General features: G+C 73.1%; 51 protein-coding genes (1 of these 51 cut by a window edge). 38 read left to right on the forward strand and 13 right to left on the reverse strand.

What is annotated here, in order from left to right:
• The first annotated feature begins 330 nt into the window (after nucleotides 1–330).
• Complete coding sequence (locus ACIRS1_RS22480) at nucleotides 331–1500, forward strand: hypothetical protein (protein WP_402842619.1); 1170 nt, start codon at nucleotides 331–333, stop codon at nucleotides 1498–1500.
• A 96-nt stretch (nucleotides 1501–1596) separates the two neighbouring features.
• Here the strand turns inward: ACIRS1_RS22480 and ACIRS1_RS22485 are convergent, their stop codons facing one another.
• Nucleotides 1597–2892, reverse strand: coding sequence for an ABC transporter substrate-binding protein (locus ACIRS1_RS22485; protein ID WP_360212524.1), 1296 nt, complete (start codon nucleotides 2890–2892; stop codon nucleotides 1597–1599).
• Between the two features lie 173 nt (nucleotides 2893–3065).
• Here ACIRS1_RS22485 and ACIRS1_RS22490 point away from each other — a divergent pair, with 173 nt between their 5' ends.
• On the forward strand, nucleotides 3066–3581 hold the full coding sequence (locus tag ACIRS1_RS22490) for a hypothetical protein (protein WP_402842620.1): 516 nt from the start codon (nucleotides 3066–3068) through the stop codon (nucleotides 3579–3581).
• Nucleotides 3582–3769: 188 nt separating this feature from the next.
• Entirely contained in the window at nucleotides 3770–4636 is an 867-nt protein-coding gene (gene purU / locus ACIRS1_RS22495; protein ID WP_387900844.1) for a formyltetrahydrofolate deformylase, read from the forward strand.
• Between the two features lie 87 nt (nucleotides 4637–4723).
• On the opposite strand, the gene ACIRS1_RS22500 is transcribed toward purU, so the two are convergent.
• Both ACIRS1_RS22500 and ACIRS1_RS22505 read right to left on the reverse strand, forming a co-directional pair.
• Nucleotides 4724–5911 (reverse strand): MDMPI N domain containing protein, encoded by a 1188-nt coding sequence (locus ACIRS1_RS22500; protein WP_402842623.1) that lies wholly within the window; start codon nucleotides 5909–5911, stop codon nucleotides 4724–4726.
• Complete coding sequence (locus ACIRS1_RS22505; protein WP_402842625.1) at nucleotides 5908–6582, reverse strand: sigma-70 family RNA polymerase sigma factor; 675 nt, start codon at nucleotides 6580–6582, stop codon at nucleotides 5908–5910. Before ACIRS1_RS22505 ends, ACIRS1_RS22500 begins: the two co-directional genes overlap by 4 nt.
• Before the next feature lie 576 nt (nucleotides 6583–7158).
• On the opposite strand from ACIRS1_RS22505, the gene ACIRS1_RS22510 reads away from it, so the two are divergent.
• Nucleotides 7159–7638 (forward strand): ATP-binding protein, encoded by a 480-nt coding sequence (locus tag ACIRS1_RS22510; protein ID WP_360212516.1) that lies wholly within the window; start codon nucleotides 7159–7161, stop codon nucleotides 7636–7638.
• A gap of 509 nt (nucleotides 7639–8147) precedes the next feature.
• Here ACIRS1_RS22510 and ACIRS1_RS22515 read toward each other — a convergent pair.
• Nucleotides 8148–9119, reverse strand: a complete 972-nt coding sequence (locus ACIRS1_RS22515; protein ID WP_387900848.1) for a GlxA family transcriptional regulator — start codon at nucleotides 9117–9119, stop codon at nucleotides 8148–8150.
• A gap of 120 nt (nucleotides 9120–9239) precedes the next feature.
• On the opposite strand from ACIRS1_RS22515, the gene ACIRS1_RS22520 reads away from it, so the two are divergent.
• The 4 genes from ACIRS1_RS22520 to ACIRS1_RS22535 all read left to right on the forward strand — a co-directional run bounded on the left by ACIRS1_RS22520 (nucleotide 9240) and on the right by ACIRS1_RS22535 (nucleotide 13065).
• Nucleotides 9240–10610 carry an MFS transporter gene (locus ACIRS1_RS22520; RefSeq protein WP_402842630.1) on the forward strand — a complete coding sequence of 457 codons (1371 nt, stop codon included), beginning with the start codon at nucleotides 9240–9242 and terminating at the stop codon, nucleotides 10608–10610.
• Between the two features lie 205 nt (nucleotides 10611–10815).
• Nucleotides 10816–11343, forward strand: a complete 528-nt coding sequence (locus ACIRS1_RS22525; protein ID WP_402842633.1) for a GNAT family N-acetyltransferase — start codon at nucleotides 10816–10818, stop codon at nucleotides 11341–11343.
• 121 nt (nucleotides 11344–11464) lie between these two features.
• Entirely contained in the window at nucleotides 11465–11809 is a 345-nt protein-coding gene (locus ACIRS1_RS22530) for a DUF4229 domain-containing protein (RefSeq protein ID WP_360212508.1), read from the forward strand.
• Between the two features lie 29 nt (nucleotides 11810–11838).
• Entirely contained in the window at nucleotides 11839–13065 is a 1227-nt protein-coding gene (locus ACIRS1_RS22535) for a LacI family DNA-binding transcriptional regulator (RefSeq protein WP_402842636.1), read from the forward strand.
• A gap of 249 nt (nucleotides 13066–13314) precedes the next feature.
• Here ACIRS1_RS22535 and ACIRS1_RS22540 read toward each other — a convergent pair whose 3' ends face one another.
• Nucleotides 13315–14523 carry an MFS transporter gene (locus ACIRS1_RS22540; RefSeq protein WP_360212504.1) on the reverse strand — a complete coding sequence of 403 codons (1209 nt, stop codon included), beginning with the start codon at nucleotides 14521–14523 and terminating at the stop codon, nucleotides 13315–13317.
• Between the two features lie 423 nt (nucleotides 14524–14946).
• On the opposite strand from ACIRS1_RS22540, the gene ACIRS1_RS22545 reads away from it, so the two are divergent.
• Nucleotides 14947–16296 carry a dicarboxylate/amino acid:cation symporter gene (locus ACIRS1_RS22545; RefSeq protein ID WP_402842637.1) on the forward strand — a complete coding sequence of 450 codons (1350 nt, stop codon included), beginning with the start codon at nucleotides 14947–14949 and terminating at the stop codon, nucleotides 16294–16296.
• A 210-nt stretch (nucleotides 16297–16506) separates the two neighbouring features.
• Here ACIRS1_RS22545 and ACIRS1_RS22550 read toward each other — a convergent pair whose 3' ends face one another.
• Entirely contained in the window at nucleotides 16507–16710 is a 204-nt protein-coding gene (locus tag ACIRS1_RS22550) for a cold-shock protein (RefSeq protein WP_030060085.1), read from the reverse strand.
• A gap of 511 nt (nucleotides 16711–17221) precedes the next feature.
• On the opposite strand from ACIRS1_RS22550, the gene ACIRS1_RS22555 reads away from it, so the two are divergent.
• The 7 genes from ACIRS1_RS22555 to ACIRS1_RS22585 all read left to right on the forward strand — a co-directional run bounded on the left by ACIRS1_RS22555 (nucleotide 17222) and on the right by ACIRS1_RS22585 (nucleotide 25377).
• On the forward strand, nucleotides 17222–18085 hold the full coding sequence (locus tag ACIRS1_RS22555) for a menaquinone biosynthetic enzyme MqnA/MqnD family protein (protein ID WP_402842883.1): 864 nt from the start codon (nucleotides 17222–17224) through the stop codon (nucleotides 18083–18085).
• Nucleotides 18086–18212: 127 nt separating this feature from the next.
• Nucleotides 18213–19940, forward strand: a complete 1728-nt coding sequence (locus ACIRS1_RS22560) for a serine/threonine-protein kinase (RefSeq protein WP_402842640.1) — start codon at nucleotides 18213–18215, stop codon at nucleotides 19938–19940.
• 112 nt (nucleotides 19941–20052) lie between these two features.
• Nucleotides 20053–21273 (forward strand): cyclic dehypoxanthinyl futalosine synthase, encoded by a 1221-nt coding sequence (gene mqnC, locus ACIRS1_RS22565; protein ID WP_402842643.1) that lies wholly within the window; start codon nucleotides 20053–20055, stop codon nucleotides 21271–21273.
• A gap of 16 nt (nucleotides 21274–21289) precedes the next feature.
• Nucleotides 21290–22216: a hypothetical protein gene (locus tag ACIRS1_RS22570; protein WP_402842645.1), complete on the forward strand. Its 927-nt coding sequence runs from the start codon at nucleotides 21290–21292 to the stop codon at nucleotides 22214–22216.
• A gap of 248 nt (nucleotides 22217–22464) precedes the next feature.
• Nucleotides 22465–23052, forward strand: coding sequence for a hypothetical protein (locus ACIRS1_RS22575; RefSeq protein ID WP_360218838.1), 588 nt, complete (start codon nucleotides 22465–22467; stop codon nucleotides 23050–23052).
• Between the two features lie 111 nt (nucleotides 23053–23163).
• Entirely contained in the window at nucleotides 23164–23859 is a 696-nt protein-coding gene (locus ACIRS1_RS22580; protein ID WP_360218841.1) for a demethylmenaquinone methyltransferase, read from the forward strand.
• Nucleotides 23860–24087: 228 nt separating this feature from the next.
• Nucleotides 24088–25377 carry a geranylgeranyl reductase family protein gene (locus ACIRS1_RS22585; RefSeq protein WP_360218919.1) on the forward strand — a complete coding sequence of 430 codons (1290 nt, stop codon included), beginning with the start codon at nucleotides 24088–24090 and terminating at the stop codon, nucleotides 25375–25377.
• Nucleotides 25378–25445: 68 nt separating this feature from the next.
• Here the strand turns inward: ACIRS1_RS22585 and ACIRS1_RS22590 are convergent, their stop codons facing one another.
• From ACIRS1_RS22590 to ACIRS1_RS22600, 3 genes are all read right to left on the reverse strand, one after another.
• The gene (locus ACIRS1_RS22590) at nucleotides 25446–25811 is read right to left on the reverse strand and encodes a MazG-like family protein (protein ID WP_360218844.1); all 366 of its coding nucleotides are present in this window, start codon (nucleotides 25809–25811) and stop codon (nucleotides 25446–25448) included.
• A 267-nt stretch (nucleotides 25812–26078) separates the two neighbouring features.
• Entirely contained in the window at nucleotides 26079–26783 is a 705-nt protein-coding gene (locus ACIRS1_RS22595) for a peptidylprolyl isomerase (RefSeq protein ID WP_360218847.1), read from the reverse strand.
• 75 nt (nucleotides 26784–26858) lie between these two features.
• Nucleotides 26859–27620 (reverse strand): TetR/AcrR family transcriptional regulator, encoded by a 762-nt coding sequence (locus tag ACIRS1_RS22600; RefSeq protein WP_402842650.1) that lies wholly within the window; start codon nucleotides 27618–27620, stop codon nucleotides 26859–26861.
• 100 nt (nucleotides 27621–27720) lie between these two features.
• On the opposite strand from ACIRS1_RS22600, the gene ACIRS1_RS22605 reads away from it, so the two are divergent.
• Together ACIRS1_RS22605 and ACIRS1_RS22610 are read left to right on the forward strand one after the other, a co-directional pair.
• Nucleotides 27721–28386, forward strand: a complete 666-nt coding sequence (locus ACIRS1_RS22605) for a CatB-related O-acetyltransferase (protein WP_402842653.1) — start codon at nucleotides 27721–27723, stop codon at nucleotides 28384–28386.
• A 179-nt stretch (nucleotides 28387–28565) separates the two neighbouring features.
• A complete protein-coding gene (locus ACIRS1_RS22610) occupies nucleotides 28566–29606 on the forward strand; it encodes a DMT family transporter (RefSeq protein ID WP_402842656.1) in 1041 nt (346 codons plus the stop codon).
• A gap of 13 nt (nucleotides 29607–29619) precedes the next feature.
• Here ACIRS1_RS22610 and ACIRS1_RS22615 read toward each other — a convergent pair whose 3' ends face one another.
• On the reverse strand, nucleotides 29620–30246 hold the full coding sequence (locus ACIRS1_RS22615) for a hypothetical protein (protein ID WP_402842658.1): 627 nt from the start codon (nucleotides 30244–30246) through the stop codon (nucleotides 29620–29622).
• 194 nt (nucleotides 30247–30440) lie between these two features.
• Between ACIRS1_RS22615 and ACIRS1_RS22620 the strand changes: the two genes are divergently transcribed.
• From ACIRS1_RS22620 to ACIRS1_RS22715, 20 genes are all read left to right on the forward strand, one after another.
• The gene (locus ACIRS1_RS22620) at nucleotides 30441–31559 is read left to right on the forward strand and encodes a sensor histidine kinase (RefSeq protein ID WP_402842661.1); all 1119 of its coding nucleotides are present in this window, start codon (nucleotides 30441–30443) and stop codon (nucleotides 31557–31559) included.
• A complete protein-coding gene (locus tag ACIRS1_RS22625; protein WP_387900874.1) occupies nucleotides 31556–32236 on the forward strand; it encodes a response regulator in 681 nt (226 codons plus the stop codon). The genes ACIRS1_RS22620 and ACIRS1_RS22625 overlap by 4 nt, the downstream gene beginning before the upstream one ends.
• 574 nt (nucleotides 32237–32810) lie before the next feature.
• Nucleotides 32811–33170: an NADH-quinone oxidoreductase subunit A gene (locus ACIRS1_RS22630; RefSeq protein ID WP_030060100.1), complete on the forward strand. Its 360-nt coding sequence runs from the start codon at nucleotides 32811–32813 to the stop codon at nucleotides 33168–33170.
• 101 nt (nucleotides 33171–33271) lie between these two features.
• Entirely contained in the window at nucleotides 33272–33826 is a 555-nt protein-coding gene (locus ACIRS1_RS22635) for an NADH-quinone oxidoreductase subunit B family protein (protein WP_360218868.1), read from the forward strand.
• Nucleotides 33823–34536 carry an NADH-quinone oxidoreductase subunit C gene (locus tag ACIRS1_RS22640; RefSeq protein ID WP_402842665.1) on the forward strand — a complete coding sequence of 238 codons (714 nt, stop codon included), beginning with the start codon at nucleotides 33823–33825 and terminating at the stop codon, nucleotides 34534–34536. The genes ACIRS1_RS22635 and ACIRS1_RS22640 overlap by 4 nt, the downstream gene beginning before the upstream one ends.
• Nucleotides 34536–35906, forward strand: a complete 1371-nt coding sequence (locus ACIRS1_RS22645) for an NADH-quinone oxidoreductase subunit D (RefSeq protein ID WP_360218874.1) — start codon at nucleotides 34536–34538, stop codon at nucleotides 35904–35906. The genes ACIRS1_RS22640 and ACIRS1_RS22645 overlap by 1 nt, the downstream gene beginning before the upstream one ends.
• 26 nt (nucleotides 35907–35932) lie before the next feature.
• Entirely contained in the window at nucleotides 35933–36658 is a 726-nt protein-coding gene (gene nuoE, locus ACIRS1_RS22650) for an NADH-quinone oxidoreductase subunit NuoE (RefSeq protein ID WP_402842669.1), read from the forward strand.
• Nucleotides 36658–38019 (forward strand): NADH-quinone oxidoreductase subunit NuoF, encoded by a 1362-nt coding sequence (nuoF, locus tag ACIRS1_RS22655; RefSeq protein ID WP_402842672.1) that lies wholly within the window; start codon nucleotides 36658–36660, stop codon nucleotides 38017–38019. Before nuoE ends, nuoF begins: the two co-directional genes overlap by 1 nt.
• The gene (locus ACIRS1_RS22660) at nucleotides 38016–40535 is read left to right on the forward strand and encodes an NADH-quinone oxidoreductase subunit G (protein ID WP_402842674.1); all 2520 of its coding nucleotides are present in this window, start codon (nucleotides 38016–38018) and stop codon (nucleotides 40533–40535) included. Before nuoF ends, ACIRS1_RS22660 begins: the two co-directional genes overlap by 4 nt.
• Complete coding sequence (gene nuoH, locus ACIRS1_RS22665) at nucleotides 40532–41875, forward strand: NADH-quinone oxidoreductase subunit NuoH (RefSeq protein ID WP_360218883.1); 1344 nt, start codon at nucleotides 40532–40534, stop codon at nucleotides 41873–41875. The genes ACIRS1_RS22660 and nuoH overlap by 4 nt, the downstream gene beginning before the upstream one ends.
• Nucleotides 41876–41881: 6 nt before the next feature.
• Nucleotides 41882–42484, forward strand: a complete 603-nt coding sequence (nuoI, locus tag ACIRS1_RS22670; protein WP_360218886.1) for an NADH-quinone oxidoreductase subunit NuoI — start codon at nucleotides 41882–41884, stop codon at nucleotides 42482–42484.
• Nucleotides 42485–42489: 5 nt separating this feature from the next.
• The gene (locus ACIRS1_RS22675; RefSeq protein WP_402842886.1) at nucleotides 42490–43401 is read left to right on the forward strand and encodes an NADH-quinone oxidoreductase subunit J; all 912 of its coding nucleotides are present in this window, start codon (nucleotides 42490–42492) and stop codon (nucleotides 43399–43401) included.
• A complete protein-coding gene (gene nuoK / locus ACIRS1_RS22680; RefSeq protein ID WP_030235394.1) occupies nucleotides 43398–43697 on the forward strand; it encodes an NADH-quinone oxidoreductase subunit NuoK in 300 nt (99 codons plus the stop codon). The genes ACIRS1_RS22675 and nuoK overlap by 4 nt, the downstream gene beginning before the upstream one ends.
• A 15-nt stretch (nucleotides 43698–43712) precedes the next feature.
• Nucleotides 43713–45608: an NADH-quinone oxidoreductase subunit L gene (gene nuoL / locus ACIRS1_RS22685; protein ID WP_360218889.1), complete on the forward strand. Its 1896-nt coding sequence runs from the start codon at nucleotides 43713–43715 to the stop codon at nucleotides 45606–45608.
• Nucleotides 45609–45642: 34 nt separating this feature from the next.
• Nucleotides 45643–47295, forward strand: coding sequence for an NADH-quinone oxidoreductase subunit M (locus ACIRS1_RS22690; protein ID WP_387900883.1), 1653 nt, complete (start codon nucleotides 45643–45645; stop codon nucleotides 47293–47295).
• A gap of 11 nt (nucleotides 47296–47306) precedes the next feature.
• Entirely contained in the window at nucleotides 47307–48929 is a 1623-nt protein-coding gene (nuoN, locus tag ACIRS1_RS22695; RefSeq protein ID WP_387901048.1) for an NADH-quinone oxidoreductase subunit NuoN, read from the forward strand.
• A 303-nt stretch (nucleotides 48930–49232) separates the two neighbouring features.
• Complete coding sequence (locus tag ACIRS1_RS22700) at nucleotides 49233–50243, forward strand: polyprenyl synthetase family protein (RefSeq protein ID WP_360218895.1); 1011 nt, start codon at nucleotides 49233–49235, stop codon at nucleotides 50241–50243.
• A 226-nt stretch (nucleotides 50244–50469) separates the two neighbouring features.
• Complete coding sequence (locus ACIRS1_RS22705) at nucleotides 50470–51132, forward strand: response regulator transcription factor (RefSeq protein ID WP_360218898.1); 663 nt, start codon at nucleotides 50470–50472, stop codon at nucleotides 51130–51132.
• A 243-nt stretch (nucleotides 51133–51375) separates the two neighbouring features.
• Nucleotides 51376–53373, forward strand: coding sequence for a 2-oxoacid:acceptor oxidoreductase subunit alpha (locus ACIRS1_RS22710; RefSeq protein WP_396316870.1), 1998 nt, complete (start codon nucleotides 51376–51378; stop codon nucleotides 53371–53373).
• Entirely contained in the window at nucleotides 53370–54425 is a 1056-nt protein-coding gene (locus tag ACIRS1_RS22715; protein ID WP_402842681.1) for a 2-oxoacid:ferredoxin oxidoreductase subunit beta, read from the forward strand. The genes ACIRS1_RS22710 and ACIRS1_RS22715 overlap by 4 nt, the downstream gene beginning before the upstream one ends.
• Before the next feature lie 141 nt (nucleotides 54426–54566).
• On the opposite strand, the gene ACIRS1_RS22720 is transcribed toward ACIRS1_RS22715, so the two are convergent.
• The 3 genes from ACIRS1_RS22720 to ACIRS1_RS22730 form a co-directional block, all read right to left on the reverse strand.
• Nucleotides 54567–54947, reverse strand: a complete 381-nt coding sequence (locus ACIRS1_RS22720) for a VOC family protein (protein ID WP_402842684.1) — start codon at nucleotides 54945–54947, stop codon at nucleotides 54567–54569.
• Nucleotides 54948–55154: 207 nt separating this feature from the next.
• On the reverse strand, nucleotides 55155–56816 hold the full coding sequence (locus tag ACIRS1_RS22725; protein WP_402842686.1) for an LCP family protein: 1662 nt from the start codon (nucleotides 56814–56816) through the stop codon (nucleotides 55155–55157).
• On the reverse strand, nucleotides 56809–56848 hold the final stretch of the coding sequence (locus tag ACIRS1_RS22730; protein ID WP_402842689.1) for a DUF6542 domain-containing protein. 407 nt of this gene lie beyond the right edge of the window; only the last 40 of its 447 coding nucleotides appear in the window; the start codon falls outside the window, past its right edge; the stop codon is at nucleotides 56809–56811. The genes ACIRS1_RS22725 and ACIRS1_RS22730 overlap by 8 nt, the downstream gene beginning before the upstream one ends.

Consider the following 56848-nt stretch of genomic DNA (forward strand, 5'->3'; position numbering starts at 1 on the left):
GTCCGATATCCGCTCACCCGCAGACGACTTGACCTGCCCCACCCTCGCCATACCCCAATCAACGAGACGACAGCGCCAAAGTCACTGGCATTGCGCCTAGGGGAGGAGCAGCCGGTGGGCGCGGAGGCGGCCCAGGGGCCGTCCGGCGAGGCTCTGAGCCCCGGTCCGGGGGCTGTGAGGGGAGTGTGTGAGGGATGTCCCGCCCGCGTGGCCACCCGGTTCGGCGAACCGGTAGCGTGGGCGTGACGTCCAAGGAACTGTGATGCTCCCAAGAACCGACGAGATGTGGTCCGCCGTCAGCGCGCGGTCGTGCACAGGTGAGGAATCGCGTTGAGCCAGCGCCGCTCGTACCCGAACTCGGGTGACTTCAACCTGGACGACCTGTTCCGCCCCGAGCCCGGCCAGCAGCCCCAGGGGCAGCCGGGCCAGCCTGGCCACCCGCAGAACCAGGCGCCGGTGCCGCCGGTGGGCCAGCCCTCCGGGCAGCCGGAGTACCTCGGCGACGGCGCGCACGCGCTGCCGACCCAGGCCATGCCGGCCCAGCAGCCCCCGTGGGCCGGTGCGCCGCAGCCCGGCTACGGCGTCCCGCAGCAGGACCACGCGCCGGAGACGCAGCACCTCCCGCCGTACCCGGTCGCGGACCCGCGGGGCGGCGGCTACCCGGCTCAGCAGGCCCAGCCCGGCTACCCGCAGCAGCACCAGCCCGCCCCGGGCGGGTACGGCTACCCGCCGGCGGGCCAGCAGGTCGTGCCGCAGCAGGCCGCACCGGCCTACCAGGACCAGGGCTACGGGCAGGGCTTCGAGGCCACCCAGGCGGTGCCGTCGGCGGCCCCGGCGAGGCAGGCCCGCGGCGGCCGCCCCTCCAACAAGCTGGTCATCGGCGGTGTGCTGGCGGGCCTCGCGGCGGCCGGCGTGCTGGTCGCGGTCCTGATGAACGGGGACGACACCGCCTCCGGCGGCGACAAGAAGACCGGCACGGTGGCCGCCACCGGCAGCACCGCACCCGGCACGGCGAGCGCCAGCGGCTCGGGCGCGGCCGTCGACCCGGACGTCAAGGCCCAGGCGCAGCCGCTGTCGGACCTGCTGGGCACGGCGAGCGACAGCCGTTCGGCGGTGGTCGGCGCGGTCTCCTCGGTGCAGAAGTGCGACAAGCTGCCCGAGTCGCAGCAGGCGCTCAGCGGCGCGGCCGGCAAGCGGCGCGAGCTGCAGACGAAGCTCGGCCAGCTGAAGACGGACAAGCTGCCCGGCGGCCAGCAGCTGGTCGACCAGCTCAACGCGGCCTGGACGGCATCGGCGCAGGCCGACGACGAGTACGCGGCCTGGGCCGGCGACTCCCAGGCCCCGGGCGCCTGCGACCCGAAGAAGCAGGACAACCAGCACTACAAGAACGCCGTGCAGGCCAGCGGCACGGCGACCACCGCGAAGAAGCAGGCCTCGGCGCTGTGGAACGCGATCGCCGTCCAGACCGGGCTGCCCAGCCGCGGCGACGGCGACCTCTGAGGACCCGGACGGACGGGCCGGGCGGGACGGCGCGGGGTCGGACGGCGCGGGGTCGGACGGCGCAGGGGCGGGCCGGAGCCCGCCCCCGTGTGCCGGTCAGGCCGGGGGCCTGCCCCCGGTGAGCACCCAGCGGACGTCCACGAAGCCCGGCTGCTGCAGGGTCATCCGGCCGCCCTTGACCACCTGGTAGGTGACCCAGGTGTTCACCAGCCTCGGGGACTCGGTGCTGGGCAGCATGTTGGTGGTTCCCCAGTTCAGCGGCGGGGTCAGACCGACGTCGATCCCCTCGCCGCTGTCCAGCAGCGCGGTGATGGTCTTCTCGGTGACCTGCTTGCCGGCGGCCGTGAGCTTCTCGACGACCATGCGGAACACCTCGTACGCGACCCAGGTGGTCTCCACCCCGGGGTCGGAGACGTCGATGGTGCGGCCGCCGGTGGTGTCGGCGCGCACCACCGCGCGCAGCCCGTCCCAGGTCTTGGCCGACTCCGGCGGGTACCAGCTGGTGACGTACGCGCCGGCCAGCGGGCCGGAGTCGCCGCCGGTGGAGTCGACCACCGACTGCTGCACGCTGCCGATCACCGAGGCGATCCTGGTGTTCTTCGGGTTCAGCCGGCGGTAGGAGTCCAGCAGGTTGCCGGTGGGCTCGGCGGCGAGGGCACTGGTGATGCAGTTCCCGGACTCGTCGCGGCCGATCGCCTTGCGGGCCACCGCGGTGTAGTCGGTGGACTGCTCGGGCGCCTTGACGTCGAGCAGCTTGATCCCGGCCGGCTTGAGCGCGTTGGCCAGGTAGCCGAGCAGGTTGTCGCCGGCCGGGGTGTCGGGGCGCACCAGCGAGACGGCCTTGCAGCCGGCCTCGACCAGCTGGCGGCCGCTGCCGCCGATCAGGGCGGGCATGCCGCCGTCCACCGGGTACGACAGCGGGCTGCTGAACTCCGGCTGGGAGAGGCCGTAGCCGCCGATCAGCGGGATGCCGGCGCGCTCCAGCGTCGGCATGAAGGCGTCGCCCCACTGGCTGTAGGAGCCGAGCACGGCGACGGCCTTGGCGTCCACCGCCTGCTGGGCGCAGGCCCGGGCACCGTCCGCGGTGTTGTGCTCGTTGCAGGTGATCACCTTCAGGCGGCGGCCGTTTAACCCGCCCTTGAGGTTGACGTCCTGGCCGACCGCCTCGGCGAGCGCGGTCATGCCCGGGCGGTCGGCGGACCCGGTGCCGGACGGGGCCCAGGTCATCACGGTGAGGTCGCCGCCGTTGGTGGAGGCGTCGGCCGGTCCGCCGCACGCGGAGGCCGAGAAGAGGGTGGGGATCAGGGCGGCCGCGGCGGCTGCCGCGGCGATCGGGCGGCGTCGTCTCGAGGCGTGGTGCCGGGCCTGGAACGCGTCCCTTCGGCTGGTCATCGGTCTTCCCTCTCTGGGCGCCATCCGGCGCACCGGATCCAGCCAAACGCCGGTGCCACACGTCGAGAGGGCCGAAGTGCGAACAGTCGGCAAACGGGGGCTGAAATCCGGACGGGTACGCGTGTAGATCGCGAGTGGAGCACGAACGGACCGGGAACGTACGATCGTTCTCCATGTCCGCCAGCACAGATTCTTCGCACCGGTCCGCCCGAAACCCTTCTCGTCCGGGCCACCGCTCCAGCAGCATGGGCGGCATGCCGCTCAACGACCTGCCCTGGTGGCGCTGGCGAGCCCGACTCCGCTCGGCGCTGCACATGCTGTCCGACCCCGGGTTCCAGCACGAGACCTGGCTGACCGGCCGGGTCGGCTACGGGGACGTGACCGACGCCGTCTACCGGCTGGTCGAGGACACCTGGCTGGACCGCTGGTCGGCCGGGAAGTACGTGGGGACGATCTTCCGCGACGCCACCGAGGCGGCCCTGGTCGACGTCGCGGTGCTGAGGGTGGTCCACCTGCTGCACGAGGTCGGCGCGGACGCCCCGGCCTCCGCCTACCTCGGGCACCCCGGCTGGCCGGAGGCGGTCCGGGCGGCCCGCGAGGCGCACGTCGTGCTGGCGTCCAACGACGGGGACGACCCGGACGCGGCGCCCAAGTCGCTGGACGTGCTGCGCATCCTCACCCAGGTCTGAGCCCCGGGCCGCAGCCCGGGGCGGTGTCGGGCCGTGGCGGCGCCGTGGGCGGGCCGCGCCGTCGCGGCGCCGCGACCGGGCTCCTGAGCAGGGCCGTCCCGCAGTACGGGCAGCGGGGCGGCGAGTGTCCAGGATGTGACACGCTGGACCACCCACGCACGCCACGACCTCAGGACGGGATACCCCCAGTGGACCAGCAGCCGGCCAGCGCCCAGTACGTCCTCACGCTGTCCTGCCCCGACAAGCAGGGCATCGTCCACGCCGTCTCCAGCTACCTCTTCATGACCGGCTGCAACATCATCGACAGCCAGCAGTTCGGGGACGGCGACAGCGGGCTGTTCTTCATGCGGGTGCACTTCTCCGCCGTCGAGCCGGTCACCGCGGACAAGCTGCGGGCCAGCTTCGCCGCGATCGGCGCCTCGTTCGGGATGGACTGGCAGATCCACCCGACCGAGCAGCGGATGCGGATCGTCCTCATGGTCAGCAAGTTCGGCCACTGCCTGAACGACCTGCTGTACCGCACCCGGATCGGCGCCCTGCCGGTGGAGATCGCGGCGGTCGTCTCCAACCACACCGACCTGCGCGACCTGACCGAGAGCTACGGCGTCCCGTTCCACCACATCCCGGTCACCCGGGACACCAAGGCCGAGGCCGAGCAGCAGCTGCTGGACCTGGTCGCCAAGGAGGACGTCGAGCTGGTCGTGCTCGCCCGCTACATGCAGGTGCTCTCGGACCAGCTGTGCACCGCGCTGTCCGGCCGGGTGATCAACATCCACCACTCCTTCCTGCCGAGCTTCAAGGGCGCCAAGCCCTACCACCAGGCGCACGCCCGCGGCGTGAAGCTGATCGGCGCCACCGCCCACTACGTCACCGCCGACCTCGACGAGGGCCCGATCATCGAGCAGGAGGTGGCCCGGGTGACCCACGACACCACCCCGGACCAGCTGGTCGCGCTCGGCCGGGACGTCGAGTGCCAGGCGCTGGCCCGCGCGGTGAAGTGGCACAGCGAGCACCGGGTGCTGCTCAACGGCACCCGCACGGTGGTCTTCGCCTAGGCACCGGGGCCAGGGGCCCAGGGTCCTGGCCGGCGGCCGGCCCACGGGCCTGCCGCCGCGGCCGCTCGCGCCGGCCGCGGCCCGGCGCTACGGCCGGGAGAGCAGCGGGAGGGCGTGCAGCACCTCGCGGATCGCGGCCCGGTCGCCGTGCTCGCCGACCGGAAGCCGGTCCGGGTCGCGGTGCGCGGCGGCGAGCTGGCAGAGCTCCAGGCCGTCCAGCACCATCGAGGCCACCGGCTCGCCGCTGGGCGGCCCCGCCTCCGGACCGTCCAGGGGTATGAGCCACTCGCCGGCCGCCGGGCCGTCGACCACCAGGCGCAGCCGGCGGCCGCCCCGCTCCGGGCCGCTCGTGCCGGCCGGTGCCCCGGCGGCCGCCGCGGCGGGTCGGGCGGCGCGCAGACCGGCCAGGGCCTGCGGGAGCATCCGCACCGCCAGGTCCACCAGCTGCCGCAGGTGCTGGGGTGCGGGCGGCTCGTACGGGTAGGCGACCGCGCGGGCCACGTCCTCGCCGTGCACGTAGCACTCGAAGGCACGGTCGAGGAAGGCGTCGCGCAGCGGCAGGACGGCGAAGCCGTAGTCGACGGGGGTGTTGCCCTGCGGGGCGAGCGCGGCGGTGCGCACCAGCTCGTGGGTCTGCCGCCGCCACCGGGCGCGCACCGACTGCGGCGGGAGGTCGGCCTGCTCGGCGATCAGCCGGGCGGTGCGCCCGGTCACCCCGGCGAACCGGCCGCCCTGCGGCGGGACCCTGGGCGGCGGTGCGACCGCCTCCTGCGGCGGCACCCGCCGTTCGGCCGGGGGCGTCGCGGTGCCCGGGGCGGCGGGCACCGGGTCGGGCAGGCCGAGGGCCAGCGCCAGCCAGCCGTCCACGGCGGCGAGGTGGCCGAGGACCTCGGCCGGGCGCAGCCGCTCGACGCCGCCGTGCCAGGGCAGTTCGGCCACCTCCTGCCACTCCTCCGGGCCGAGGTCGCGCAGCAGCGCGTCGAGCTTGGCGGTCTCCGCGCCGTAGGGCATGCCCCAGACGGGAACGGGCAGTTCGGCCGGGCGGCGGGCCAGGCACCAGTCGAGCACCTGCTGGCGCAGCGGTCCGGGCTGGTCCAGCGGCTCGTCGAGGGCGAGCCAGCCGGCCGCCTCGCTCAGCCGGGCGGCCTCGTCGGCGCAGTCCGCGCAGCCGGGCAGGTGCTGCTCCAGCTCGGCGGACTCGTGGCCCTGGCAGGCACCGAGGGCCCAGGCCCCGAGCAGCGAGCGCAGGTCGTCGTGCCGGTCCCCGGTGCTCATGCGCCCCCGTTCCCGTGCTCGTCGCCGGGGCCGTCCCGGTGGCCGTCCGCCTCGTCCGCCTCGTCAGGCCCGGCGGGCCCGGCGGGCCGCCCGTCCCGGTGGCCGTGGTCCTCGTCCTGGCGGGCGCGTTCGTCGGCCAGTTCGGTGGCCAGCAGCGACAGTCCGAGCCGCATCCGCTGCTTGGCGGCCTGCTCGGTGATGCCGAGCAGGCGGGCCGTCTCCTGGTAGGTGCGGCCGTCGTAGTACGTCACCGTGATGGTCTCACGCAGGGGTTGGGGCAGGGCGTCCACCACGTAGCGCACCCGCGCGGCGGTGGACACGGCGCGGATCTCGGCCTCGGCCGCGCCGCGGTCGGGTTCGCCGGCGTGGCCGTACTCGGCGGCCCGGCGCAGCCGCAGCCGGTCGACCGCCCGGCGGTGGGTGAGCGTGCCGAGCCAGGAGCGCAGTGAGCCCCGGGCCGGGTCGAAGTCCTCCGGGTGCTCCCAGACGTGGGCGAATATCTCCCGGGTGAGCTGGGCGGCGGCGGTCTCGTCGGCGAGTATCCGCCCGGCCAGGCCGTGCACCATCGGCGCGAGCTGGTCGTAGAGTTCGCCGAGCGCGGTCTCCTCGCCGCGGGCGAGGCGGTGCTGGAGCTGTTCGTCCCAGCGCGGTGCGCGGTCGGGGGTGGCCATCGGGAACCACCCTCCTGCCGGGTCCGCTGGCTTACCCAACGGTATCTTGCGGCCGCTCGGCGGTGGGAGGATTCCCCGAAGAACGGAACCAGGGCTCGCGGATCGTCACATGGTGGGACGGTCGGCTGGTGGGACGGTCCGTCGGACGTTCCGCCGGAGCCGCTGTTCGAGCACCGGTGGACATATGTCGCACGGGTGGTTCGCGAGTGGCGGGCCGGGCGCGAGGGGCGTGCGGCGGTAGGTTCGCCACTGCGGGACCGGCGGGTCGGCCCGGGTCGGCCGAGTGCCGGTACGAGGCTCGCGAGAGTGAACGGGACAGTATGCACCGCGCTGTCCCCCGATCGCTGGAATATGCCCGAAGCGCTTGCTGCGGCCCGTCCGCCCAACCATCCTGAGGCGTATTCGAGTCGCGGCCAGTGCGCGACGGACGAGGTGGCGCGGGCGGACGGATCGGGTGAGCGCCGGGCGGGAGCCCGGGTGGGCCCGGCCGGCTCCGGGCGACGTGCGAGGCCCGCCGGCTGGATGATCCGGCCCGATCGGGACGATGGCCGAACTGCGAGTGCAGGTGGTGGAGCGGTGCAGGTTCTTCAGGTACAGCTGGCCGTGCAGGCGGACCCCGCAGAGGTCGGCCGGGCCCGCCGGTGGGTGCGCTCGCGGCTGCTGAACCACGGCGTCGACCCGGACGCGCCGATCGCCGAGACGGTGGTGCTGGTGGTCTCCGAGCTGGTGACCAACGCCGTGGTGCACACCGGGAGTCCGGCCGTGCTGCGGCTCTGCCTGCCGGTGGAGGACGGTCCGGCCGGCACCCCCGAGGCCCCGCTCTGTCCGCTCCGGGTGGAGGTGGCCGACGCGAGTCGGACCGCCCCGGCGCCGCGGCACGCGGGCGCGGACGAGGACGCCACCAACGGGCGCGGCCTGGAGCTGGTGGAGCTGCTCTGCGAGCGCTGGGGCTGGTACCCGGACGGCTCGGGCAAGCGGGTGTGGTGCGAGATCGGCGCGGACGCCCGGCCGGTGGACCCGATGGCCGGCGTGGACTGGGCGGCGCTGGCGCAGTAGCCGTGGGCGGTGGCGGTGGCGGTGGCGGTGGCGGTGGCGGTGGCGGTGGCAGCGGTGGTGAACCGGGGCGCCGGTGTGCGCCGTTGATGCGCCGCCGGAGATCACCGGCTGAAAGTTGACGCAACCATTCCGAATTTCGGACTACCCATTGACGTGACGTATCCGACTGATCACGCTTGGGTGCAGCTCTTCGTTGCGAGGGGACGTCGAGGGAAGCCCGAACGCCGCCACGGTGCTGTTGTCCAGGGGGACCGCGCCAGCAGGGGGGCCGTGGAACGTCGGCCGCGGGCTGTCCTTGGCGAGTGCGGGGAGCACGACGCGGGTTCAGGGCCCGTGCGTCGCGATCGGATGGCGGTCTGCCGTGCCGCGCTCGGGGTGAGCACGGTCGGCCGCCATCCGATCCGCCGTGGTACTACGGCGCTTTCCGGCCACCCGGACCACACCCGGCCCACCGACCGCAGGGGTACCGCGCGTCACTCCGGAACGGCGCGGCGCTCCGGAGCCGCGCGTCACTCCGGAACGGCGCGGAAGGTCCGCCGGTACGCGCTCGGCGCGACGTCCAGGCGCCCGCGCAACTGGAGCCGGAGGGAGGCGGCGGTGCCGAATCCGGACTCCCTGGCGATCTGGTCGACGGTCAGGTCGGTGCGCTCCAGCAACTGCCGGGCCCGCTCGGTGCGCTGCACGGTGAGCCACTGGCCGGGGCTGGAGCCGGTCTCCTCGCGGAAGCGTCGGGTGAAGGTCCGCACGCTCATGCCGGCCCGGTCGGCGAGCCGGCTCAGGGCCAGCGGCTGGTCCAGCCGCTCCAGCGCCCAGGCGCGCACCGCGGCGGTGCCCTGGCCGGTCGACTCCAGCGGACTCGGCGCCTCCACGTACTGCTTCTGGCCGCCCTCGCGCCACGGCGGCACCAGGCAGTTGCGGGCCACCGCGTTGGCCACCGCGCTGCCGTGGTCGCGGCGGACCACGTGCAGGCACAGGTCGACCCCGGCGGCCACCCCGCCGGAGGTGAGGACGTCGCCGTCGTCCGTGTACAGGACGTCGGGGTCGAGCAGCACCTGCGGGAACAGCTCGGCGAAGCGTCGGGTGTAGCGCCAGTGGGTGGTGGCCGGCCGGCCGTCCAGCAGCCCGGCGGCGGCCAGCAGGAAGGAGCCGGTGCAGATCGACATCAGCCGGGTGCCGGGCCGGATCCGGGCCAGCGCGGCGGCGAGTGCGGGGGTGAAGGCGGCGTCGACGGTGGCCGGGCTGGAGTCGGCGGAGGCCGGGACCACCACGGTGTCGGCCCGTTCCAGCAGCTCCGGGCCGTGGTCGACGGCGATCCGGAAGTCCGCACTGGTGGCGATCGGACCGCCGTCCAGGGTGCAGGTGGCGACCTGGTAGAGCGGCTGCCCGAGCGGGTCCCTGGCGCCGCCGAAGATGCGAGCGGGGATGCCGAGTTCGAAGGCGATCACGCCGTCCAGGGCGAGTACCGCGACCAGGTGCGCCATGCCGTTCCCTCCGGTGCCGTGGTGGTCGGGCCAGCGTACGCTGGGCCGTGGCCCGATTCTTGCGAAACCTGTCATTCAGGCCACTCGTGTGGGCCCCGCGGCTTCGGGACACTCGTCCGCGTGACCGAACGCAACGTCCTCGCCCCCACGCCCGCCCCCGCCCCCGGGGGCCCGTCCGACCCCGCCCGCCCCACCCGCTTCCGGGTGCACTACGCCTGGGTGGTGGCCGGCGTCTCGCTGCTGGTCCTGCTCGGCTCGGCCGGCTTCCGGTCCACGCCCAGCCTGATGATGGACGCCCTGCACAACGAGTTCGGCTGGTCGGTCGCGACGATATCCAGCGCCACCTCCGTGAACCTGACCCTCTACGGCCTCACCGCCCCGTTCGCCGCCGCCCTGATGGACCGCTTCGGCGTCCGCCTGGTGGTGGTCTGCGCGCTGCTGACCATCTCGGTCGGCTCCGGGCTCACCATGCTGATGCGCGAGCCCTGGCAACTCGTGCTCTGCTGGGGCGTCCTGGTGGGCCTGGGCAGCGGCTCGATGGCCGGCGCCTTCGCCACCACGATCACCGGTCGCTGGTTCCGCGCCCGGCAGGGCCTGGTCACCGGCGTGCTGACCGCCGCCGGGGCGGCCGGCAACCTGGTCTTCCTGCCGGTCGGCGCCTGGCTGGTCGAGCAGCACGGCTGGCGCTCGGCGGTGATCGTGGTCTCGCTCGCGGCCAGTGCGGTCGCCGTCCCGGTGCTGCTGCTGATGCGCGAACGCCCGGCCGACCTCGGCCTGCTGCCGTACGGGGAGACCGGGGAACTCCCCTCCCCGGCCGCCGACGGCTCGGAGGGGACCGCGACGGCGACCGCTGCCGACGGCCGCGCCCTGGTCCGCACGCTGCGGGTGCTGCGGGAGGCCGCGCGCAGCCGGGCGTTCTGGCTGCTGGCAGGCTCCTTCGCGATCTGCGGTGCCACCACCGCCGGCCTTGTCGGCACCCACTTCATCCCGGCCGCCCACGACCACGGCATGCCGGTCACCACCGCGGCGAGTCTGCTCGCCCTGATCGGCGTCTTCGACGTGGCCGGCACCGTGTTCAGCGGTTGGCTCACCGACCGGGTCGACTCCCGGCTGCTGCTGGTCGTCTACTACGGACTGCGCGGGCTCTCGCTGCTCCTGCTGCCGCAGCTGTTCGCGGGCTCGCTGGAGCCGCCGATCCTCGCCTTCGTCGTCTTCTACGGACTGGACTGGGTCGCCACCGTCCCGCCGACCGTCGCGCTGTGCCGCCGGCACTTCGGCGAGGACGCCCCGATCGTCTTCGGCTGGGTGCTGGCCAGCCACCAGATCGGCGCCGCCGTGGTGGCCGGCCTGGCGGGCCTGGCCCGCGACGCGCTCGGGAACTACGACCTGACCTGGTACGGCGCCGGTGCGCTGTGCGCGATCGCGGTCGGGCTCTGCCTGGCCCTGCGCGGAGGGCGGACGACCGCGCGGCCGGCTCCGGCGCTGTCCTGAGGCCGTCCACCGCCGCCCCGGCGCTGTCCTGAGGCCGTCCACCGCCGCCCCGGCGCTGTCCTGAGGCCGTCCACCGCCGCCCCGGCGCTGTCCTGAGGCCGTCCACCGCCACTCCGGCTCTGTCCCGAGGCCGTCCACCGCCGCCCCGGCGCTGTCCCGAGGCCGTCCACCGCCACTCCGGAGCGGACCGCTAGGCTCCGCAACCATGGCGCTCATCTTCACCGTGGACCCGAAGCTCGACCCCGACCTGCGCACCGCCGTCGTCCGGCTGTGGACGGACGTCACCAATTCCGGCGGAGCGGTCGGCTTCGTGGCGCCGGTCACCGAGGAGGAGGTCTGGGACACCGCCGAGCAGCAGTTCGCCGGGGTGCGGCCGGACGGCCCGGACCGGATGCTGGTCGCCCACGAGAGCGGTACCGGCCGGCTGGTGGGCGTGCTCTTCTTCGAGTCGATGCGCTTCGAGCTCATGGAGCACTGGCGGATGCTCAAGCGGGTCATGGTGCACCCCGACTTCCAGGGCCGCGGTTACGGCGCCGAGCTGCTGGCCGAGGCCGAGCGGGTGGCCCGCCGGTGGGGCCTGCAGTCGCTGCGGCTCACCGCGCGCGGCGGCCAGGGCCTGGAGGGCTTCTACGCCCGCAGCGGCTACCGGGAGGTCGGCCGGGTGCCGGCCGCGATCAGGGTCGCCCCCGGGGACGACCGCGACGACATCACCCTCTGGCTCGACCTGCGGTGATCCGGGCCGACGGCGGGCGGCGGCGGGCGGGGCGCGGACGCCCCCGGCCCCGCGCCGCCCGTCAGGCATGCTTCACTGGGAGACCGGCCCCCGCCCAGACCAGTGAAAAGGACGTGTTCCCGTGAGCAGCACCGGCCAGGAGAAGTCGCACGCCACGCTCCGCTACACCTCCCTGCGGGTCAGCATCTTCCTCGGCTGCCTGCTGGTCTCGCTGCTGCTCGGGCACTTCGGGATCATCCCGGTCAGCGGCCAGGCCGGCGTGGTCTTCCTGTTCCTGCTGGCCGCGGTCGCCTCCGCGCCGCTGAGCTACGTGCTGCTGAGCCGCCAGCGCGACGAGATGTCCAGCCAGATCAGCGGCAAGGTCGAGGGCCTGCGCAGCCGCACCGCCGAGCGGATCGCCGCGCAGAACGCCGAAGAGGACGCCGCCGACGACGCCGCCCGCGCGGCCGCCGCCGGGCAGAGCTGACCCCGGCCGGACCAGCGACCGCAGCCCTCGTGCCCGCCTCCGCCACCTCCGGTTCGGGTTCCACCTCCGGTTCCGGGGCCGTTCCGCCCGAGCCGTCCTCCGCCGCGTCCGGCGACACCCCTGCCGGGCCGTCCACCGACACCTCCGCCGTTCCGGCCGTGCCGTCCGCAGAGCCGTCCGCCGACTCCCGTGCCGTTCCGGCCGCCGGGTCGTCGGCCGAGCCGCCGGGCAGCGGCGCCACCGGGACCTGGCCGGCCCCGGTCCGGCGGCCCACCGGCCGCGACGTGGCCAGGCTCGCCGGTGTCTCGCAGGCCACCGTCTCGCTGGTGTTCTCCGGTGCCGAGGCCGGTCGCCGGGTCTCCGACGCCACCCGGGAGCGGGTCCGGGAGGCCGCCCGCAGCCTCGGCTACCGCCCGCAGGCGGCCGGCCGTCAGCTGCGCCTGGGCCGCAGCGGGATGATCCTGCTGGCGGTGCCGAACATCCTCGGCCCGTTCTTCGGCCGGGTGCTGGAGGGCGTCCACGAGGAGGCCGGCCGGCACGGCCTGGCGGTGGTGGTCAGCTCCGGCTGGGGGAGCGCCACCCTCGCGGAGGCCGCCACCACCAGCCGCTTCGACGGCCTGCTGATCTGCTCCCCGGACGACAGCCAGCTCGGTGAGCTCCCCGCCGACACCCCCGCCGTCTTCCTGGACGCCGACCCGGGCACCGACCGCGCCCGGCCGACCGTCGAGCTCGACGTCGCGGGCGGCATGCGCGCCGCCGTCGAGCACCTGGCCGCGCTCGGCCACCGCCGGATCGGGCGGCTGCGCTCCACCCACTCCGCGTACACCTTCCGGGTCCGGCAGGCCGCTTTCGAGCAGGCCGTTCGCGAACTCGACCTGGACGTGGTCGAGTTGGGGGTCAGCCTGAACGAGGGGCAGCCGGCCGCGCGGAGTGTGGCGCACCGCCTGCTGGAGCGCGCGGACCACCCGCGCGCGGTGGTCTGCGACGACGACGTCGTCGCCTCCGGGGTCTACCAGGCCGCCGCCGAGCGGGGGCTGCGGGTGCCCGGGGACCTGTCGGTGGTGGGCATGGACAACGTTCCGGTGGCGGCGCTGCTCGCCCCGCCGCTGACCACCGTGGACCTGCCCGGCGAAGAGCTGGGCCGGGTGGGGGTGGCGGCGCTGGCCGGCCTGCTGCGCGGGGAGCGGGTGGCGCCGGTCGAGCCGCTGGCCACCTCGCTGGTGCTGCGCTCCTCCACGGCGCCGGCCCACGGCTGACTCCCGGGAGGGGCCCGGCGTGATCCCGGGCGGACCGCTACGTGGACTGCGACGTGGGCTCCGGCGTGTCCCGGGCGGACCGCCACGTGGACCTCGGCGTGGAATCCCGGCGTGGGCCCCGGCGTGGACCCCGGTGTGGAGTCCGCCCGCTGATCGGAGCGCACGGCGGCCGGGGACGACCGCAGGGGAGTGGAAAGGACCGCGCCCACCGGCCAGACCCCGGTGGGCGCGGTCGTCTACAGGGGCGCCTCAGCCCACCGGCACCGGCTGCGCCAGCGGCGCGACCGGTGCCGGGTGGAACCAGCGCCGGGCGCCGAACAGCAGCAGGCCGCCGAGCGCGATCCCGCCGGCCGCGCACAGCGCCACCGGGCGCAGCGAGTCCTCGGCGAGGTGCCCGGCCACCGCGTAGCCGAGCGAGTTGCCGGTGGCGAATAGCGTCACCAGCCAGGCGAACGCCTCGGTGACCGTCCCGGTCGGCGCCAGCTCGGCGACCAGTACGAACGCCGCCGCCAGCAGGGGGGCCAGCACGATCCCGGACAGGAAGGCCAATGCGGCCATCGGGTACGGCCCGGGCAGCAGCACCAGCGGGAGGTAGGAGGCGGCCATGGCGAGCGCCATCACCCAAGTGCGGGTGGCGGTGCTGCTGCGCCACCGCACCGCGCCGTAGGCGAGCGCGCCGAGCAGGCCGCCGAGCGCGGCCAGTGCCAGCAGGGTGCCGGCCCCGCCGGGCAGCTCGCCGGCGTGGTGCTCCGCGTACGCGATGAACAGCACGTTCTGCGCGCCGACCGCCCAGCCGGCGCCGGCCAGTCCGACCAGCAGCAGCACCAGGCCGGGGGAGCGCAGCGGCCCGAGCAGGCCGGCGGAGTGCTCCCGGGCCGGGGCGCGCCAGGCCCGGGCGGGGGCGGTGGTGGAGACGATCAGCGCGCCGGCCAGGCCCAGGCCGGCGGCCACCCAGAGCGCGGCGACCGGGCTGAACAGCCCGGCGATGCCGGCGACGGCCAGCGGGCCGGCCACGTAGAGGATCTGCTGGGAGGCGGAGTCGAAGGCGTAGGCGGTGTCGAGCTGCTCCTCCTCCACCACCTCCGGCCAGAGCGAGCGCAGGCAGGGTTCGAGCGGGGGCATGGCGAGTCCGGCGATCGCGGCGCCCAGCGGGGCGGCGAGGGCGGAGCCGGGGGCGAGGGCGAGCAGGGCGTAGCCGCCGCCGGCGACGACCGCGGAGGCGAGCAGGACGCGCGGCTGCCCGGTGCGGTCCACGACGCGTCCGAGCACCGGCCCGCCGACCGCGGCGGCGATCGCGTACGCGGCGGTGGCCAGCCCGATCCGCCCGTAGGGCGTGCCGGCCTCGCGCAGGGCGAGGGCGATGACCAGGGCGGTCATGCCGGCGGGCAGGCGGCCGAGCAGCGTGCCGAGGAGCAGGCGGCTGACGTGGGGGGCGCGGAGCAGGGCGAGGTAGCCCATCGGCGTCTTCTTCTCCGGTCTGGGCAGGCGGGGGCGGGGACAGGTCAAAGTTATACGTATAACTGCCTGCGGTCAATCGAGCCGGTCGGCATTGACTGATGGGGCGTCAGCTTCGTTCGTGTCCGGATCTCGCCGCAACCTCAAACAACTACTTTGAACATCTCAAACCTTTACTGCTAACGTGTCGGCCGTGACCACCTCAGACGCACCGCGGACGCACGGCCTGGGCTCGCTGCCCGGCGCCGCCCGCCCGTGCGCTCTGACCGGTGCTGTGGACAGCCCGCGCCGTTGTCGCGCCATGAGCTGTACGTCGGCGGCACGCCCCTGACCGGGGTCTGTGACCTTCCTGTCCGGCCCCGCGCCGTGCCGCCTTCCCCGCCCCGCCCCGCCGTCAGCAACGCCCTCCCCCGGAGCCGCACCGTCATGTCCACAGCGCCCGAGGCGACCTCGTCGCCGTCCGTGCTCACCAAGATCCGAAAGACCCCGTTCTGGGTGCAGATCGTCGCCGGCCTCGTGCTCGGCGCCGGCCTCGGCTACCTGGCACGGACCGCCGACATCTCCTGGCTGGCCACCACCCTGGAGACGATCGGCAAGATCTTCGTCCAGCTGCTCAAGCTGGCCGTCCCGCCGCTGGTGTTCACCGCGATCGTGGTGAGCGTCGCCAACCTGCGCAACGTCACCAACGCGGCCCGCCTGGCCACCCGCACCCTGCTCTGGTTCATGATCACCTCGCTGATCGCGGTGGCCATCGGCCTGGGCCTCGGTCTGCTGACCAACCCCGGCCGGGGCACCGACCTCAAGACCGAGGGCCTGAAGGCGCTCGACTCCAAGGGCACCTGGATCGACTTCCTGACCGGGATCTTCCCGACCAACATCGTCGACGCCTTCGCCAAGGTGAACGTCCTGCAGATCGTCTTCATGGCGGTCGTGGTCGGCGCCGCGATCATCAAGCTCGGCAGCCGGGCCGAGCCGGTCCTCAAGCTCAGCGAGTCCGTGCTGGAGCTGACCCAGACCGCCCTGTGGTGGGTCATCCGGCTCTCCCCGCTCGGCACCCTCGGCCTGATCGGCAAGTCCGTCGCCAAGTACGGCTGGGACCTGCTCAAGCCGTTCGCCACGCTGACCCTGGACGTCTACATCGGCTGCGCGCTGGTGCTGTTCGTCGTCTACTCGCTGGTGCTCCGGTTCGCGGCCGGCCTCAACCCGGTGAACTTCTTCAAGGGCGCCTGGCCCGCCATCCAGCTGGCTTTCGTCTCGCGCTCCTCGGTCGGCACCCTGCCGGTCACCCGCAGGGTCACCGAGCGCCTCGGCGTCCCGAGCGAGTACGCGTCCTTCTCCGTGCCGTTCGGCGCCACCACCAAGATGGACGGCTGCGCCGCGATCTACCCGTCGATCGCCGCGATCTTCGTCGCCCAGGTCTACAACATCGACCTCGGCATCAAGGACTACGTGCTGATCGCCTTCGTCTCGGTCGTCGGCTCGGCCGCCACCGCGGGCCTCACCGGTGCGATCGTCATGCTGACGCTCACCCTCTCCACCCTGGGTCTGCCCCTGGAGGGCGTCGGCCTGCTGCTCGCCATCGACCCGATCCTCGACATGGTCCGCACCGCGACGAACGTCGCCGGCCAGGCGCTGGTGCCGGTCGTGGTCGCCGCGCGGGAGAAGATCCTCGACGTCGCCGCGTACAACGACCCGTCGGGCGACCTGTACGACGCCGCCCCGGCGGCCGTGATCCCGGCGCAGGCGGGCAAGGAGGCGGCTCCGGCCGCGGTCTGACCCTCCGCAGTGCAGAAGGGCCCGCCCCCGCACCGAACGGTGCGGGGGCGGGCCCTTCTGCACGCCGCCCCGGGGTTCCCGGGCACGAGGCAGGGGGCCCGCCGGTCGGGCGGGCCCCCTTGGGTGTTGCTCTTGTGCTCATGGTGACGGCTGTCGGGAGCCGCCGACGGACCCGGTGGGGTCCCGAGCGATCAGAACATCAGAGGATGGTCAGATAGCGGTGACGTTCTCCGCCTGCGGGCCCTTCGGGCCCTGGGTGACGTCAAAGCTCACCGCCTGGTTCTCCTCCAGCGAGCGGAAGCCGCTCGCGTTGATGGCGGAGTAGTGGACGAAGACGTCGGGGCCGCCGCCCTCCTGGGCGATGAAGCCGAAGCCCTTCTCAGCGTTGAACCACTTGACGGTTCCCGTGGCCATGCCGTTCTCCTTGCGAGGGACGTATCGGGGGCCACACCGTGTGGCACCCGGTCCGCTGCGCTGATCGCCCTGCCTCCGGACGAGTCCGAAGTTTTTCGATATTGCTGAAAAACTACAAAAAGCCTGCGGTTACATGCTCCGCAGGCTTCAAGTACTGCAAGGGGAATCAAACTGCAACTGAGGGCAACGCTAGCATGCGGTCGCTGTGACGACCAGGGGTGACTTGCGGCCCGGACGGCGCGTGTCGTAAGGGCCCGCGCGAGGGCGCGGGGCGGGCGGCGCAGGGGTGTTGGGCAGGCGGCGCGGGCGCCCCGCGAGGGTCGGGAGGCGGGTCGCGCGCAGGCGTGCGGGGCATCCGCGGCGGAGTCGGCGCGGGCGTGTCGGGTGGCCGGTGCGAGCCATTCCGAACACCGGGCATACGCTGCGGGGAAGCGCACGAACAGCACGAGGGAGCGGCGCAGTGGCAGCACCGGACGGACAAACGCGGGAGCCCCAGGAGAACACCCCGGAGATCACCCCGGTCAGGCCGCGCGTCGGCCATATTCAGTTCCTGAACTGCGTCCCCCTGTACTGGGGCCTCGCGAGGACCGGCAATCTGCTCGACCTCGACCTCACCAAGGACACCCCGGAGAAGCTGAGCGACCAGCTGGTCGACGGCCGGCTGGACATCGGGCCGATCACCTGCGTCGAGTACCTGCGCAACGCGGAGGACCTGCTCGTCCTGCCCGACATCGCGGTCGGCAGCGACGGCCCGGTGATGTCCTGCATCATCGTCAGCAAGGTCCCGCTGGGCGAGCTCGACGGCCGACGGGTCGCGCTCGGCTCCACCAGCCGCACCTCCGTCCGGCTCGCCCGGCTGCTGCTCGAGGAGCGCGAGGGCGTCCGCCCGGAGTACTTCAGCTGTCCGCCCGACCTCAGCGCCATGCTCGCCGAGGCCGACGCCGCCGTCCTGATCGGCGACCCGGCGCTGCGCGCCTACCTCGGACAGGCCGCCGACCTCGGACTGACCGTCCACGACCTCGGCGAGATGTGGAAGGACTGGACCGGACTGCCCTTCGTGTTCGCCGTCTGGGCGGTGCGCCGGGAGTTCGCCGAGCGCCGGCCCGAGCTCACCGCGGCCGTCCACCGGGCCTTCCTGGAGTCCCGCGACCTCTCGCTCGTCGAGGCCGCCAAGGTCGCCGAGCAGGCGGCCCGCTGGGAGGCCTTCGGGGCCGACGTGCTGGAGCGCTACTTCAGCGAGGCCCTCGACTTCTCCCTCGGCGGGCGCCAGCTCGCCGGGGTCGCCGAGTTCGCCCGGCGGGTCGCCCACGACAGCGGCTTCGCATCGGACGTGGCCGTGCGGTTGCTCGAACCGGTGGCGCTGCCCGTCGGGTGAGCGCGGCCCCCGCCCGGCCCGGTACGGTCTGCTCCCGGGTGCGTCCTGCGGGCGACCGCAGCGCGCCCCGGGAACGGCGGACGCGGCCGGGCGGCCGCGTCGACGGCGCGAGGGGAGCGTGCGGGGCATGCGGGCACTGGGGTCGGACGACCCGCGTCAGGTGGGCGCCTACCGACTGCTGCGGCGGCTCGGCGCGGGCGGGATGGGCCGCGTCTACCTCGGCCGCACGGCGGGCGGACGCACCGTCGCCGTCAAGGTGGTGCGCAGCGAACTCGCGGACGACGCCGAGTTCCGCGCCCGCTTCCGGCAGGAGGTCGCCGCGGCCCGGCGGGTCGGCGGCGCCTGGACCGCGCCCGTGCTCGACGCCGACACCGAGGGCGAACACCCCTGGGTCGCCACCGGCTACGTGGCCGGCCCGGCGCTCGCCACCGCCGTCCGGGACTCCGGGCCGCTGCCCGAACCGGCCGTGCGCGCCCTCGGCGTCGGGCTCGCCGAGGCGCTCGCCCACGTGCACGGGCTCGGCCTGGTGCACCGCGACGTCAAGCCGTCCAACGTGCTGCTCACCCTCGACGGGCCGCGGCTGATCGACTTCGGCATCGCCCGCGCGCTCGACGCCACCAGCGGCTTCACCCAGTCCGGGTACGTGGTCGGCTCGCCCGGCTTCATGTCCCCCGAGCAGGCGAGCGGACGGCCCGTCGGCCCGGCCGGCGACGTCTTCTCGCTCGGAGCCGTCCTCGCCTTCGCCGCCACCGGGGTGCACCCCTTCGGTGAGGGCGTCAGCGCCGCCGTGCTGCTCTACCGGGTGCTCCACGAGGAACCCGACGTCGCCGGCCTGACCGGGCCGCTGCGCGCGCTCGTCCTCGACTGCCTGGCCAAGGACCCGGCCGCCCGGCCCACCCCGGCCCGGCTGCGCGAACGGCTCGACCCGGACGGCGGCGCCACCGCCCTGCTGGGCCACGGCGGCTGGCTGCCGCCCGCGCTGGCGGCGGCGGTCGGGCGCAGCGCCGTGGAGCTGCTGGACCTGGAGGGGGATCCGGACGTCGGCGGCCCGCCGGACGAGCCCGTGCCGACACCGACCTACGTGCCCCGCGGCCACTACCCGCCCCTCGGCCAGCACCCGCCCGCACCGGTGACGCCATTGGAGCCGGGGCGGCCCGGCCGGCCGGGGCAGCGCGGGCGGCGGCGGGCCGGGCGGGCGGCGGCGGCCGTGCTGGCCGTCGCGCTGCTCGCCGGCGCCGGGTACGGGCTGTACGCGTGGACGCACCGGCCCGATCCGGCCGGGACCGCACCGACCACGGGACCACTGGCCGTCCCGTCCGTCGACCCGGGCCGGTCCGGCGCGTCGCCGGGGGCGTCCGGGGAAGGCGGGGCGGACGGACCGTCCGATCCGTCGGCCGCCGCGTCACCGGCCGGGCGCTCCGGGCCGCCCGCCGCCCCCGCCACCGCACCGGCGTCCGGGGCGGGAGGGACCGGCGGGCCGAGCGCCGTACCGGCCGCCTTCCTGGGAACCTGGCGCGGAGACATGGTCAGCGACAAGGGCCTGCCCGCCGGCACCACCACGCTCACCATCGGCCCCGCCGCGATCGGCCAGGAGAACACCACCAGCCGCAACGCCTTCACCGGCCTGATCCCGCTCAGCTGCGACGGCGCCTGGACGCTCAAGTCCGCCTCCGGCAGCGCCCTCGTCTTCACCTCGCGGCTGGTCCGCTCCTCACTCCCCGGAGCCTGCACCAGCGGCTCCTACGCCGAGACGCTCACCCTGCAGGCGGACGGCACGATCCGCTTCACCTCCGCCGACCCGGCGGCCGGGAACCCGGCCGGCACGATGCGCAGGGTCGACGGGACAGCGGGCTGACGCGGCCGCCCGAAGGGCCTGGCGTAGGCTGGTTCGGCCGTACCCGGACGCCCGCCGTCCGGGGGCCGGCAGCGCCGAGAACAGCAGTACCCGAGAGAGAGAAGGCCGCCAGGTGACCGAGCTCGCAGCGACCACCCTCGATGCGCCCAGCACCGACCTGCAGGCCGTGCTCGACCGCGCCGCCGCCGGCGGCCGGATCACCCCGGAGGAGGCGCTGGAGCTGTACCGCTCGGCGCCGCTGCACGCGCTCGGCTCCGCCGCCGACGCGGTGCGCCGCCGCCGCTACGCCGGTACCGAGCACATCGCGACGTACATCATCGAACGCAACATCAACTACACCAACGTGTGCGTGACGGCGTGCAAGTTCTGCGCCTTCTACGTGCCGCCGAAGAGTGACAAGGGCTGGTCCCGCGAGCTCGACGAGATCCTGCGCCGCTGCGCCGAGACCGTCGAACTCGGCGGCACCCAGGTCATGTTCCAGGGCGGTCACCACCCCGACTACGGCGTGGAGTACTACGAGCGCGCGTTCTCGGCGATCAAGGCCGACTTCCCGCAGCTGGTGATCCACTCGCTGGGCGCCTCCGAGGTCGAGCACATGTCCCGGATCTCGGGCGTCTCGATCGAGGAGGCCATCACCCGGATCCACCGGGCCGGCCTGGACTCCTTCGCCGGCGCCGGCGCCGAACTGCTGCCCGCGCGGCCGCGCAAGGCGATCGCCCCGCTCAAGGAGTCCGGCGAGCGCTGGCTGGAGATCATGGAGGCCGCGCACGGCCTCGGCGTGGAGTCCACCTCCACCATGCTGATGGGCACCGGCGAGACCAACGCCGAGCGGATCGAGCACCTGCGGATGATCCGCGAGGTGCAGGACCGCACCGGCGGCTTCCGGGCGTTCATCCCGTACACCTACCAGCCGCAGAACAACCACCTGAAGGGCTCGACCCAGGCCACCGTCTTCGAGTACCTGCGGATGATCTCCATCGCCCGCCTGTTCCTCGACAACGTCGCCCACATCCAGGGCTCCTGGCTCACCACCGGCAAGGAGGCCGGCCAGCTGTCGCTGCACTACGGTGCGGACGACCTGGGCTCCGTCATGCTGGAGGAGAACGTCGTCTCGGCGGCCGGTGCCAAGCACCGCTCCAACCTCACCGAGCTGATCCACCTCATCCGGGCCGCCGACCGCGTCCCGGCCCAGCGCGCCACCACCTACGAGCACCTGCGGGTACTGGACGACCCGGCCAACGACCCGGTCGACCCGCGGGTGGCCTCGCACATCGCCTCCACCGCGATCGAGGGCGGCACGGCGCACCCCGAGCTGAAGATCCTGGACAACTGAGGAGCGGGGCGCCGACGTGCTGACCCTCCACCGGGCGGCCCTCGTGCTGCCCGACCCGGCCGACCCCACCGCCCCGTCCCTCGCGGACGGGGCGGTGCTGGTGCGCGGCGAACGCGTCGAGGCCGTCGGGGCGTACGCCGAGCTCGCCGCCGCCCACCCGGGGGCACGGGTGCGGGACTGGGGTGCCGCCGTGCTCACCCCGGGGCTGCGCAACCCGTACGGGCACCGGCTGCTGGAGCGCGACTACCACCCGGACCCGCGCGAGGGGATCGGGGTCGAGCCGCTCGTGGACGGGTTGGTGGACGCTAGGGGTACCGGGGCTGCGGGGGCTACGGCTGGTGCGGGTGCTGCGGGTGGTGCGGGTGGTGCGGGTGGTGCGGGTGGTGCGGGTGGTGCCGGTGGTGCCGGTGGTGCCGGTGGTGCGGGTGCCTCGGGGGCTTCGGGTGACGACGTGCGGTGCGGGGCCAGCGCCCGGCGCGGGCTGCAGCGGATGCTCGGTTTCGGGGTGACGGCGGTCGCCGGGCCGTTCGAGCGGAGCCCCGTGCGCACGGCTGTGGCGCGCTCGGGGCTGGTGGCGCTGCCGGGCGACCCGGCCACGGGTGCCGACGCGGACCGGGGTGCCGCTCCGGGTGCGGCCGGTGGTCGGCTGCTGGACCCCCTGGCGGTGCTGCCGCTCTCGCGGGCCGTCCACGGACGGGTGGCGGTGGGCGGACGGGCCGACTTCGCGGTCTTCCCGGCGGGTCGGGGAGCCGTCGGGGACGGCCTCGGGGACGGCCGTGTCGGTGGTGCGGTGGACGCGATCGGGGACGCGACCGGGGGCGAGGCCGGGGGCGAGGCCGGGGACGAGGCCGGGGCGGGAGAGGCCGCCGTGGGCGTCGGGCCGCTGCCGGGCGGCTGCCTGGCGACCGTGCTCGCGGGGCGGTTGGTGTACCGCCGGCGCTGAGCGGCGCCCGGGCCGTTCGTCCGTACCGACCGGTAGCCGGACTTCCCTGCGGCGCAACGGACTTCCTTCGTGTGCTGCCGAACTGCGGTGTCCGCAGCGTGGAGTGATTACCCCTTCGCCGTGACCTGAGGGCCCGCCAGCGGCTACGATCCCGAACAGCTCACTCCGTACCCTCACCACACCACCGCCCGTGCCCGCGGGCGGCGCGGCCCCGTCCCAGGGCCCGAAGGCAAGCCAGGACAGGAACCATGCGATCCGCGACCGTCCCCCCACCGCGAACCCCGCGGTTGGGCCGTGGTTGGTACCTCGCCGCCGTGCTCAGCGCCGTGCTCGCCGTCGGCATGTGCCTCCTCGGCTGGCGCCAGGCCGAGCAGGCCGACCGGATCGCCGCCCACCCGGTGAGGGTCGAGGGCGTCGTCACCCAGCTGCCCACCGGCGGTGGCTCCTACAGCGCCGTCAGCTACCGGGCCTCCGGCCAGCAGCACACCGCGGCCGCGCTGCCGCTGACCGACGGCGCCAGGGTGGGCGACACGATCTGCCTGGAGCACGCCGCCGACGACCCGGGCGCGGTGCGGATCTGCGGCGACACCTATCCGCAGCCGGTCGGCGTCGGCCTGGCCCGGTTCAGCGTTCCGGTCGCCGTCGGGCTCTTCGCGATCTGCGTGCTGCGCATCCGGCGGCACCGGCGGGCCGTCGCGGTCCGCGCCGGCCAGGGCCGGCTGGCCACCACCGTCGCCCTGGCGACCGGGGCACTGGCCGACGGGATGCCCGCCATAACGCACGGCAAGCGCTCCCGCCGCCGGCGGCGCCCGGGCGGGCGGCGCGCCCAGCACTGACGGGGCCGGCGTGCCCGCCGCGGGCCGGGCGGGTGCCGGACGGGGGCCGGATCCGGTGGCCCGGCGTGCCCCGTTGGTCGGGGCGTCGGCGCCAGGGTGAACAATGGGGTCGTGACCCGAGCCTCTCTGGACAAGCAGCCGCACGAAGTCGCCGCCATGTTCGACGACGTCGCGGCGAAGTACGACCGCACCAACGACGTGCTCTCCCTCGGCCAGGCCCGCGCCTGGCGCCGGGCGGTGGCCGAGGCGGTGGCCGCCGGACCCGGGGACCTCGTGCTCGACCTCGGAGCCGGCACCGGCACCTCCTCGCTGCCCTTCGCCGACGCCGGCGCGCAGGTCGTCCCGTGCGACTTCTCCGTCGGCATGCTCGCCGAGGGCAAGCGCCGCCACCCCGAGCTGCCGCTCACCGCCGGCGACGCTACCCGGCTGCCTTTCGCGGACGACACCTTCGACTCGGTGACGATCTCCTTCGCGCTGCGCAACGTCCACGACACCGACGCCGCGCTGCGCGAGATGCACCGGGTCACCAAGCCCGGCGGCAAGCTGGTGATCTGCGAGTTCTCCACCCCGACCTGGACGCCGTTCCGGACGGTCTACACCGAGTACCTGATGCGCGCCCTCCCGCCGGTCGCCACCGCGGTCAGCAGCAACCCCGACGCGTACGTGTACCTCGCCGAGTCCATCCGGGAGTGGCCGGACCAGCCCGCGCTGGCCGCCAAGCTGCAGGAGAGCGGCTGGTCCAAGGCCGCCTGGCGCAACCTCACCGGCGGCATCGTCGCGCTGCACCGGGCCTACAAGCCGGCGTAGCGCGCACCGCCGCGGCGCCCCCGGACGCGGGGCGCGGTCGGGGGTGCGGGGCGAGGGGCGGTCCGGCGTGCGGTCCGGGGTCCGGGGTCCGGGGTCCGGGGGTGGGACGCAGTCGGGGGCGTGGTCGTTTCCGGCGCCGTGAACGGAACTAGACTGCCCGAGACAACGCCGCCGTCCCCCAGCCGCAGCTCCAGGAGAGTGTCCACCGTGTCCGAGACCGCAGCCGACCTGACGAAGCCGGACAGCCCGATCGAGAGCACGGCCGACGTCATCGTGGTCGGCGCGGGCCCCGCCGGCTCCACCACCGCGTACTACCTCGCCCAGGCCGGGCTGGACGTGCTGCTGCTGGAGAAGACCGCCTTCCCGCGCGAGAAGGTCTGCGGCGACGGCCTGACCCCGCGCGCCACCAAGCAGCTGGTGGACATGGGCATCGACGTCTCCACCGGGAACGGCTGGCTGCACAACAAGGGCCTGCGCATCATCGGCGGCGGCGTCCGGCTCGAGCTCGACTGGCCCGAGCTGTCCGCGTTCCCCGACTACGGCCTGGTGCGCAAGCGCGCCGACTTCGACGAGCTGCTGGCCCGTCAGGCCGAGAAGGCCGGCGCCCGGCTCTACGAGCGCTGCAACGTCAGCGGGCCCGTCCTGGACGACCGCACCGGCCGGATCGTCGGCGTCACCGCCAAGCTCGGCGACGAGAAGCGCCCCGTCACCTTCCGCGCCCCGCTGGTCGTCGCCGCCGACGGCAACTCCACCCGGCTCTCGCTCGCCATGGGCCTGCACCGCCGCGAGGACCGCCCGATGGGCGTCGCCTACCGGACGTACTTCACCTCGCCGCGCCACGACGACGACTACCTGGAGTCCTGGCTGGAGCTCTGGGACACCCGCGGCGGCCAGCGCAAGCAGCTGCCCGGCTACGGCTGGGTGTTCGGCATGGGCGACGGCACCTCCAACGTCGGCCTCGGCATCCTCAACTCCTCGCCCGCCTTCGGTGAGCTCGACTGGCGTGAGGTGCTCAAGGCCTGGTGCGCCGGCATGCCGGAGGAGTGGGGCTACACCCCCGAGAACATGACCGAGCCGATCCGCGGCGCCGCGCTGCCGATGGCCTTCAACCGGCAGCCGCACTACACCCGCGGCCTGCTGCTCGTCGGCGACGCGGGCGGCATGGTCAACCCGTTCAACGGCGAGGGCATCGCCTACGCGATGGAATCCGGCCAGATCGCCGCCGGGGTCATCGCCCAGGCCCACGCCCGGGTCACCGAGGCCGGCCGCGAGCGCGCCCTCCAGGGCTACCCGCGCATCCTCAAGGACGTCTACGGCGGGTACTACACGATGGGCCGCGCCTTCGTGAAGCTCATCGGCAACCCCAAGGTGATGCAGCTCGCCACCCAGCGCGGCCTCACCCACCCGATGCTGATGCGCTTCACCCTCAAGATGCTCGCCAACCTCACCGACCCGCAGGGCGGCGACGCGATGGACCGCATCATCAACGGCCTCGCGAAGGTCGCCCCGAACGCGTAGCACCCTCGGGGCGTCCTCGGGGGAACGCCCCCCGGGGCGCCCTCCGGCGGCCCTCCTCGGTGCGGCCTTCAGTGCGTCGCATCCTCCGCCGCCCCCTGCTCCCGGTCTGCCGGGCGGCGGGAGGCGGCGGAGCGCTGTTCGACGTAGGCGAGGCGCTCGGCGAACACCCGGGCCGCGTCCGGGGTCAGCGTCCGGAGCGCGACGAGGGCCGAGAAGACGACGTCGCAGAGTTCGTGCTGGACGTCCTCCCAGCTGTGGGTCACGCCCTTGCGCGGGTTCTGGCCGGTGGCGCCGATCACCGCCGCGCCGACCTCGCCGACCTCCTCGGAGAGCTTGAGGATCCGCAGCAGGAGCTCCTCCCGGGGCGACTGCGTGCCCTCCGCGTCGAGCCACGCGACGACGTGGTCGACGCTCTCCCAGATCCGGCTGTCCATGCGCGCTGCTCCCGTACGGTGTCGGTGGTGCTGCCACCGTACGGGAGCGGCGGCGGACAGCGCCCGGCTCGCGCGGGCCGGGCGGTCGTGACCCGATGGTCGTGACCCAGTGGTCGCGGGCCGGGGGCTGCGAGCCGGGCGGTCCTGAGGCGAGCGGTCCTGGGCCGGGTGGTCCTGGGCCGGGTGGTCCTGAGCCGGGTGGTCCTGGGGCGAGCGGTCACCCCCCGAGCGGTCGTGGGCCCGGGCCCACGGGGTGCCGGCCCCGGGTCAGCGGGTGCTGATCTTCACATTGCGGATGTTCACCGGGAGGGTCGGGAAGCCGTCGCCGGGGTTGTTCTGGTCGTCCTCGCCGCCCGCGGCGATCTTCTGCAGCACGTCCAGGCCCGCCGTGACCCGGCCGAACGGGGTGTAGGCGGGGGAGAGCTTGGTGTCCTTCCAGACGAAGAAGAACTGGCTGCCGTTGGTGTTGGGGCCCGCATTGGCCATCGCCACCGTGCCCGCCGGGTAGGTGGCGCCGGTCAGGTTCTCGTCCGGGAAGGAGTAGCCGGGGCCGCCGCTGCCCGTTCCGGTCGGGTCGCCGCACTGCAGGACGTAGATCCGCTGGGTGGTGAGACGGTGGCAGTGGCTGCGGTCGAAGTAGTCGTGCTCGGCGAGGAACCGGAACGAGAAGGTGGTGCAGGGCGCCTTGTCGGTGAGCGCCTGGAAGGTGATCGAGCCCTGGCTCGTGCGCAGGGTCGCGCGGTAGGGCTGGGCGGCCTTCTTGGCGTCGAAGACCGGGATGCCCTTGAAGTTGTCGGCCGGCACTGCGGGCGTGTAGGCGCAGGTGGGCGCGGGTGTGGTGGGCGGGGTGTCCGCGACGGCGGTGCCGGTGCTCGCCACGAGCGGCAGGACGGTGGCGACGGCGAGCAGGGCCCAGGGTGCGCGCTTCACGTGACTGGCCTTCCGAGGGGTGGTGGACGGCGGGTTTGGCATGGCGACATCATCCACGCCGGGGCGGCGATCCGGTAGGGGGCGGAGTGGTGTGGGTTCCCGTTCGGTGTCGGAGGGTCAGGAAGTCGCACCCGTCGCGGGGTTCGCCTCGGGGGTGTGGATGAAGAGGCCGGCGCCGGCGGCCAGTGCGGCGGCGTCCGCGGCCCGTTCGGCGGACCGGGCGTCCAGCGGCTCGCCGGTGACGAACAGCCGGTAGTAGAGCGGGGCGGTGGCGGCCCGGACGACTTCGGCGCCGTCCGTGCCGGTGGGCAGTTCCCCGCGGGCGACGGCCCGGTCGGCCACCTGCGCGGCCTGTCGGTGCCGGGCGGTGAAGAAGGAGCGCAGGGCGGCCGCGCCGGTGTCGGAGCGCTGGGCGGCGGTGATCAGCGCCGTGGGAGTGGGGCCCTGCTCCGGGTCGGTGAAGACGGCGAACACCTCCCGGGTGATGAGGCGGAGGTCCTCCCGGAAGTCGCCGGTGTCGGGTACCGGCCACGGCTGGTCGGCCGAGATGGTCAGGGCCTCGGCGACCAGGCCGTCCACCCCGCCCCAGCGACGGTAGAGCGTCGCCTTGTGGACGCCGGACCGGGCCGCGACCGCCTCCACGGTGAGGCCGTCGTACCCCTTCTCGGTGACCTCGGCGAGCGTGGCGGCGACCACCTCCGCCCGGACCCGGGCGCTGCGACCGCCGGGGCGCGGAGTCGGAGCTCGGGGTGGCTCGGCTCCCGCGGCGGGGCTGGCGGCTGGGCCGGCGGCTGGGTCGGGGGTCGGGGTGGCGTCGGGGGTGTTCGCGGTGTCCGTGGCGTCCGTGGTGTCCGCGGTGTTCGTGGCGCTCTCGTTCAAAGTCGACTCCAGTCGCGTTAAAGCTTGCCGTGTGGATGCTCTCGATGCCATGCTCATCGTAATGCGACAACGGTCGCATTACGAGAGGAGCCCTTCCCCGATGACCGCCACCGCCATCCCCGACCCGACCGCACTGCACCCGCTCGCCGGCCATGACCGGGTGGTCCTGCTGCGCCCGCTCGTCACCGACCCGCGGATCGACGTCGGCGAGTACACCTACTTCGACGACCCCGAAGGGGCCACCCGCTTCGAGGAGCGCAACGTCCTCTACGCCTACGGGCCCGAGCGGCTGGTGATCGGCCGGTACTGCGCCATCGCCACCGGCACCCGCTTCCTGATGGCCGGCGCCGCCCACCCCACCATCGGCGTCTCCACCTTCCCGTTCACCGTGTTCGGCGGCGACTGGACCGAACGGACCCTCGACATCGTCACCGGCCTGCCCAGCCGGGGCGACACCGTGGTCGGCAACGACGTCTGGTTCGGCTTCGGGGCCACCGTGCTGCCGGGCGTCCGGATCGGCGACGGGGCGATCATCGCGGCCGGCGCGGTCGTCACCGCCGATGTCGAGCCCTACACCGTCGTCGGCGGCAATCCCGCCCGCCCCATCCGGCGCCGCTTCGACGAGGCCGACATCGAACGGCTGCTCCGCGCGGCCTGGTGGGACTGGCCGGTCGAACTCGTCACCGAGCACGTCCGCGCCGTCATGTCCGGGACCCCGGCCGACATCGAGGAGATCGCCGCGGCGAACGGTCTGCTCGCCCCCTGAACCGTCCGGCCCGTGAAAGGCCGTTGATCAGGGGCGGGCCGGTGCGCGAAGATGGCGCACCGCCGCTCCACGCTCCGCCCGTTCGCCGCCGAGCCCGCCGCTCGGCCTCCTCCTGGGTCCGTCCGACGCCGTACGGTACTCGCGCCCGCCGGTTCCGTTCGCTCGGAGGGGTCAGACCCATGCGCTCCCGCCTGTTCAGTTCCAGCTCCACGTCCAGCTCCTCGCTCTCGTCCTCGTTCGCTTCCTCGTCGGTCCTCCGGGACCTGCCGGTCCTCCTGGTGGCCGTGGTGTGGGGGTCGAGCTTCCTCGCCGTCCAGCGGGTGGCCGAGCCGGGGACCGCCGTCGCGATGCTGGTGCTGCGATTCGGGCTGGTGCTTCCGCTCCTCGGGGCCGTCGCCTGGTGTGCCCTGCGGAGGCTGAGCCGCGCCGAGTGGCTGGGCGGCGGTGCGCTGGGCCTGGTGCTCAGCGGGATCTTCCTGCTGGAGACGTACGGCGCCGTGCACACCTCCGCCACCAACGCCGGACTGATCATCAGCCTCGCCATGGTGCTGACCCCGCTCGGCGAGAGCGTGCTCACCCGGACCGCCCCGCCGCGCGCCTTCCTCGCGGCCGCCGTGCTGGCCGTCCTGGGCGTCGCCCTGCTCACCGGCGACGGAGGGCTCCGCCCGCCCACGCTCGGTGACCTGCTGGTGCTGGGCGCCGCCCTCGTCCGCGCGGCGTTCGTCCTCACCACGGCCCGCACCCGGGCCGTGCGCAACACCGACGCGTTGGCCCTGACCTGGGTCCAACTCGCGGTCGCCACCGCCGTCTTCACGGTCGTCGCGCTTTCCGCGGGGCCGGCACCGTGGGCCGTCGCCGCCTCGTACGGGCCCGGACAGTGGGCCTGGCTGCTCCACCTGTCGCTGTTCTGCACGCTGTTCGCCTTCTTCGTCCAGACCTGGGCCGTCCGAGCCACCTCGCCGTCCCGGGTGAGCCTGCTGCTGGGGACGGAGCCGCTCTGGGCCGCCGTCTTCGGCATCACGATCGCGGGCAACCGGATGGGCCCGCTGGCCCTGCTCGGCGGAGCCGTGGTCCTGTTCGCGACGGAGTGGGGCCGTCGCACCGCCCCGGCTCCGAGGCGGCAGGCCGGGGACGAGGCCCGGGGCGACTCCGAGGGCGCGGCCCCGGCCCCGGCCCCGCCGCCGGCTCCGGCTCCGGAGGCGGAGGCGGCGCGGGCCTGACCGGGCTCGGTGATCACCGGCGCCCCAGTGTCCGGCGGGCGTAGTCGACGGTGACCGCGCCGAGCAGCGGGCCCCAGACCACCAGGGGCAGGTAGGCGAGGGTCATCACCACGGCGGCGGCCCCGCGCGGCGAATCCGGCTCGGCCAGGTTGGCGGCCCAGCGGCCGAACAGCCCCTCCGCGCCGAGGACGGTGAGCATCACCGAGCCCAGCAGCGCCGGGACGATCGCGGCAAGCGGCCGCACCCGCCGGCCGCCGATCAGCGGGACCCATCGGGGCACCACCAGGCCCCAGGGCCGGACCAGGCCGAGGGTCAGGAACGCCAGCGCCTCGGCCAGGGCGCTCAGTACGACGCAGTAGACGGTGCCCCAACCCGGCTGGTGCTCGCCGTAGGCCGCGGCCGTCGCCCCGGTGAACCCCATCGGGATGCCGAAGCCGAAGGCGACCCGCCACACCCCCGAGGGGACGGTGCTCAGGGCCGCGGCCCCGGCGGCGAGCTCGGCCCACCGCGGTGCGGGCGGGACGGCCCGGGCGTTGCGACCGCCCGGAGCGACGAGGGTGTCCGGAGCGACGGCGACGGCCGGGGCGGCTGCCCAGGCCCGGTGGCCGGTGCCGCGTGCGTCGATCGCGATCTTCGACATGGTGGTGGCTCCCTTCCTGCCCGGCCCTCCCGGCCGGTTCGACGACTCAAGGCTGACCCCTCCCACCGGCTCCGCGGCAGATGCCGATCGGGCTGTTCCACCTGCTCAACCGGCCTTTGAAATATGCCGATCGGCACAAGCGGACCCCGGGTGCCCCGTCGTACGGTGACGGCAGTCCAAGGGAGGAGATGACGATGACTCAGCTGCTCGCACTCGTCGTGCCGGCCCTGCTGCTGCCGGCGTGGGTGGCTCGCGGTCGCTGCGGGGTGGCGGCGGTGACGGCCGTGGTCGGTGCGTCGTCGGCGGCGGTCACGATCGCCGTCTGGTTCGTCGGCCGGTGGGCGGAGGCGGACAGGTGGCCGGGGCTGCTCGGCCTGGCCGAACTGGCAGCCCTGCTGTTGGCGGTGGTCCTCACCCTCCGGTCTGCGGACGGCCCGCGGTCCGCCGCGGCCGCCTGGACGGCCTGCGGCGCCGTCGGCCTCTGGCCCTCCCGGTTCGAGGCGGTCGACGGGCCGATGGGGGCGCTCGACCTCTTCGGCTTCGGGTCGATGCTGTCCCTCCCCGCGGTGCTGATCGGCCTCTACCTGCGCGGCCTGGACGGCGCCCGGCTCCGGGCGGTGGCGGAGGCCCGGCGGGCCCAGCGGCTCGAGCTGGCCCACGACCTGCACGATTTCGTGGCGCACGACGTGAGCGGCATGGTCGCCCAGGCCCAGGCGGGGGCCTACCTGGCCACGATCGATCCCGCGCGGGCGGCGGAGATGTTCGAGCGGATAGAGCAGGCCGGGCAGCGGGCCCTGGCCTCGCTGGACCGGACGGTGCAGCTGCTGCGTGCGGAGGAGGGTGCCGGCCGCGCCCCGCAGCCGGGCCTGACCGAACTGCGTGAGGTGGCAGCGCAGTTCGTGCTCTCGGGCGGCGCCGAGGTCAGGCTGGAGCTCCCGGAGGACCCGGTCCCCCGGGAGGTGGCGGGCACCGTCCACCGGATCGTCGTCGAGGCGCTCACCAACGTCAGACGGCACGCACCGACCGCTCGGACGGTGGACGTCCGGGCGCTCCGAGCCGGCGGCCGGCTGGAGCTGACCGTGACCAGCGACGGGCGGGGCGTCGCTCCAGGAGGCCGCCCACGGCGCGGCGGAGGAAGCGGACTGTCGGGGCTGGCGGCCCGGGTGGAGGCCCTGGGTGGTTCGTTCGAGGCGGGGCCGCACGGAGTGCGGTCCTGGCGGGTGGCGGCGGTGCTTCCCCTGGGGGAGGCACACGACCGGCAAGGAGTTCGGCGGAGTGCGGCGAAGGCCGCAGCACGGGAGGAGCACGCATGAGCAGCACCGGGCCGATCAGGGTCTTGATCGCGGACGACCAGCCCGACGTCCGCAGTGCGTTCCGGATGATCCTGGACGTCCAGCCGGACATGGCGGTGGTGGCCGAGGCCGCGGACGGCGCCGCGGCGGTGGCGGAGGCGAGGAGGCTGCGTCCGGACGTGGTCCTCGCGGACATCCGGATGCCGAAGCTCGACGGTCTGGAGGTCACCCGGCAGCTGGCCGGTCAGTGCAAGGTGATCGTGGTGACCACGTTCGACCTGGACGAGTACGTGCACACAGCGCTCCGGCACGGTGCGGCGGGTTTCCTGCTCAAGCGCTCCGGCCCGGTGCTGCTGATCGAGGCGATCAGGGCGGCGATGGCCGGGGACGCCTTGATCAGCCCCCAGGTCACCGTCAGGCTCCTGCGGCACATGGCGGCGCCCGGTCCGGAGGAGCGCTCCGGTTCGGGGGCGGCGGCGCCGCCTGCGGCCGGCCCGGTGGAGGAGTTGACCACGCGGGAGCGGGAGATCGCCGAGCTGGTGGCCGACGGCGCGACCAACGCCGAGATCGGCTCCGGGCTGTTCATCTCACCGGGCACGGTGAAGAACCACCTCGCCAACGTCCAGCGCAAGCTCGGTGCCAGGAACCGGGTGGGCATCGCGGCCTGGGTCTGGGAGCAGGCCGCCGGCAACCGGTAGCGGGGTGAGTGGCGAGGGGTGGCCGACCGGCGGGGGCGACGGCAGCAGGGAGACACCGGCGGGAGGGGGGCCGTGCGGAGGGGCCTCCGGCGAGCGGTGGGGGCCGCGTGGCGAGCAGAGGAGAACCCCAACTCCACCCCGCGCTCGCGCGCTTGTGAACGAAGGGTCAAGCGGACGTTCGGAGCGCCGCCACCCCTCTGGGTGAGCCGCTATAACACGTCAACATGACGCCCGGAAATTTGCTTGAGACGACGCATAGTTGATATAGGAGTGCGCCTCTGACCAGCCGCTTCACAAGTAAATGCGACTGGTTGTGACCATTTGACTTCTTTGTGTTGACAACTCTCGGCATGTTCACATTCGACGTGATTCCAAGGGTGTCGTAGATCACAAAGATGGCGTTGAACTGCGTGTCGCAGATCACAAGCCGACGGGCATAGGATGCGCTCGTTCCAGGCTTTGTGAACTGCCTCACATGAGGTGGATCCCGGGAACCGGAACGCGGGTTCACCACAGTGTGACCTGCCGGTTCCGATCTGCAGTCAAGGACGACTGGACGGAGGGAGCGGGGGCTATGAATGCCTACGCGCCGATCCTCGTACTCGGTGCCATCGCGGCGGCGTTCGCGGTCGGCTCCGTCGTGATGGCCTCGCTGACCGGCCCCAAGCGCTACAACCGGGCCAAGTTGGAGGCGTACGAGTGCGGCATCGAGCCGACCCCGCAGCCCGTGGGCGGCGGTCGGTTCCCGATCAAGTACTACCTGACGGCGATGCTCTTCATCGTCTTCGACATCGAGATCGTCTTCCTCTACCCGTGGGCGGTCACCTTCGACGCCCTGGGGATCTTCGGGTTGGTCGAGATGCTCCTGTTCATCGCCACCGTCTTCGTCGCGTACGCCTACGTGTGGCGCCGCGGCGGTCTGGAGTGGGACTGAGCGCGGGGTGGCCGCCGCCCTTGTGAACGAGCGGACAAGCCCGAACGGGCCGGACGTACCACAGGACTTGAGGGCTTTCTGAGGGCATTGAGAGGGATCTGATGGGAATCGAGGAGAAGCTGCCGAGCGGCTTTCTGCTCACGACCGTGGAGACGGCCGCCGGCTGGGTGCGCAAGGCGTCACTCTTCCCGGCCACCTTCGGTCTGGCCTGCTGCGCGATCGAGATGATGACCACCGGTGCCGGCCGCTACGACCTGGCCCGGTTCGGCATGGAGGTGTTCCGGGGTTCGCCCCGACAGGCCGATCTGATGATCGTGGCGGGCCGGGTGAGCCAGAAGATGGCCCCGGTGCTGCGCCAGGTGTACGACCAGATGCCCAACCCGAAGTGGGTCATCTCGATGGGCGTCTGCGCCTCGTCGGGCGGCATGTTCAACAACTACGCGATCGTGCAGGGTGTCGACCACATCGTCCCGGTGGACATCTACCTACCCGGCTGTCCGCCCCGCCCGGAGATGCTGATGGACGCGATCCTGAAGCTGCACGACAAGATCCAGCACGAGCCGCTCGGCGTGAACCGGCGCCGGGCCGAGGAGCTCGGCGAGGCGCTCGCCCTCCGGGCCACCCCGGTCAGCGAGATGCGGGGGCAGCTGCGATGAACGAGCAGGTACCCGAGACCCGGCGGGAGCGGCCCGTCCGCGAGATCCCGGTCGAGGTGGTCGGCCGCCGCCAGGGCATGTTCGGCGCCCAGGGCACCGGTGACACCTCCGGCTTCGGCGGTCTGGTCGCGCCGGTGGTGCTGCCCGGCCCGAGCGAGCGGCCGTACGGCGGCTGGTTCGACGAGGTGGCCGACGAGCTGGAGGGCGCCCTGGAGGAGCAGGGGCTGGACCCGGTCGACGTGATCGGGAAGACGGTGGTCGCCCACGGCGAGATCACCTTCCACGTCGAGCGCGAGCACCTGTTGCGGACCGTCCGCATCCTGCGCGACGACCCGGCGCTGCGCTTCGAGCTCTGCCTGGGCGTGAGCGGCGTGCACCACCCCGGAGACAAGGGCCGCGAGCTGCACGCGGTCTACCACCTGCGCTCGATCACCCACGGCCGGCTGATCCGGCTGGAGGTCACCGCACCGGACGCCGACCCGCGGATCCCGTCGGTGGTGAGCGTCTACCCGACCAACGACTGGCACGAGCGCGAGGCCTACGACTTCTTCGGCCTGGTCTTCGACGGTCACCCGGCGCTCACCCGGATCATGATGCCGGACGACTGGCTGGGCCACCCGCAGCGCAAGGACTACCCGCTCGGCGGCATCCCCGTCGAGTACAAGGGCGCCCAGATCCCGGCACCCGACCAGCGGAGGTCGTACAGCTGATGAGCACCCAGCACCACGAACAGGCCCCGCAGGGAGCGGACCCGCGGGAGGACGCCGAGCGGGCACACGCCCGGGAGACCACCGAGGGCCGGGTCTTCACGGTCACCGGCGGCGACTGGGGCGAGGTCGTCGAGGCGGTCGGCCGGGCCGACGACGAGCGCATCATCGTCAACATGGGCCCCCAGCACCCGTCCACCCACGGCGTGCTGCGGTTGATCCTGGAGATCGACGGCGAGACGGTCACGGAGGCCCGCTGCGGCATCGGCTACCTCCACACCGGCATCGAGAAGAACATGGAGTTCCGCAGCTGGGTCCAGGGCACGACCTTCGTGACGCGGATGGACTACCTGACCCCGCTGTTCAACGAGACCGCGTACTGCCTGGCCGTCGAGAAGCTGCTCGGCATCACCGACGACGTCCCGGACCGGGCCAGCGTCATCCGCGTGATGATGATGGAGCTCAACCGGATCGCCTCGCACCTGGTCTGCCTGGCCACCGGCGGCATGGAGATCGGCTCCACCACCCTGATGATCTACGGGTTCCGGGACCGCGAGCTGATCCTGGACGTCTTCGAGCTGGTCACCGGCCTGCGCATGAACCACGCGTACGTGCGCCCCGGCGGTCTCGCCCAGGACCTCCCGCCCGGGGCGGTCGACCAGATCCGCGAGGCGGTCCGGACGTTCCGCTCCCGGATGCACGAGTACGACAAGCTCGCCACCGGCAACCCGGTGTTCAAGGCCCGCCTGGTCGACGTCGGCTTCCTGGACCTGCCCGGGTGCCTGGCGCTCGGCGCCACCGGTCCGATCCTGCGCGCCACCGGCCTGCCGCACGACCTGCGCAAGAGCGACCCGTACTGCGGCTACGAGGACTACGACTTCGAGGTCGCGACCGCCGACAGTGCCGACTCCTACGGCCGCTTCCTGATCCGGCTGGAGGAGATGAAGCAGTCGCTGCGGATCGTCGAGCAGTGCCTGGACCGGCTGCGCCCGGGCCCGGTCATGGTGGCCGACAAGAAGATCGCCTGGCCGGCCCAACTCGCCGTCGGCCCGGACGGGATGGGCAACTCGCTCGACCACATCCGCAAGATCATGGGCACCTCGATGGAGGCCCTGATCCACCACTTCAAGCTGGTCACCGAGGGCTTCCGGGTCCCGGTCGGCCAGGCGTACACGGCGGTCGAGTCGCCCAAGGGCGAGCTGGGCGTGCACGTGGTCAGCGACGGGGGGACGCGCCCGTACCGGGTCCACTTCCGGGATCCGTCGTTCACCAATCTGCAGACGATGGCGGCGATGTGCGAGGGCGGCCAGGTGGCCGACGTGATCGTCGCGGTGGCCGGGATCGACCCGGTGATGGGAGGCGTGGACCGGTGACAGACGTCCAGTTGGGGATGCCGGCGATGCCGGCCGCACCGTACCCCGAGGAGGTGCACGCCCGGCTGACCGCGGACGCCGCGGAGCTGATCGGCCGCTACCCGCAGGCCCGGTCGGCGCTGCTGCCGCTGCTGCACCTGGTGCAGGCCGAGGAGGGCTTCGTCAGCGCGACCGGCATCCGGTTCTGCGCCGAGCAGTTGGACCTCACCACCGCCGAGGTCACCGCCGTCGCCACCTTCTACACGATGTACCGGAGGCGGCCGGCCGGGAAGTACCACGTCGGGGTCTGCACCAACACCCTGTGCGCGGTGCTCGGCGGCGACCAGATCTTCGACGAGCTCCAGCAGCACCTCGGTGTGCGCAACAACGAGACCACCGCGGACGGCGCGATCTCGATCGAGCACATCGAGTGCAACGCGGCCTGCGACTACGCCCCCGTGGTGATGGTCAACTGGGAGTTCTTCGACGACCAGACCCCGGAGAGCGCCAAGCGGCTGGTCGACGACCTGCGCGCCGGCCGCGAGGTCCGGCCGACCCGGGGCGCCCGGCTGTGCGGCTTCAAGGAGACCTCCCGGATCCTGGCGGGCTTCCCCGACGAGCGCCCGGGCGCCAACGACGAGTCCGGCGCGGGCGGTGCGCCCTCGCTCGCCGGCCTGCGGCTGTCCAGGGGCGAGGCGCTGCCCGGCACCGGCGGCACCAAGGTCGTCGCGCCCCGCCACGAGGGCACCGGCCACGAAGGGACCGAAGCGTGATGACCTCCGCCGAGCCGGCCGAGAAGCTGCTCACCCCCGTGCTGTCGGCCTCCTGGGACGACAGCCGGCCCTGGACGCTCGCCACGTACCAGCGCCACCACGGCTACGAGGGCCTCAAGGCGGCGCTGGCCATGCCGCCGGACGACGTGATCGCCCTGGTGAAGGACTCCGGGCTGCGCGGCCGCGGCGGCGCCGGCTTCCCCACCGGGATGAAGTGGCAGTTCATCCCGCAGAACGACGGCAAGCCGCACTACCTGGTGGTCAACGCGGACGAGTCCGAGCCGGGCACCTGCAAGGACATCCCGCTGCTGTTCGCCAACCCGCACTCGCTGATCGAGGGCATGATCATCGCCTCGTACGCGATCCGCTGCGACCACGCGTTCATCTACCTGCGCGGCGAGGTCGTCCCGGTGCTGCGCCGCCTGCACGAGGCGGTCGCGGAGGCGTACCGGGCGGGGCTGCTGGGCCGGAACATCCTCGGCTCGGGCGTCGACCTCGACATCACCGTGCACGCCGGCGCCGGCGCCTACATCTGCGGCGAGGAGACGGCGCTGCTGGACTCGCTGGAGGGCCGGCGCGGCCAGCCCCGGCTGCGGCCCCCGTTCCCGGCCATCGCCGGCCTGTACGCCTGCCCGACGGTGGTCAACAACGTCGAGTCGATCGCCTCGGTGCCGCCGATCCTGGCCCGGGGCAAGGAGTGGTTCAAGGCCCTGGGCACCGAGAAGTCCCCCGGCTTCACGCTGTACTCGCTCTCCGGCCACGTCACCAACCCCGGCCAGTACGAGGCGCCGCTGGGCATCACCCTGCGCCAGCTGCTGGACATGAGCGGCGGCGTCCGCTCCGGCCACCGGCTGAAGTTCTGGACCCCGGGCGGCTCCTCCACCCCGATGTTCACCGACGAGCACCTGGACGTCCCGCTGGACTACGAGGGCGTCGGCGCGGCCGGCTCGATGCTCGGCACCAAGGCGCTGCAGGTCTTCGACGAGACGACCTGCGTGGTGCGGGCCGTCACCCGCTGGACGGAGTTCTACGCCCACGAGTCCTGCGGCAAGTGCACCCCCTGCCGAGAGGGCACCTACTGGCTCGTCCAGCTGCTCAAGCGGATCGAGGCGGGCGAGGGCGTCGCGGGGGACTTGGAGAAGCTCATCGACATCGCCGACAACATCAACGGCAAGTCCTTCTGCGCGCTGGGGGACGGCGCGGCCAGCCCGATCGTCTCCTCGCTCCAGCACTTCCGGGCCGAGTACGAGCAGCACCTGGCCGAGCGCCGCTGCCCGTTCGACCCGGCCGCCTCCACCGTCTGGGCCGACGGCCCCCGCCCCGGCCACCAGTCCGCCACCGAAAGGGAGGTGCACGCGTGACGATCACAGAGCCATCCACCTCCACGGGCGACAAGGCCCCGGTCGAACTGGTCACGCTCACCATCGACGGCGTCGAAGTGCAGGTCCCCAAGGGGACGTTGGTGATCCGGGCCGCCGAGACCATCGGCACCCAGATCCCGCGCTTCTGCGACCACCCGCTGCTCGACCCGGCCGGCGCCTGCCGGCAGTGCATCGTGGAGATCGAGGGCCAGCGCAAGCCGGTCGCCTCCTGCACCATCCCGGTCGCCGAGGGCATGGTGGTGCGCACCCAGCTGAGCTCGCCGGTGGCGGAGAAGGCGCAGCGCGGCGTGATGGAGCTGCTGCTGATCAACCACCCGCTGGACTGCCCGGTCTGCGACAAGGGCGGCGAGTGTCCGCTGCAGAACCAGGCGATGTCCACCGGGGAGACGGACTCCCGCTTCGAGGGGATGAAGCGCACCTACGAGAAGCCGGTGCCGATCAGCAGCCAGGTGCTGCTGGACCGCGAACGCTGCGTGCTGTGCGCGCGCTGCACCCGCTTCTCGCAGCAGATCGCCGGCGACCCGTTCATCGACCTGGTGGAGCGCGGTGCGCTGCAGCAGGTCGGCACCGGTGAGGGCGACGACTTCGAGTCGTACTTCTCGGGGAACACCATCCAGATCTGCCCGGTGGGCGCGCTGACCTCGGCGGCTTATCGTTTCCGCTCGCGTCCGTTCGACCTGGTCTCCTCGCCGAGCGTGTGCGAGCACTGCTCGGCCGGCTGCGCCCAGCGCACCGACCACCGGCGGGGCAAGGTGCTGCGCCGGCTTGCGGGCGAGGACCCGGCGGTCAACGAGGAGTGGAACTGCGACAAGGGCCGGTTCGCGTTCCGCTACGCCCAGCAGCGGGACCGCCTCACCACCCCGCTGGTGCGGGAGGGCGGCGAGCTGGTCCCGGCGTCCTGGCCGGAGGCGCTGGCCCGGGCCGCCGCGGGGCTGCGCGGCGCCCGCGCCGGCGTGCTCACCGGCGGCCGGGTCACCGTCGAGGACGCCTACGCGTACGCGAAGTTCGCGCGGGTGGTGCTCGGCACCAACGACGTGGACTTCCGGGCCCGCCCGCACAGCGGCGAGGAGGCGGACTTCCTGGCCGCCGCCGTCGCCGGGCGCGGCGTGGACGTGGACGGCACGGGCCTGAGCTACGAGCGGCTGGAGCAGGCACCGGTGGTGCTGCTGGCGGGCTTCGAGCCGGAGGAGGAGTCGCCGATCGTCTTCCTGCGGCTGCGCAAGGCGGCCCGGGCGCGCGGCACCAAGGTGTACTCGGTGGCGACGTTCGCCTCCCGGGGCCTGACCAAGCTGCGCGGCGCACTGTTGCCGGCGGCCCCCGGCACCGAGCCGGAGTGGTTCGCGGCGCTGGCCGCGGACGAGCCGCTGAACGACGACGCCGGGCGGGCGGCCGAGCTGCTGCGCGGCCCGGGCGCGGTGATCCTGGCGGGCGAGCGGCTGGCCTCGGTGCCGGGCGCGCTGACGGCGGTCCTGCGCCTGGCGCACGCGACCGGTGCGACGCTGGCCTGGGTGCCGCGCCGGGCGGGTGAGCGCGGGGCCGTCGAGGCGGGCGCGCTGCCGGGCCTGCTGCCGGGCGGCCGTCCGGTGGCGGCGCCGGGGGCGCGGGCGGAGGCCGCCGCGCTGTGGGGCGTGGCGGAGCTGCCCGCGCGGCTGGGCCGGGACACCGACCAGATCCTCGCGGCGGCGGTGAACGGCGATCTGGACGCGCTGCTGGTCGGCGGTGTGGATCCGGACGACCTGCCGGATCCGGCGCTGGCCGACGAGGCGCTGGCGGCGGTGCCGTTCGTGGTGTCGCTGGAACTGCGGCCGTCCGCGGTGACGGCGCGCGCGGACGTGGTGCTGCCGGTGGCGGCGGTGGCGGAGAAGGCCGGCACCTTCCTGGACTGGGAGGGCCGGGTGCGGATGTTCGAGGCGGCGCTCAAGCCCGACCAGCAGATGGGCCGTCACCTGCACCCGGACCTGAGGGTGCTGAGCATGCTGGCGGACGCGCTGGGCCACGGGCTCGGCCTGCCGGACGTCCGGGCGGCCCGCCTGGAGCTGGACCACTTCACCCCGTGGACGGGCGACCGCACCGCGGACCCGGCCGCGCACCCGGCCGTGCTGCCGCGGCCGGCCAACGGTCAGGCGGTGCTGGGCGGTTGGCGCCAGCTGCTGGACGGCGGCTCGCTGCAGCAGGGTGATCCGCACCTGGCGGGCACCCGGCACCGGGCGGTGGCCCGGGTCTCCCCGGTCACCGCGGAGGAGATCGGGGCCGTCGCGGGCGGTGCGCTGCGGGTGACGGGCCCGGCGGGCTCGCTGACCCTGCCGCTGGAGGTCGTCGACTCGATCCCGGACCGCACGGTCTGGGTGCCGCTCAACTCCACGCCGGGCGGCGCGCACCGCGCGCTCGGCACCACCGTCGGCCACCTGGTGACGATCGCCGCGGCCGCACCGGAGCCGGCCGAGCAGGACGTGGCCCCGGTCGGCGACGCGAGCAGCGAAGGGGAGGAGCGATGACTCCGCAGCCGTACGAGACGCTCCACTTCTTCGGCCACGACCCGTGGTGGCTGGTGCTGCTGAAGGCGGTGTTCTGCTTCGGCTTCCTGGTCCTGACGGTGCTGATCGCGATCGTCTGGGAGCGCAAGGTGGTGGCCTGGATGCAGTTGCGCATCGGGCCGAACCGGCACGGGCCCTGGGGGCTGCTGCAGTCCCTGGCGGACGGCGTGAAGCTGGCGCTCAAGGAAGACCTGGTGGTCAAGGGCTCGGACAAGGTGGTCTACGTCCTGGCCCCGATCGTCTGCGCCATCCCGGCCTTCATGGCCTTCGCGGTGATCCCGTTCGGTCCGCCCGGCGACGAGGTGTCGATCTTCGGGACGCGGACGGCGATGCAGCTGACGGACTTCCCGGTGGCGCTGCTGTACATCCTGGCGACGGCCTCGGTCGGCATCTACGGCATCGTGCTGGCGGGCTGGTCCTCCGGGTCGACGTACCCGCTGCTGGGCGGTCTGCGCTCCTCGGCCCAGATGATCAGCTACGAGATCGCGATGGGCCTGTCCTTCGCGGCGGTCTTCATCTACTCGGGGTCGATGTCGACCTCGGAGATCGTGGCGCACCAGCAGCCGACCTGGTTCGCGGTGCTGCTGCCGGTGTCGTTCATCGTCTACATCATCGCGATGGTGGGCGAGACCAACCGGGCGCCGTTCGACCTGCCGGAGGCCGAGGGCGAGCTGGTCGGCGGCTTCAACACCGAGTACTCCTCGCTGAAGTTCGCGATGTTCATGCTGGCCGAGTACGTCAACATGGTGACGGTCTCGGCCGTCGCCTCCACCCTGTTCCTGGGCGGCTGGCGGGCCCCGTGGCCGGTGTCGACCTTCTGGGAGGGCGCCAACCACGGCTGGTGGCCGATGCTCTGGATCACGTTGAAGATCCAGCTGCTGCTGTTCTTCTTCATCTGGCTGCGCGGCACGCTGCCCCGGTTCCGCTACGACCAGTTCATGAAGCTGGGCTGGAAGGTACTGATCCCGGTCTCGCTGGTCTGGCTGGTGCTGATCGCGAGCGTGCGGGCGCTGCGCAACGAGGGCTACGGCTTCGGCGAGGTGGTGCTGTACGTCGGCGCGCCGGTCGGGGGGATCCTGCTGCTCGCGTTGCTGCGGGACTTCCTGAAGAAGGAGCCCGAGGACTCTGCGGCGTCCGGTGACGGGGCGTCGCCGCAGGGCGGGTTCGACCCGATGGCGGGAGGTTACCCGGTGCCCCCGCTGCCCGGCCAGGAGCTGCCGCCGGTGCCGCGCCGGCGCAGCCGCGCCCCGAAGCAACTGCAGGACGCCCTCAACGGGGCCGACCATTCCGAAGGGAGCTGAACCGAGATGGAGTCCGACCAGACGGAGCGGGACGAACGCCCCGACAAGCCGTCGATCCTCGGCCCGGCCGCCGGCTTCGGCGTGACCTTCAAGGCCATGTTCAAGAAGCGGCTGACCGAGCAGTACCCGGAGCAGAAGAAGCCCACCGCTCCGCGTTTCCACGGCCGCCACCAGCTGAACCGGCACCCGGACGGCCTGGAGAAGTGCGTCGGCTGCGAGCTGTGCGCGTGGGCCTGCCCGGCCGACGCGATCTACGTGGAGGGCGCGGACAACCGGGAGGACGAGCGCTACTCGCCCGGGGAGCGCTACGGCGCGGTCTACCAGATCAACTACGCCCGCTGCATCCTGTGCGGGCTCTGCATCGAGGCCTGTCCGACCCGTGCACTGACCATGACGAACGAGTACGAGCTGGCGGACTCCTCCCGCCGGGACCTGATCTTCACCAAGGAGCAGCTGCTGGTGGGGCTGTCCGAGGGCATGGTGGACTCCCCGCACGCGATCTTCCCGGGCGCCGACGAGGGCGCGTACTACCGGGGCGAGATCACCGCGGCGGCGCCCGGGACGGTCCAGCAGGAGCGCACCGACCGGGAGAAGGAGGTCCGGTCGTGAGCCCCCTGACCACCCTCGCCGCGACAGGGACGACCTCCACCGGGGAGGCCGTCCAGTTCTGGGTGCTCGCGGTCGTCGCGGTCGGCGGCGCGCTGGGCATGCTGCTGATGAGGAAGGCCGTGCACAGCGCGCTGTGCCTGGCGGCGACGATGCTGGCGCTGGCGGTCTGTTACATGGCCCAGGGCGCGGTGTTCCTGGGCGTGGTGCAGATCGTGGTCTACACCGGCGCGATCATGATGCTGTTCCTGTTCGTGGTGATGCTGGTGGGCGTCACCAGCGAGGACTCGCTGAAGGAGCAGCTGAAGGGCCAGCGGTTCGCCGCCGTGCTGTGCGGGCTGGGCTTCGGCGTGCTGCTGGTGGCGGGGATCGCCAACGCGAAGCTGAACCACTTCACCGGCCTGTCCGAGGCGAACGCCGAGGGCAACGTGCCGGGCCTGGCCCGGCTGATCTTCACCCGGTACGTGTGGGCCTTCGAGGTCACCGGCGCGCTGCTGATCACCGCGGCGATCGGGGCCATGGTGCTGACCCACCGCGAGCACGTGAAGGCGCCGAAGACGCAGCGCGAGCTGGCCGCGCAGCGGGTCAAGGACAACATCCAGCTCCCGCCGCTGCCGGCGCCGGGCGTGTACGCGCGGCACAACGCGGTGGACGTCCCGGCGCTGCTGCCGGACGGCACGGTGGCCGAGGACTCGGTGATGGCGACGCTGCGCGAGCGCGGCCAGGTCCGGGACGTCAGTCAGGAGATGCTGCGGCGGATGGCGGAGCTGGAGAACAGCACCGCCGACTGGCTGGGCCGCCCGTCCTCCGAGCGGCCGGCCGTGTCCGGGCCACGCAAGTCCCTGGAGCCGGTGCCGGCCGGTCAGCAGGACGGGCCCCAGGCGGGGGCCGAGCGCACCGACGAGGAGGGCGAGCAGTGAACCCGGTCAACTACCTCTACCTGTCCGCCCTGTTGTTCACCATCGGCGCCTCCGGGGTGCTGATCCGGCGCAACGCGATCGTGCTGTTCATGTGCGTGGAGCTGATGCTCAACGCCTCGAACCTGGCCCTGGTGACCTTCTCCCGGATGCACGGCACCCTGGACGGTCAGATCATCGCGTTCTTCACGATGGTGGTGGCGGCGGCCGAGGTCGTGGTCGGCCTCGCCATCATCGTCTCCATCTTCCGGACCAGGCACTCCGCTTCGGTCGACGACAGCAACCTGATGAAGCTGTAGGCGGAGGGCCTCTCGGTGAACTCTCTCATTCCGCTGCTGGTGGCCGCCCCGCTGGCCGGCGCAGTCCTGCTGCTGCTCGGCGGCCGGGCGCTGGACCGCTTCGGCCACTGGCTGGCCACCGCACTCGCGGCACTCTCGTTCGGCTTCGGCCTGGCGCTGTTCTCGGCGATGCTGGGCCGTGACGCCGAGCACCGGGCCGTGACCGAGTACCTGTACACCTGGATCCGGGTGAACGGCTTCCAGGCCGACGTCTCGTTCCAGCTCGACCAGCTCTCGATGACGTTCGTGCTGCTGATCACCGGTGTCGGCACGCTGATCCACGTCTACTCGGTCGGCTACATGGCGCACGACGAGCGCCGGCGCCGCTTCTTCGCGTACCTGAACCTGTTCCTGGCCGCCATGCTGCTGCTGGTGACGGCCGACAACTACCTTCTGCTGTACTTCGGTTGGGAGGGCGTGGGCCTGGCCTCGTACCTGCTGATCGGCTTCTGGCAGCACAAGCCGAGCGCGGCGACGGCGGCCAAGAAGGCCTTCATCGTCAACCGGGTCGGCGACCTGGGCCTGTCGATCGCGATCATGCTGATGTTCGTCGAGTTCGGCTCCTTCGCCTTCGGGCCGGTCTTCGGTGCGGCCGACCAGGCGAGCGAGGGCAAGCTGACGGCGATCGGCCTGATGCTGCTGCTGGCGGCCTGCGGCAAGTCCGCCCAGGTGCCGCTGCAGTCCTGGCTCGGGGACGCCATGGAGGGCCCCACCCCGGTGTCGGCGCTGATCCACGCGGCCACCATGGTGACCGCGGGCGTCTACCTGATCACCCGGTCCGCCGCGATCTTCAACCTGGCGCCGGACGCGCAGACCGCCGTGGTGGTGGTCGGCACGGTCACGCTGCTGTTCGGTGCGATCGTCGGTTGCGCCAAGGACGACATCAAGAAGGCGCTGGCCGGCTCGACCATGTCGCAGATCGGCTACATGGTGCTGGCGGCCGGGCTCGGTCCGATCGGCTACGCCTTCGCGATCATGCACCTGGTGACCCACGGCTTCTTCAAGGCCGGGCTGTTCCTCGGCGCCGGGTCGGTCATGCACGGCATGAACGACGAGGTGGACATGCGCCACTACGGAGGCCTGCGCAAGTACCTGCCGGTCACCTTCGCCACCTTCGGGCTGGGCTACCTGGCGATCATCGGCTTCCCGGGCCTGTCCGGCTTCTTCTCCAAGGACAAGATCATCGAGGCGGCGTTCGCCAAGGGCGGCACCGAGGGCTGGATCCTCGGGCTGTGCGCGCTCGTCGGCGCCGGTGTCACGGCGTTCTACATGACCCGGGTGATGCTGATGACGTTCTTCGGCGAGAAGCGCTGGCAGCCCGACGCCGACGGCAACGCCCCGCACCCGCACGAGTCGCCGAAGAGCATGACGATCCCGATGGTCCTGCTGGCCCTCGGCTCGGTCTTCGCGGGCGGGCTGTTCGCCTACAACGACTCCTTCCTGAACTGGCTGGAGCCGGTCACCGGCCACGCCGAGGGCGACTCGCCGCTCACGCCGCTGGTGGTCACCCTGCTCACCACGGTCTGCATGCTGGTCGGCGTCGGCGTCTCCTACCTGATGTACGGGCGCTCGCCCGTCCCGGTGGTGCCACCGGTCGGCTCCCCGCTCACCCGGGCGGCCCGCCGCGACCTGCTCCAGGACGACTTCAACCACGCCGTCCTGGTCCGGCCCGGCTCGGCCCTGACCGCCACCCTGGTCTACTTCGACAGCCGCGGACTGGACGGCTTCGTCAACGGCCTGGCCGCCACCATCGGCGGCGTCTCCAGTCGGCTGCGGCGGATCCAGAACGGCTTCGTCCGCTCGTACGCGCTCTCCATGTTCGGCGGCACGCTGGTGCTGGTCGCCACGACTCTCCTGATGAGGTCCGTGTGATGACTCGTCCTGACAAGAACCCGGGGGGCCGGCCATGAGCGCGCTGTTGACCGCCACCTGTGCCGTCCCCGCGGCCGGCGCGGTGCTCACCGCGGCGCTGCCCGCCGGGTCCACCGAGGGCCGGCGCCGGACCACCAAGGCCGTCGCCCTGGGCGTCTCGGCCGTCACCCTGGTGCTGGCCGCCGTGGTGGCGGCGCGGTTCGACCCGAACGGCGCCCGCTACCAGCTCACCGAGTCCCACAGCTGGATCCGTTCCTTCGGCATCAGCTTCTCGCTCGGCGTGGACGGCATCGGCGCCGTCCTCGCCCTGCTCACCGCCGTGCTGGTGCCGGTCGTCATGCTGGCCTCCTGGCACGACGCCGACCCCTCCTCCCCGCCCGCCGCCGGGCCGGAGGGGGCCGGCCCCCTCCGGCCCGACGGGACCTTCGAGAACCGGCGCCGGACCCAGGGCTTCTTCGCCCTGATCCTGGCGGTGGAGGCGATGGTCGTCGTCTCCTTCTACGCCACCGACGTCTTCGTGTTCTACGTGTTCTTCGAAGCCATGCTGATCCCGATGTACTTCCTGATCGGCGGCTTCGGCGACCGGGCCGGTGGCCCCGACGCGGCGCGCCAGCGCAGCTACGCGGCCGTCAAGTTCCTGCTCTACAACCTGCTCGGCGGCCTGGTGATGCTGGCCGCCGTGATCGGCCTGTACGTGATCGCGCAGGACCAGGGCTTCGGCACCTTCGACCTGCCCACCCTGGCCTCGGCGATCGCGGACGGGAAGCTGCAGCTGACCGGCACCGCCGAGAAGGCGCTGTTCCTGGGCTTCTTCTTCGCCTTCGCGGTGAAGGCCCCGCTGTGGCCGCTGCACACCTGGCTGCCGAACGCGATGGGCGAGGCCACCGCCGGCACCGCGGTGCTGATCACCGCGGTGGTGGACAAGGTCGGCACCTTCGCGATGCTGCGCTACTGCCTCGGCCTGTTCCCGGACGCCTCGAAGACCTTCGCCCCGGCGATCCTGGTCCTCTCGGTGATCGGGATCCTCTACGGCGCGCTGCTGGCGATCGGGCAGAAGGACATCAAGCGGCTGGTCGCCTACGCCTCGATCTCGCACTTCGGCTTCATCATCATGGGCGTGTTCGCGCTCACCAGCCAGGGCCAGAGCGGCGCCACCCTCTACATGGTCAACCACGGCATCTCCACCGCCGCGTGGATGCTGGTCGCCGGCTTCCTGATCTCCCGCCGCGGCTCGCGGCTGATCGCCGACTACGGCGGCGTACAGAAGGTCGCCCCGGTGCTCGCCGGGACGTTCCTGATCGGTGGCCTGGCCACCCTGTCGCTGCCCGGCCTGGCGCCCTTCGTCAGCGAGTTCCTGGTCCTGGTGGGCACCTTCACCCGCTACCCGGCGATCGGGATCGTGGCCACCTTCGGCATCGTGCTGGCCGCGCTGTACGCCCTGCTGCTGTACCAGCGCACCATGACCGGCCCGGTGAAGGCCGAGGTCAGCGGGATGCCCGACCTCAAGGTCCGGGAGCTCGCGGTGGTCGCCCCGCTGGTGGCGCTGACCGTCCTGCTCGGCGTCTACCCCAAGCCGCTCACCGACCTGGTCAACCCCTCGGTGAACGCGACGCTCTCGCAGGTCCACGAGACCGACCCGGCGCCGGTCCACCCGGTCGCCGCCACTTCAGGAGGTGAGCAGAAGTGAGCACCACCGGCATGCTCGCCGCCGCCGGCGGCAACACCGCCAGCATCCCGGCACCCCACATCGAGTACGCCCAACTGTCCCCGATGCTGGTGGTGTTCGGCGCCGCCGTGCTCGGCGTCCTGGTCGAGGCCTTCGTGCCCCGCCGGCACCGGCACTGGACGCAGGTCTCGCTCGCCCTGGTCGGGCTGATCGGGTCCTTCGTCGCCGTGGTGGTGCTGGCCGCGCAGGGCTACGGCTCCACCAAGGTCGACCTGCTGGCGATGGAGTCGGTCGCGCTGGACGGCCCGGCGCTGTTCCTGCAGGGCGTCATCCTGCTGGTCGCGGTGGTGGCGGTGCTCACCTACGCCGAGCGGAAGCTCGAGCCGAAGGCCGGCGGCCTGCCGGCCGACGCGTTCGCCGCCCAGGCCGCCGCCACCCCCGGCGGCGAGCAGGAACGGGCGGCCGTCCGGGCGGGCTTCGCCACCAGCGAGGTCTTCCCGCTCACCCTCTTCGCGGTCGGCGGCATGCTGCTGTTCCCCGCCGCGAACGACCTGCTGACCATGTTCGTGGCGCTGGAGGTCTTCTCCCTCCCGCTCTACCTGCTCTGCGCGCTGGCCCGGCGCCGCCGGCTGCTCTCCCAGGAGGCGGCCGTCAAGTACTTCCTGCTCGGCGCCTTCGCCTCGGCGTTCTTCCTGTTCGGCACCGCGCTGCTGTACGGCTACGCGGGCAGCGTGAAGCTCGGCGACATCTCGGACGTCATCTCCGGCAAGGCGATGACCACCCCGGCGCAGCTGAGCAGCACCCAGAGCGACGCGCTGCTGCTGATGGGACTGGCGGTGCTCTCGGTCGGCCTGCTGTTCAAGGTCGGCGCCGTCCCCTTCCACTCCTGGACGCCGGACGTGTACCAGGGCGCGCCGACCCCGGTGACCGGCTTCATGGCGGCGGCCACCAAGGTCGCCGCGTTCGGGGCGTTCCTGCGGCTGTTCTACGTGGCCTTCCCCGGCCTGCGGCTGGACTGGCGGCCGGTGCTCTGGGGGGTGGCGATCCTCACCATGGTGGTCGGCGCGGTGCTCGCGGTGACCCAGCAGGACGTGAAGCGGCTGCTGGCGTACTCCTCGATCGCGCACGCCGGGTTCATCCTCACCGGGGTGATCGCCACCAACAAGCAGGGCCTCTCCTCGGTGCTGTTCTACCTGCTGGCGTACTCCTTCGTGACGCTCGGGGCCTTCGCCGTGGTCACCCTGGTGCGCGACTCCAAGGGCGAGGCGACCCACCTGTCCAGCTGGGCCGGGCTGGGGCGGCGCTCGCCCCTGGTGGCGGCGGTGTTCGCCCTGTTCCTGCTGGCCTTCGCCGGGATCCCGCTGACCTCCGGTTTCACCGGGAAGTTCGCGGTGTTCCAGGCGGCCGCGGCCGGCGGGGCGACTCCGCTGGTGATCGTCGGTGTGCTGAGCTCGGCCGTCGCCGCGTTCTTCTACATCCGGGTCATCGTGCTGATGTTCTTCTCCGACCCGAAGCCGGGCGGCCCGACCGTCGCGATCCCGAGCGCCTTCACGGCGACCGCGATCGGGGTGGGGGTCCTGGTCACGCTGGGTCTCGGTCTGCTGCCGCAGTACTTCCTCGACCTGGCGTCCAAGGCTGCGCTGTTCGTCCGCTGACCCCGCCGGGGCGGCGCCGCCGCCCCGGGCCCGTCGTCCGGGCCGTGCCCCCGTGCGCGGCCCGGACGCGCGTCCGCCGCCGGTGCGTCCGCCGCGGTTCTCCCGGCGGGTTCACCGGCGGATTCCGCCCCCACCGCCGGATCGCCGCGACAGCCGCCCTGACCTGGGCGTCCGGCCCGATCATGACAGGATCCGCACGCCCGTGCAGTGATCCACTCGCGACCGGATACCCTGCCTGTATGGCCAGCGGCGGCACTCAGGGACCAGGCCGCTAGATCGACCAGGGACAGAGGAGTGGTCTTCGTGACCGTCGTGGGACCCTTCGGGCTCAGCGTGCAGGACCGCGACCTGACCCGGGACGTCCAGGCCGGACTGGACGCGGTGGAGACGGCGCTCGCCGAGGCCGTCAAGAGCGACGTCCCCTTCATCACCATCACCGCCAGTCACCTCATCGAGGCCGGCGGCAAGCGCTTCCGCCCGCTGCTCCTGCTGCTCGCCGCGCAGTTCGGCGACCCGGGCGCCCCGGGCGTGGTGCCCGCCGCCGTCGTCGTCGAGCTGACCCACCTGGCCACGCTCTACCACGACGACGTCATGGACGAGGCCCCGGTGCGCCGCGGCGCCCCCAGCGCCAACTCGCGCTGGGACAACTCCGTCGCCATCCTCACCGGCGACTTCCTGTTCTCCCGCGCCTCCCAGGTGCTCGCCGACCTCGGCCCCGAGGCGGTCCGGATGCAGGCCGACGCCTTCGAGCGGCTGGTCACCGGCCAGATCCTGGAGACCCGCGGCGCCGGCCCGGACGGCGACCCGCTGCTGCACTACCTCGACGTGCTGGCCGGCAAGACCGGGTCGCTGATCGCCGTCTCCTGCCGGATAGGAGCACTGGTGGCCGGCGCCGAGCCGTGGATGGTGGACACCCTCGGCGAGTTCGGCGAGCGGATCGGCATCGCCTTCCAGCTGGCCGACGACGTGCTGGACATCGCCAGCGACGGCCACGAGTCCGGCAAGACCCCCGGCACCGACCTGCGCGAGGGCGTGGCGACGCTGCCGACCCTGCTGCTGCAGCAGATGCCCGCAGACCCGGCCGACCCGGCCGACACCCGGCTGCGCGAGCTGATCGCCCAGCCCCTCGCGGACGACGAGCTGCACGCCGAGGCGCTGCGGCTGCTGCGCCGCCACCCGGCGCTGGAGCGCGCCCGCCGGGAGACCCTGCGCCAGGCCGAGGACGCCCGCGCGCTGCTCGCCCCGCTGCCGGACTGCCCGGCGAAGGCGGCCCTGGAGGGCCTCTGCGACTCGGTGGCGATCCGCACCATGTGACGGCCCGGCCGGAGCACCCGCCCGGCCGGAGCACCCGCCGGCCCGGCGGTCGCCCGGGCCCGGCACTCAGCCGGCCCGCCCGGCATCCGCACCGCCCGGCACCGGCCACGCGGCGGTGGGCACCCCCCCCGGAGGACAGTTGTCCCGCGCCGTGAATCCCCCGGCGGGCGGACACCCGAATGGGGGAGACTGACCCCTGTCAGCTCACCCTGCCGGGAAGGTCGCCATGCGCCGCGTCGTCATCGCCGAGGACTCCGTACTGCTGCGGGAGGGCCTGACCCGGCTGCTCACCGACCGAGGCCTGGAGGTCGTGGCCGGGGTCGGTGACGGCGAGGGCCTGCTGAAGACCGTCCACGAGCTGGCCGCGGCCGGCGAGCTGCCGGACGTGGTGGTCTCCGACGTCCGGATGCCGCCGACCCACACCGACGAGGGGCTGCGCGCCTGCGTCGAGCTGCGCGGCCACTACCCGCAGCTGGGCGTGCTGGTGCTGTCGCAGTTCGTGGAGGAGCGCTACGCCTCCGAGCTGCTGGCCGGCTCCACCCGGGGCGTCGGCTACCTGCTGAAGGACCGGGTCGCCGAGGTGCGCGAGTTCGCGGACGCGGTGGTCCGGGTCGCCGAGGGCGGCACCGCGCTGGACCCGGAGGTGGTCCAGCAGCTGCTCAGCCGCAGCCGCAAGGGGGACGTCCTGGCCCGGCTGACCCCGCGCGAGCGCGAGGTGCTCGGCCTGATGGCGGAGGGCCGGACCAACACCGCGGTGGCCAGGCAGCTGGTGGTCTCGGACGGCGCGGTGGAGAAGCACGTCAGCAACATCTTCCTGAAGCTGGGCCTGGCGCAGAGCCCGGAGGACCACCGCCGGGTGCTGGCGGTGCTCACGTACCTCAACTCCTGACCGGCCGGGAGCGGAGCCCGGGGCACGACCGGCCGCCGGAGCCCTCGGAGGGCCGCCGGAATGATCTCCGGAGGCCGGACGTTGGACCTCGTGTGCGGCTCGGGCGCGGGTCGGTGATTTCCCGCCGCACGCGGGAGTTCCGTCCCCGGCCGACCTCCCGCGCATAGGATGCGGGAGGTGCACCAGGCGGACGGGGCACGGGGCCGCGCCCGCGGTGGTGTGCCCACGAGGAGGTCCGCGGCAGTGACCAGTCAGGTCGATCAGTCAGAGGCAGTGGACGGCCCGGACGGCGACGAGGGTCGTTCCGGGAGCGGTGACGGACGCTCCGGCCCGACCGTGCCGGCCGGTCCTCCCGCCCCGGGAGGCCCTCCGCAGCGGCGGGCCAAGCCCATCCGCAGACTCGACCGGGTGATCATCCGTTTCGCCGGCGACTCGGGTGACGGGATGCAGCTCACCGGGGACCGGTTCACGTCGGAGACGGCGTCGTTCGGCAACGACCTGTCCACGCTGCCCAACTTCCCGGCCGAGATCCGGGCGCCCGCCGGGACGCTGCCGGGGGTGTCGAGCTTCCAGCTGCACTTCGCGGACCACGACATCCTGACGCCGGGGGACGCGCCGAACGTGCTGGTGGCGATGAACCCGGCGGCGCTGAAGGCGAACCTGGGGGACCTGCCGCGGGGTGCGGAGATCATCGTCAACACGGACGAGTTCACCAAGCGGGCGCTGGCGAAGGTCGGGTACGCGGCGGATCCGCTGGAGGACGGCTCGCTGGAAGCCTTCCACCTGCACAAGGTACCGCTGACGACGCTGACGCTGGAGGCGCTGAAGGACAGCGGGCTGGCCCGCAAGGACGCCGAGCGGGCGAAGAACATGTTCGCGCTCGGGCTGCTGTCCTGGATGTACCACCGCCCCACGCACGGGACGGAGGCGTTCCTGCGCACCAAGTTCGCCAAGAAGCCGCAGATCGCGGAGGCGAACATCAGCGCGTTCAAGGCGGGCTGGAACTTCGGCGAGACGACGGAGTCGTTCGCGGTTTCGTACGAGGTGCCGCCGGCGCGGTTGCCGGCCGGGCGCTACCGCAACATCTCGGGGAACCTGGCGCTGTCCTACGGCCTGATCGCGGCGGCGCGGCGCGCCGAACTGCCGTTGTACCTGGGCTCCTACCCGATCACACCGGCCTCGGACATCCTGCACGAGCTGTCCCGGCACAAGAACTTCGGGGTGCGGACCTTCCAGGCGGAGGACGAGATCGCGGGGATCGGCGCGGCGCTGGGCGCGGCGTTCGGCGGGGCGCTGGGCGTGACGACGACCTCGGGCCCCGGGGTGGCGCTGAAGAGCGAGACGATCGGCCTGGCGGTGTCGCTGGAACTGCCGCTGCTGGTCGTGGACATCCAGCGCGGGGGCCCGTCGACGGGCCTGCCGACGAAGACGGAGCAGGCCGACCTCCTGCAGGCGATGTTCGGGCGCAACGGCGAGGCGCCGGTGCCGATCGTGGCCCCGGCGACGCCGGCCGAGTGCTTCGACGCGGCGCTGGAGGCGGCGCGGATCGCGGTGACGTACCGCACGCCGGTGTTCCTGCTGTCGGACGGCTACCTGGCCAACGGCTCGGAGCCGTGGCGGATCCCGGAGGTGGACGAACTCCCGGTGATCAGCCCGGACTTCGCGACCGGGCCGAACCGGGAGGACGGCTCGTTCTGGCCGTACCTGCGGGATCCGAAGACGCTGGCGCGGCCGTGGGCGGTGCCGGGGACGGCGGGTCTGGAGCACCGGATCGGCGGCATCGAGAAGCAGGACGGCACCGGGAACATCTCCTACGACCCGGCGAACCACGACTTCATGGTGCGCACCCGGCAGGCGAAGGTCGACGGGATCGCGGTGCCCGAGGTGGAGGTCGACGACCCGAGCGGTGAGGCTCGGGTGCTGGTGCTCGGGTGGGGTTCGACGTACGGGCCGATCACCGCGGCGGTGCGCCGGGTGCGGGCGGACGGCGGTGAGGTGGCGCAGGCGCACCTGCGGCACCTGAACCCCTTCCCGGCGAACCTCGGGACGGTGCTGAGGAGTTATGACAAGGTCATCGTGCCGGAGATGAACCTGGGGCAGCTCGCGTTGCTGCTGCGGGCGAAGTACCTGGTGGACGCGGAGTCCTACAACCAGGTGCGTGGGCTGCCGTTCAAGGCGGCGCAGTTGGCGGACGTGCTGTCGGCGGCGATCGGCACCCTGGACGAGGAGGACCACCGATGAGCGAGAACGGCTTCCCGTCCCTGCGCCTGGTGCCCCGCGCCGAGGGCGCGCAGAGCGCCCGGGACTTCAAGACTGACCAGGAGGTGCGCTGGTGCCCGGGCTGCGGGGACTACGCGGTCCTGGCGGCGGTGCAGGGCTTCATGCCGGAGCTCGGCATCCGGCGCGAGAACACGGTGTTCGTGTCCGGGATCGGTTGCTCGTCGCGTTTTCCGTATTACATGAACACCTATGGGGTGCACTCGATCCACGGGCGGGCGCCGGCGATCGCGACGGGGCTGGCGTCCTCCCGGCCCGACCTGAGCGTGTGGGTCGTCACGGGGGACGGGGACGCGCTGTCGATCGGCGGGAACCACCTGATCCATGCGCTGCGGCGCAACGTGAACCTGAAGATCCTGCTGTTCAACAACCGGATCTACGGTCTGACGAAGGGCCAGTACTCGCCGACCAGCGAGCTGGGCAAGGTCACCAAGTCGACGCCGATGGGCTCGCTGGACGCGCCGTTCAACCCGCTGTCGCTGGCGATCGGCGCGGAGGCGACGTTCGTGGCGCGGACGATCGACTCGGACCGCCAGCACCTGCAGTCCGTGCTGCGGGCGGCGGCCGCGCACGAGGGCACCGCGCTGGTGGAGATCTACCAGAACTGCAACATCTTCAACGACGGCGCGTTCGAGGTGCTGAAGGAGCCGGGCACGCGCGACGAGGCGCTGGTCCGGCTGGAGCACGGGCAGCCGATCCGCTTCGGCGCGGGGCTGGCCAGCGGGGTGTTCCGCGGCCCGGGCGGTGAGCTGTCCGTCGGGGCGGTGACGCCGGACAACGAGGCGCAGGTGCTGGTGCACGACGTCCACGCGGCCAGCCCGGCGACGGCCTTCGCGCTGTCCCGGATCGCCGACGCCGACACCCTGCACCACACCCCGATCGGGGTGCTGCGCGACGTGCGGAGGCCGGTCTACGACGAGTTGATGGCCGATCAGCTGGACGCGGCCGTGGCCCAGCACGGGTCGGGCGACCTGGCCGGGCTGCTGGCCGGTGCCGACACCTGGACGGTGGACTGACCGCTCCGGACGGTGCGACGGCGCCCCCTCGGCCACCGGCCGAGGGGGCGCCGTCCGTTGTCGGGCCCGTTGTCGGGCCCGTTGTCGGGCCCGTTGTCGGGCCCGTCGTCGGGTCCGCTGTGGCGCCCGGCGTGCCGTGCGTCACCTCGCGGCCTGCTCGACCAGCTCGATCACGACCCCGTTCGGGTCGGTGACCTGGAAGAGCTTCTCGCCCCACGGCTCCTCGCGCAGCTCCATGGTGATCCCGGCGCCCTCCGCGCGCAGCCGCCGTTCCTCGCCCGCGAGGTCCGCCACGACGAAGGCCAGGATGGTGCCGGCCACCGTCCGGTGGCGCTGGTCCTCGGGCAGCACCTCGATGCCGCGGCGCAGGTAGACGACGTCGACGCCGCCGCCCGGGTGCCGGAGCGAGACGAAGCCGTCGGCCGACATCGCCTCGGCGTAGCCGAAGTGGCGCCGGAGGAAGTCGGCGGAGGCGGTGGTGTCCTCGACGGTCAGGGCGATAGCGGAGGTGGTGATCTGCACGGTGGGCGTCCTCTCGTCGGCAAGCCGGCACGGTTATCCCGTACGCAGTACACTATACATAGTACGGAGAATCGCGCCAGGGCTCTCCGTCGATGCGGGTGGGGAGGCCCCCGGGCGGGAGCCTCCCCACGGTGCGGTGCGGCGGATCGAGAGGCGTGACGGGTGCGGCCGGCGTGACCGGTGTGGCCGGTCAGCGGCCGCGCCGGGTCAGTAGACGCAGGGGATGCCGCCGTCGGACTCCGCGTCGACCGCCGGGCCCTGCACCGGCAGGTTGGCGGTCGGGTCGCCCGGGGCCCCGGAGGCGCCGGCGCTCGCGGTGGCGGTGGGCTTGTCGTCGGCCGCTCCGGTGAACCCGGTGCCGAGGGTGACCACCACCCGGCCGGTGGGCGTCGCGGCGGACTCGGTGGCGCTCACGCCGTAGCGCGCGGCGACCAGGTCGGCCGCGTCCTTGCCGCCCTTGCCGTAGACGACGGTGGTGGTCTTCGGGCGGGTGCTCGCGCTGCCGGTGCGGCCGGCCTTGAAGCCCATCGCGACCAGCGCCTTGGACTCCGCGCCCGAGGAGACCCCGGCGGCGGTCGAGGCGTTGAAGACGTCCACGGTGGCGGAGGCCGCGGCGGCCGTCGTCGTCGGGGACGCGGTCGGTGTCTGGGTGGGCGTCGCGGTCGGTGCGCCGGGGGTGGCGGCCGCGGTGTCCGCGGGCGCGGGGGCGGGGGCGGAGTCCGCGTAGCCGAAGATCTGCTTGACCACCTTCTGGACCTTCGCCGGGGTGACCAGGTTGACGTCCTGGCCGTTGCGCTTGCCGAAGTCGTCGAAGGTCAGGGTGTTGAACTCGACGTTGCCGCCGGTGAGGTTGGGCGCCTGCTGGGCGAAGTCGAGGACGTTCCACTCGTTGTCGATGACGAGGTCCTTCTGCACCACGCCGAAGAGCTTCTGCAGCTTGCCCAGGTCGCTGACGATGCCGTCCTGCTTGAGCTTGTGCACCACGGAGGAGATGAAGGCCTGCTGGCGGTGGGTGCGGGCGAAGTCGCCGCTGTTGCCGTCCGGGCCGTCCAGGTTGTGGCGCTGGCGGACGAAGGAGAGCGCCTGGGCGGCGTTGAGCTTGTTGACGCCCTTGTGGAAGTCGGCGCCAGAGCCCTGGCCCTCCATGGCCGGGTCCTTGGTGTCGTGGGTGAGGCAGACCTCGATCGGTTCGACGGCCTTGGCGATGTCGTAGAAGCCCATCAGGTTGACCTCGGCGATGTGGTCGACGGGCTGGTCGAGGAACTTCTGCACGGTCTGGATGGTGGCCGCCCGGCCGGCGTCACGGCCGGCCTTCTCCAGGTCCGCGCCCTTGAGGCCCTTCGCCTGGAGGCCCGGCGTGGCCTTCTCCTTGGCCTCGCCGTAGGCCTCCTTGATCTTGCGCATGCCGGCCTGCTTGCCGTCGGCGCCGTACGTCATGACGTAGTCGTCGCGGGGTATCGAGACGGCCTGCACCTTGCCGCCGCCGGCGGGTATGTGCAGCAGGATCAGCGAGTTGGTGTTGTAGCCGCCGACGTCGGAGCTGTGGCCGGCGTGCAGCTCGTCCTGGACGAACTCCGGCGGCAGGTCGGTGCCGTCCATGTTCTTGCGGCTGTCCAGGCCGATCAGCAGCAGGTTGACCGAGTTGTCGAGGTGCTTGGGCGCGTCCTTCTTCGTCCCGGCGATGACGTCGGAGGTGGTCATCCCGTCGGTGAGGGACGTGTACTCGTACCAGACCACCCCGCTGGCGGCGAAGACCGCCAGGGCCACCGAGCAGGCCGCGGTGCGGCCCGCGATCAGCAGTGGGGAGCGCCTGCGGGCGGGTGCCGGAGCCGCCTCCGTGGCCCGGTCGGCGGTCCGTTCCTCAGCCATGGGCCCTCCTCCGGCCCAGGACCACCCGGACC

Source organism: Kitasatospora sp. NPDC101176, from assembly GCF_044768035.1.
Taxonomy (GTDB): Bacteria; Actinomycetota; Actinomycetes; order Streptomycetales; family Streptomycetaceae; genus Kitasatospora.

Coding starts and splice junctions, on each gene's coding strand:
- ACIRS1_RS22610 (WP_402842656.1), top strand. CDS start 28,566: ATGCGCTCCCGCCTGTTCAGTTCCAGCTCCACGTCCAGCTCCTCGCTC.
- ACIRS1_RS22705 (WP_360218898.1), top strand. CDS start 50,470: ATGCGCCGCGTCGTCATCGCCGAGGACTCCGTACTGCTGCGGGAGGGC.
- ACIRS1_RS22645 (WP_360218874.1), top strand. CDS start 34,536: ATGAGCACCCAGCACCACGAACAGGCCCCGCAGGGAGCGGACCCGCGG.
- nuoE (WP_402842669.1), top strand. CDS start 35,933: ATGCCGGCCGCACCGTACCCCGAGGAGGTGCACGCCCGGCTGACCGCG.
- ACIRS1_RS22605 (WP_402842653.1), top strand. CDS start 27,721: ATGACCGCCACCGCCATCCCCGACCCGACCGCACTGCACCCGCTCGCC.
- nuoF (WP_402842672.1), top strand. CDS start 36,658: ATGACCTCCGCCGAGCCGGCCGAGAAGCTGCTCACCCCCGTGCTGTCG.
- ACIRS1_RS22620 (WP_402842661.1), top strand. CDS start 30,441: ATGACTCAGCTGCTCGCACTCGTCGTGCCGGCCCTGCTGCTGCCGGCG.
- ACIRS1_RS22500 (WP_402842623.1), bottom strand. CDS start 5,911: ATGAGCACCGGGGACCGGCACGACGACCTGCGCTCGCTGCTCGGGGCC.
- ACIRS1_RS22595 (WP_360218847.1), bottom strand. CDS start 26,783: ATGCCAAACCCGCCGTCCACCACCCCTCGGAAGGCCAGTCACGTGAAG.
- nuoN (WP_387901048.1), top strand. CDS start 47,307: ATGCTCGCCGCCGCCGGCGGCAACACCGCCAGCATCCCGGCACCCCAC.
- ACIRS1_RS22690 (WP_387900883.1), top strand. CDS start 45,643: ATGAGCGCGCTGTTGACCGCCACCTGTGCCGTCCCCGCGGCCGGCGCG.
- ACIRS1_RS22540 (WP_360212504.1), bottom strand. CDS start 14,523: ATGGGCTACCTCGCCCTGCTCCGCGCCCCCCACGTCAGCCGCCTGCTC.
- ACIRS1_RS22560 (WP_402842640.1), top strand. CDS start 18,213: ATGCGGGCACTGGGGTCGGACGACCCGCGTCAGGTGGGCGCCTACCGA.
- ACIRS1_RS22630 (WP_030060100.1), top strand. CDS start 32,811: ATGAATGCCTACGCGCCGATCCTCGTACTCGGTGCCATCGCGGCGGCG.
- ACIRS1_RS22640 (WP_402842665.1), top strand. CDS start 33,823: ATGAACGAGCAGGTACCCGAGACCCGGCGGGAGCGGCCCGTCCGCGAG.
- ACIRS1_RS22615 (WP_402842658.1), bottom strand. CDS start 30,246: ATGTCGAAGATCGCGATCGACGCACGCGGCACCGGCCACCGGGCCTGG.
- ACIRS1_RS22725 (WP_402842686.1), bottom strand. CDS start 56,816: ATGGCTGAGGAACGGACCGCCGACCGGGCCACGGAGGCGGCTCCGGCA.
- ACIRS1_RS22635 (WP_360218868.1), top strand. CDS start 33,272: ATGGGAATCGAGGAGAAGCTGCCGAGCGGCTTTCTGCTCACGACCGTG.
- nuoI (WP_360218886.1), top strand. CDS start 41,882: ATGGAGTCCGACCAGACGGAGCGGGACGAACGCCCCGACAAGCCGTCG.
- ACIRS1_RS22545 (WP_402842637.1), top strand. CDS start 14,947: ATGTCCACAGCGCCCGAGGCGACCTCGTCGCCGTCCGTGCTCACCAAG.
- ACIRS1_RS22515 (WP_387900848.1), bottom strand. CDS start 9,119: ATGGCGCACCTGGTCGCGGTACTCGCCCTGGACGGCGTGATCGCCTTC.
- ACIRS1_RS22525 (WP_402842633.1), top strand. CDS start 10,816: ATGGCGCTCATCTTCACCGTGGACCCGAAGCTCGACCCCGACCTGCGC.
- ACIRS1_RS22590 (WP_360218844.1), bottom strand. CDS start 25,811: ATGGACAGCCGGATCTGGGAGAGCGTCGACCACGTCGTCGCGTGGCTC.
- ACIRS1_RS22485 (WP_360212524.1), bottom strand. CDS start 2,892: ATGACCAGCCGAAGGGACGCGTTCCAGGCCCGGCACCACGCCTCGAGA.
- nuoH (WP_360218883.1), top strand. CDS start 40,532: ATGACTCCGCAGCCGTACGAGACGCTCCACTTCTTCGGCCACGACCCG.
- ACIRS1_RS22625 (WP_387900874.1), top strand. CDS start 31,556: ATGAGCAGCACCGGGCCGATCAGGGTCTTGATCGCGGACGACCAGCCC.
- ACIRS1_RS22575 (WP_360218838.1), top strand. CDS start 22,465: ATGCGATCCGCGACCGTCCCCCCACCGCGAACCCCGCGGTTGGGCCGT.
- ACIRS1_RS22550 (WP_030060085.1), bottom strand. CDS start 16,710: ATGGCCACGGGAACCGTCAAGTGGTTCAACGCTGAGAAGGGCTTCGGC.
- ACIRS1_RS22715 (WP_402842681.1), top strand. CDS start 53,370: ATGAGCGAGAACGGCTTCCCGTCCCTGCGCCTGGTGCCCCGCGCCGAG.
- ACIRS1_RS22490 (WP_402842620.1), top strand. CDS start 3,066: ATGTCCGCCAGCACAGATTCTTCGCACCGGTCCGCCCGAAACCCTTCT.
- ACIRS1_RS22505 (WP_402842625.1), bottom strand. CDS start 6,582: ATGGCCACCCCCGACCGCGCACCGCGCTGGGACGAACAGCTCCAGCAC.